Source organism: Lacipirellulaceae bacterium (genome assembly GCA_040218535.1).
Lineage (GTDB): Bacteria > Planctomycetota > Planctomycetia > Pirellulales > Lacipirellulaceae > Adhaeretor.
The window spans coordinates 1,557,129-1,614,799 of record JAVJRG010000012.1; the positions used below are offsets into that span (position 1 = coordinate 1,557,129).

The window sequence follows — 57,671 nt, forward strand, 5'->3', positions numbered from 1 at the left end:
TCGCCTGGGCAGTGGTCGAACACCTGCACGACAAAATCGGTTGCCGCACGCTCTTCGCTACGCACTATCACGAGCTGACCGACCTAGCCGAGCAGCTTGTCGGCCTTGCCAACTACAACGTCGCCGTGCAGGAACACGAAGGAAAAGTCGTCTTCCTCCATCGCATCGTCCACGGCCCCGCGGACAAAAGCTACGGCATCCACGTCGCTCAACTTGCCGGGGTGCCAAGTGCCGTGAATACACGAGCGGCAGAAATCCTCGAGCAGCTCGAAGATGGTGGCTCAAATAACCACACGCCCGCTCTGAGTAATGGTAGAGCGAGCCAAAACGGTTCTCTACAGATGACACTCTTCGAGCTAGCCGACCATCCCCTGCTCGATGAAATCCGCGAACTCGATCTCGATTCAATGACGCCGCTGGAGGCGTTTGGGAAGCTCGCCGCGTGGCGCGAGCAGTTGGGCGCGTTGCAGGAGAGTTGAATAGCAGTAGGTCAGCCGCTTCCGATAACTATTGGGATTTCGCTATGGGTAGCGATTGGATTGACGAACAGCGCAAGGCGATTGAAAAGAAACAGGATGAACTGAGTGAATTCAGATCTCAAGTAACAAAGGAAAGGCCCCAAGTTTTGCCAGAAGACAAAGACGACGATTCCAAGGCCTCAGTGCGACAAACACGTAAGAATATCAAGCCTTATATCTACGTTTTTCTAGTCGTCGCGAATTTTTCGAATCTGCTCCGCGGTGCTGAGCAACTCTATAGGTCGCCCGAGAGAGTAACTTTGTCGTTTGAATCAGACCTAGTCAAGGTAGGCTTAGATGAGCAAGAGAATAAGCACTACTTTGTTGACGTACCGTTGCGAGAGTTCCCTTACGAGATTCAACTGAATCAGCACAATCGCACAGACTTGGTATTCTTGGCTTCAGTCAATTTGATCCTGCTTGGAACACTCTACTACTTCCATCGACGTGATCGACGAGAGATTCAAGAAGAATAGTTAGTAGGCCGCAGTTCGCTGGCGATCACTCCAGCACATGACTTGGCTACGAATCAGGCAGCCGCCGCCTCCACAACGTTGCCCACAAACCTGCGATCAACAACGCCACCGAGTTCGGCTCCGGCACTGCCCCCGACGCGGCTAGTGACGAAGGTCGTAGGTCGAGCCAGCTTGCCCCCAGATTCTGTTGCCACTCAAGGAAGCTACCCGTCGTGGTAGTGGCACCGAAGCCGGTGCCCCATTCGGCGAGGTCATCCCCGTCAACGATGCCGTCATCGTTGTAGTCGCCGGTGAGTTCGACGAACGGGTCAGAAAACAGTTCGCTATTGAGGAACGTGTCGTCGGTCAGTGTCTTCAAGAACGCCACCAGTGCTGCTTCCTCTGCCGCGGTGAATCCGAAGCCGCCGACGGGCAGGCCGGGTGAGAGGAACGGGTTGTTTTGGATACCGGAGCTGTAGTGCTCGACCACTTCTTCTAGCGTCGTAAACCGCCCATCGTGCATGTAGCCGTCTTGTGCTTCAACGTTGCGAAGGGAACTGGTTTTGAACCGCCCGCGTCCGGCCCCTTGGTCAGCCAGATTGTTGGCATCCAGTCCAATATTGAACAGATTGTCGCCCGACTGAGTGTTGGTCGCATGGCAGGTGCTGCAGCGTCCTGAACCGTGAAAAATTTCCGCCCCCAGTTGTTCCTGCTCGGTGAAGACGGCCTCAAAGTCTGGCGTCGTGGGATTCGCGGGAGTGAAGGCCGTGTCGAACTTCGATTGGTAAGAGTTCATCGAACGGACGAACTGAGCGAGCGCTTTGGAGATGCGGTCGTTGGTGATCTGGCTGTCGCCAAACGCTTCTTGGAAGAGTACCGGATAGAACGCGGTGGCCGCGAGTTCGCCCCGCAACACATCGAGATCGCCCCCCATTTCGACCGAGTTTTCAATGGGCTGTAACACTTGAATCTCTAGCGTGGCAGCGCGTTCGTCCCAGAAGAAAGCTTCGCGGCCATAAAAGGTGGAGTTCGCAAGCCCCATTGAATGACGATCGGTCTGCCCATCGACACCCGTGCTAAACTGATCGGGATCAGAAAAGTTGTTGGACTGCTGATGGCACGACGCGCAGCTAATCCCCTGGCTGTGAGAAAGTCGTTCGTCGTAGAACAGCACACGCCCCAAAGCAGCCCCTGCGTTGGTAATCGGGTTATCAACCGGCGTGTTGTTCTCCGCGGCCGTTGGCCCCGTCGTGAAATGCGTCGGTAGGCTGGTTACCGCGTAGTCAACATAGTCATCTGGCGTCGTAGGGATTGCTGGTACGCCGACGGTCTGTGCGTGGAGAGAAGTGCTGGTGAGGAGCGATAGAATCCCCACCATCGCGGCCGCAACCGCGATCCTTAGATGCCCATTCATGGTGCTTGCGCTGCTTTCAGATTTTGGGATGAGTTTCTTCTCGGTTCCGTCAACTGCCTCTCTCCCCTAAGCAGGCAGTTGGCTCCATTATGTACTAAAACCCACTGTAGCGAAAAGAGTTTCGCGAAAACTGAAAAACGCTTATGGAAGTGTTTCCAGGACCGCGAGCGTTCGGTTCAGTTCGCGACGAGTCGCCTCACTGTACTCAACGTCGAACCACGCGATGACGCCCTTTCGATCAAGAACATAAATCCGCGGGAGCAAGCCAGACCCCACTTTGCTGATCGATAATCCTTCTTCGTCCTGTAGCTGCAGCAGCTCGTCAGAAGCTTCCGAGTCGGCTGCTGGACCCAACGCAATTGAAATCACGCGAACTCTCTCTTGGCCGGTCACATCTCGCTGGATATCAGCCAGCGCCGCGCGCGACATCCAGCGGTCTGGGGTCCAAATCAAGACCACGGTTGCCGTTTCGCCGTACTTCGAGGAGAGCTCGATTGTGTCCCTTTCCATAGTCGGCAGTTCCAACTCAGGAAACTTGTCGCCAACGTCGACCAAACACTGTTGGCGGTGCGTCTCCGAGAGCAGCACCGGCGGAACCGCTGCGGAGTAAGAACTGGTGACGGGCTTCGCAGCCTTACGGATATGTGGTGTCGGTGTCACTTCTGCAGAACCCGATCGTCCTTCCCTTGGCACTTCCTTGCTGGAGGTTTCAGCGACCTTATCGAGGCTTTCGGTCTCGGGAACGATCGCCTCAGAGATTGCCGGGGCCTCTTTAATCACAGAGTCTTCCGGCGAAGTGATCGCCGCTGTGTCAGAGTCTTGTTGCGACTGCGAGCAGCCAAGCATAAGGATTAGGGCCAACAGCCAACTGAATCGATAGAATTCCGATTCATGACAACAGTATGACGAGGTTCGTCTAAGAGGCATCGTGCAGGCTCCGAAAAATCATCAGTGAAATCCGTGCCATCCGTGGCCAAAAATAACGACGAAACTCCATTAGAGATCCAGCTTGATTGCCAGCTCCTTAAGCTGCTTAGTGTCAACCGTGCCGGGGGCGTCGGTCATCAAGTCGCTTGCCTTTTGCGTTTTCGGGAAAGCAATACAGTCGCGAATGTTATCAAGCTTCGCGAACAGCATCACCCAGCGGTCAACACCTAAGGCGATCCCCGCGTGTGGCGGAGCGCCGTACTGGAGCGCTTCCAGCAGGAATCCAAATCGCTCTGCCGCGGTTTGCTCGTCGATGCCCAAGAGCTCGAACACTTGCGACTGAATCTCCGAATCGTGGATACGAACCGTGCCGCCGCCCGCTTCGCTGCCGTTGATCACGAGGTCGTAGGCTTGTGCGCGACATTTGCCGGGGTCGGTCTTCAGTAGGTCGACATGGTCTTCCAGAGGCGCGGTAAATGGATGGTGCATCGCGTGCCAGCACTGCGTCTCGTCGTCGAACTCAAACATTGGGAACTCAACGACCCACGAGAAGTTCATCGCATCCGGCTCGTAGAGATTCATTTCCTTGCCGATTTTCGTTCGCAACGCGTGCAAAATCTTGCAAGTGCCAGCAAACTGATCAGCGGAGAACAAGATCAGATCGCCCGGCCCGGTGCCGAGGCGTTCTTTGAATTCTTCCAGCAGTTCCTCGGAGAAGAACTTCGCAATCGCCCCGCCCAGTTTGCCATCCTCCTCAACGCGGAACCATGCTAGGCCCTTTGCCCCGAGTCCTTGGACGAACTCGGTGAGCCCATCGATGCCCCGTCGGCTGTACTGGCTGGTGCCGTTCTTGACGTTGATCGCCCGCACGCGTCCGCCCGCTTCGACGACGCTCTTGAACACGCCGAAATCGCTCTTGGGTGCTAGGTCCGAGCAGTCGATCAGTTCCATGCCAAAACGCAGGTCAGGCGCATCATGCCCGAAGCGCTCCATCGCTTCGTCGTAAGTCATTCGTGGCAAAGGCGTGGGCACATCGAGACCAAGGTGCTCTTTGGCGAGCTTTGCGACCAGCCCATCAATCACGCCCATCACGTCGTCGCCGTCGACGAACGACATTTCGAGATCGAGTTGTGTAAATTCCGGTTGGCGATCGGCCCTGAGGTCTTCATCGCGGAAACAACGGGCAAGCTGCACGTAGCGGTCGTACCCGGCGATCATCAAAATCTGCTTGTACAACTGCGGCGATTGGGGCAACGCGTAGAACGTGCCGTGATGCACCCGGCTGGGCACGAGGTAATCGCGTGCGCCCTCGGGCGTGCTGCGTCCTAGGACCGGGGTTTCGATATCGGCAAAGTTGTGATCGGCGAAGTAGTCCCGCATCCCCTTAATCAGCTTGTCTCGCAACAGCAGCGTGTTCTGAACTTCAGGGCGACGGAGATCCAGGTAACGATGCTTCAGCCGTAGGTCTTCCCCCGGCAGGTCCTTGCCCGTTGCACTGGGCGAGACGGGCGGATTCTTGCATTTGTTGAGCAGCTTGAAGTCGGTCGTCCGCAGTTCGATCGCACCAGTTGCCATGCGTTTGTTGGTCATCCCCTCGGGCCGTGCGGCAACGTTACCGGTAACTTGAATCACGTATTCTGAACGCAGCGTTTTACTTAGCTCAATCAGTTCTTCGGAGGTATCTGGCGGATTGAAAACGACCTGGGTGAGCCCGTACCGATCACGCAAGTCGACAAACAGCCCGCCGCCGTGGTCACGGTAGGAATCGACCCAGCCGCAGAGCGTGGCCGTCGAGCCGATGTGAGATTCAGAGAGTTCGCCGCAAGTATGTGTGCGTAGCACCGGAGGCCTCAAAAGTACCGGGGATTATTGACTAAAATCGAATCCCTGATTGTAGTTGGGGCGACGCGAAGGGGGAAGGCACGCGATAGCAAAGGCAGCCGCAGCCACACCTGGCTGCTGGTGTTGAAGGGAATGGCCGCCGTCGAGGATATTCCCAGGCAGGCTGTTAGCCTGCGGCTTCCTTCGTTTCATCAACTATCGCAAGGGAAGCGTCTCGATCCACGCCCCCAACCGCTCCATCCCCTCAGCCGTCGAAACTCGCGGCCCGTACCCAAAGTCGCGCTTCGCGGCAGAAATGTCGTACCAGTGCGACTTCGCAAGTTGCGCGGCCACAAACCGGGTCATCGGCGGCTCGCCGCTTAGTCGTAGCGTCTTGAAAATGGTTTCCAGGGCGTGACCGATTCGCCATGCGTTTGCGAAAGAAATCGATTTGCTCACGGCCGGTAAACCGGCAGAGCCGAGGATCTCGTCGATCCAGTCCCAGCAGTTCACCGGTTCGCCTTGGCTGAGGAAGTACGCTTTTCCGGCGACCGGAGAATTGTCTTTCGCCAATACGTCGGCAGCAAGGAGGTGCGCCTCGGCGGCATTCTCGACATAGACCATATCGACGACGTTTTCTCCGTCCCCAACGCGACGAAGTCGTTCCTTCCGTGCACGGTCGAGCAATCGTGGTATGAGGTGCCCGTCGCGTGGTCCCCAAATCAGGTGGGGACGCAAGGCGCAGGTCTTCAACTCTGCACGATTCGCGTCTAGGACAAAGAACTCCGCCTGAGCCTTGCTATGTGAGTAATAGCTGCGATGTTTGCGGAGCCACTCAAGCGCCAGCGGAGCATCCTCATCAATGCCTGCCTGATCTTCACCTGCGAAGACGACGCTTGGGCTGCTCGTGTAAACCAAACGAGGAACGTCGTTCTTAAGGCAGGCAGTAATCACGTTGTGCGTGCCGTTGAGATTCACTGCGTAGTAGGGCCGCGGTTTCATCGAAACTCCAGGTAACGCCGCCACATGGAACACACAATCGACGCCCGCGCATGACCGCTCCACTGCTTCTTCGTCTGCTATGTCGCCTCGGATGACATCGACGCCGAGCTTTTCTAACTCGGGATACTCGCCGCGGCCAAAGGAGCGAACCCGCTCACCACGGGCGAGAAGTTGCTCAACGATGTAGCGACCGAGAAAACCGCCGCCGCCGGTGACGAGTGCGTGCATGAAGAGCCTTTGCTACTGTTCTGCTAGAAGTTCACGCCGAATCTTCGCGTTGTGCCTAGCATCAACTGGTAACGATTCGTCGAATACGATTTCCATCTGTTCGCGAAGCAGCTCAGCCGCGTCTGGAAACACCCCGGGGCTCTCTTCTAATTCGCCTATAAGTCCGCGAATCTCGTCCGCGAGAGCAGCATAAGCTTCATCGTCTGGAGATTTGTCTTGCCAAGCGTTGGTCGGCTCAACAAATAGAGTTGGTTGACTTCGCCCGCTTGTCTGACAATTGACCAAAGCAGTTCGGAATATATCGGGGTGAGTATTGAAGACGGACTCGAAGCAAATTGGGAAGAAAACTCCTTGAAGTGTCTCGATGCGATGTGACTTCCGCCCGCAGTACCAGAAACGCTGGTGCTCATCGAAATAGCCAACATCACCGATGCGGTGCCAGACGGTTTCGCCATCGGCGATTTTCGAGATGGCGTTATGATCTTCCCCTTCGCCGAGAGATAGAGGGACATACATTGGTGAAACCTGCGAGCCGCGAACAATCAACTCGCCGATTTCGCCTTGGAGGAGTTCCTCCGTGTCTTCGATCTTGAGGGTTGGGTCATCGTTAATCCGAATCACTCGCCAGTCAATCGTCGCGAACTTTCTACCGACGCAGACGCCCGCTCCGTGAGCCGTTTTCTCGGCGGTTTCGCCGAGTACTTCCCTGGCTTCGATCGTAGCCACTGGCAAGCTCTCGGTAGCGCCGTAAGGAGTGTGCATTTCGGCGTCGGGGGCAACCATTTTGAGCGTTCGCTGGAGGACTTTAGTGGGAACGGGGGCACCGCAGGAAAAAACTTTGCGGAGCGTCGGGATCATCTCGCCGGTTCGCTCACAGTGCTGGCTGAGCTTGTCCCAGACTGTCGGCGAAGCGAATGCCTGAGTTACCTGCCAATCAGAAGCAGCGCGGAGCAACGCTTGCGGTTTCGCCGTCGCCGGCCGAGAAAAATCCAATTCTGGAAAGACCGTCGTCACGCCCATCGCCGAGTTGAATAGCCCAAACAACGCAAAACAAGCCATGTCCGCCCCGCCGGGTTGGATGTCGTAAGCCTGTTGGATTTCCGACGCCTGCGTGTCGAACATACGGTGTGTGTAGAGAACCCCCTTTGGCGGACCCGTGCTGCCGCTGGTGAAGATGATCGCCGCGGTGTCATCCGCGTGGGTTGCCGGTAGGCTGGTGTCGCTTTTGTAGCCTGCTTCTAAGAGTCGCTTGTAGGTTGCCCCGCCCCAGAACCAGCGTCGCCCAACGGTCACGTTATGCTTCGCTTTGGGAAATCGTCGCTTCAACACCGTTCGCAGCGCCTGAGCAGCACTGACGGCAACAAAGCCTCGGGGTTCCATCGACGCTAAGCAATCGATGACGTGCTTGCGACCCATTCCAGGATCGATCAAGACCGTCGTCGCACCACTGCGCAGCAAAGCGAACACCAACTTCACGAACTCAATGCCAGGCTTGACTAACAGTGCGAGCCGCATCCCTGGCGTGACCCCTAAGTCGATCAGGCCACGTGCCAGCGCATCGGCATCGCGATCTAATTCGCGGAAAGTGCACGTCGCGTAGGAGTTCCGCCCGGCGACATCACCGTGTCCCGGGCAAGCGACCGCCACCGCATCAGGTAGCTTTTGTGCAACGGTGCGCAGGCGATCGCCGACGTTAACAACGCTCGGATCGTGGCTAGTGAGGGACATCGCCTTATTCTACGAAGCGATGCGAGCGTGAGAACCGTCGGCCCAACTTCAGGCGAGCCGAGACCTAACAGGTCGCCGGAGCCAGCCAGATGACTTCCGGCGACCTGTTAGGTCGCGGCTACTTTACTTTCCACATATTCCAGAACCCGCTTGGCGATATCGACGTCCGTGACGCGTTTCAAGGCTCGCCACCCTGGGACCGCGTTCACTTCCAAGACGTAAAGCTCGCCGTCGGGGCCTGGCAATAAATCAACACCGGCGATTTCGGCACCAACCGCTTCGACTGCTTTTTTGGCTAAGCCGGCAAGCGGCGGCGTGACTTCCAGCGGTTCGCCTTTGGCTCCTAATGCGACGTTCGTTCGCCAGTCATCAGCGTTGGTGCGTTTCATGCCGAGGACTTGATCACCAATCACCAACAGACGCAGGTCGTGCCCTTGGTGTGGAATGAACTTCTGCAGGTAAAGTACACTGCCAAGCTGCGCCAGAGTCTTCATCACCCGCAGAGCAATCGCCGGGTCGTTGACTCGCGTGATCCCGCGACCCTCGCCGCCGAATAGTGGTTTTACGACCACGTCCCCGCCGAGCTGCTCAAACGCCTCGATCCCTTGTTCCCACGTTTGGCAAACAAAGGTGTCGGGAACCTTTAGGCCTGCGGCTTGCAACTTCGCCGTCGTGAGATACTTATCGATGGCCGTCTCGCAAGCCTTCGGCGAGTTCACGACCTTTACGCCGGACGTTTCGAGCCGCGCGAGCGCATCCATCCGAAAGACAACCTGCTCCAAACTCCCCGGCGGCATGGAGCGGACTAGCAGGGCGTCCATACTGTTGAGGTCGACTTCGCCGGAACTCACGCCGAGTGCGTCCGACGTCACCGACGAGGCTAGTTGACTGTAAGTGACCGGCGTCACCTCGTGCCGACCAGCGGCAGCGCGCGTAAGATCACCCACGTACCAACTGGAGGCGGCACCGAGAATGGCGAGTTTCATGATGACTCGCCAAACGATTCGGCAAGCACTTCATCGTTGAGCGTTCCGTAGCGGAAGGTCTTGCCCGACTTCAAATTGACGAACGTCACCAACGCGGGGCTGAATAGCAGCGGATCGACCTTGTAGAAGTCGTACTCGTAGCCGGCCAGAATTTCGCCGAATGGGCGGCCATAGTCCTTCGATGCGTTGCTGGGAGTTTGCGGACCGATGCTGGTGATCGCCTCGTCCTCGCAACGGACATGCAAGACAACATGACCACCATAGAGGATCGCGTCGTTCGTTCTACCAATCGACTTTAGATCGTCCTTGGCCGGCGGCGAAAGCGGTGCTGCCCCCCAGCCGTTTTCGACGCAGTCGAGGTCGAATTCAAGCTCGTGCAACTTGTGAAGCGCCGTCTCGACGCTGCGAGCCACCACCTGCACGTTCCCTGCGAGGCTCTTCGTTGGGGCGAGTAGTAGGATGAGCTTGTCGGCGGTCAGGCCGCACTTTTGGGCGATATCTTGGCAAACGGAGTCATCAGGAAACTGTCCGGTCTCCAAGATGCCGACAGCTCGCTCGGGCTGTTCCTTAAAGTTTAAGTCTTCGAACAACGGCTCGCGAGCAGCGGACGAGCGCATGGGGCCCGAACCCATGGCGAAGTACTTTTCGCCTTTTACCTCCCAACCGGCATACTGCGAAGCCATGCAGGCCAGCTTGGGGTGGTCGGTAGAAACCTGAACGGTGGGTCTGGGTAAGGGACCTTCAGGGGCAATCGTGACTTCGGCGAGGTCGGCCAAGCACACGCGGGCGAGCATCACCCCCGCGGCTAAGCCGCCAGCGGCGTTGATGCCGCAGTCGATGAGCGTGGTGCCGCCGTCGAGGGTTTGTGATCTTGTGCGCAGGCGATCAGCGTCGGCGAGAATTCGATCGCAAAGTGCGGCAGCTCGGTCGTTCAAGTTCACGTTTCAGCAACCAACAAGAAGGAGCCGCGAGGCGTGAGCCCGCGGGTGGTATTCTCAAACGTATCAGAGTACTAACCGAAACTGGCAGCGCCTACGATCTTGCTCGGAGGCGATACGTTTCGAAGCTTCAACCCGAGGCCTTACGGCCTACGGCTCAGGGGTTGCCTAGCGTTTCAGATTCCCAAAGGGTAGCTTCCCGATCTGCGGGAGCGACAACTTTTGCTGACCACCCCCGCCGCCGGTGAGAGCGTTGAGCCCAGCGAGCAGTTCTTGATTCTTGCCAAGTTTAGCCGTCAATTGTTGCTGAGCTGCTTCCTGTTTCTCGGTGAGCTTGGCCATCTGTTTGTCGATTTTTTCTCGGACACCTGCCATCAGTTTCTCGGTGCGAGCTTCAAGATAGCCACTCATCGCCGACTTCAGCCCAACTGCCAACTGCGGCCCGAGGTCACTTTGCAACTTCCAAGCAGGTTTCTCGAGCGTGCCGGAGAGCTCGACCGTTGCTTCGACTTTTTCGAGCGAGTTGAGCGATTCTTGCAGAGCAAGTTGCAACTGTTGGTCTTTAATCTTGCCCACCGAGGCCCCCAGTTGCACGTCGCTTTGATTCCACAAGATTTGCCCCGAGAGCTGTTCACCCTTGAGGATGACGTTGCCCTCAAGTTTCGCCGGACCTCCGGCAACGGAAACGGCCAGCTTTTCTGGCCTGCCGAGTGTCCGGCTAGGAATCGCCAGTTGCGGACAGTCGAACGTAAGGGTGTCGATCGCTTGTACTCCGCGACGATCAACGACGACCTTCATGTTGCAGGCAACGGCACCGCTTCCTGTGAGGTTGAGCTGCATTGGATCCGCAAACAATCGTGGATGAGAGCTTGCCCCGGTCAGCGACCCCACGAGCAGCAACGGCTCACCGCCGATCGAGGCCTCGCCTGAGAGGCTGACCTTTTCGATCAGCCACTGCGGACGCGGCCGGTCGATATAGGCAACGTCGACTCCGCGGAAGCGTTTGACCTCAGGCTTGTCAGGCGTTAGCTCACGAGCCTTCTTGATCCAATTGACGGCAGTGGCCAGGTAACCGCTGCTTTCCTCTTCGAGCAAGTAGCTGCTGAGCTGATCGCCATCGAGGTCGTCAAGCTTTAGCATCTTGCGAATTGTGGCCTCGTCTTTCTTCCGAGCGGCATCGACGAGTTGCTGATCGGCTTTAATCTGTTGCGGGAGCCCCTGAATCTTCGCCGTCAGGCTCTTCACTTCCTTCTCGGTCGTGCGAAGGTCGGATTCGAGCTGCTGCAGACGCTCCAGATTTCGCAGCGGGTTCGCCTTCACTTCTTTGAAACCTTTCTCGATCTCTTTGCCGCGAACTTGAAGCTCCTTCACGCGGGCTTCGAGCTGCTTATACTCCGCCGGCCAGCGCTCTTCGAGTTCACGTGCCACGCGAGGAGACTCCAACGTCGATTCAAGGTCGGCTTCCAGCTTCTTGCTGAGATTGTCCACCCAAACGTTGCCGTATTCGCTGGCGGCTGCAAATGCTGGGTCGAGAACCGAGGGTCCTGCTTCCTCTTCAAGCGTCTCCTCAGGTTCTTCCAAGGCACCCTCGGTTTCGCGGGGCGTGTCAAACTTCAGCCCCGTGATGCTGCCGTCGGTGATAACCAGCCGCTTGTGAAGCAGCGAAGCCATGTCGATCTCAAAGTTGGCTTCCTCAGCTTCGGCTAGGTTATTGAAAGTTTTGCTTGGATTCGCGCCGGCTAAGCCGCGCAGGGTTAGGCGGCCTTGGCGGAGTTCGGTCTCTAGCTCAGCGATTTCTACTTTAGCTCCGAGCGCAGACTCGCCGCTGGTGATGATCGCCCAACGCAGTACGCCGTCCAGACAGAAACGCACCGTGAGTACCACGATCAACAGAATCGCCAGTCGTGGCAACACATACTTCCAACGGAGTATTTTCTTCATGTCACTTCGCTTCCAAAGTAGAAACGCAAGAACTGAAAACTGAAAACTGAAAACTTCAAACTGGAAACTCTATTGCATCCCCCACGACGCACCGATCTCAGCACCACGCAACCAGCGAATGATGCGGTAGCCCATCAGCCATCGACTCACCTTCGGTTGGACCTTCTCACCGAGGAACCAGCCCACGCGGTAAGCCGGATACGCTAGATAGATGCCAATCAATAGCTGACCCATGACCACCGTGTTGTTGAAGCCGATCCACGGACCGAGTGGTTGCTGATAGAGCCACGCAAAGCTACGTCGTAACGGTTCGGCCAGCAGGACGATTTCACCAATGCGATGCGCTAGCGGATCGCAGAGTGGGGCTAGTAGCGTAAACACACCGACGGCCATCATGCCTGCTGAAAGGTTCACCCTTAGCGAACAAAGCAGGACCCCCAGGCTCAAAGCAATCAAGTTGCCCTTTGGCGTAAGCCCAATAATGACACCGAGCACGATCGCCCACGCGACTTGGCGTGGAGAATCATTCGATGTGAGCGCCTGAGCCAATTGGCGCACCGGTTTGAGGAGGAATCCAAGCATATTGCTACGATCCAAATAGACATTTCGAAATGCAGAGAAAAGTTTGCGGTTGGGAAAAGTATCGGACGCTCAGCCTCCGGGTCTACACCAGAAGCACCTCGGCTGCTAGCAGGCGATGTCCAGTACCTATGTCGGATGCTAGAATTGGGTAATGACTAATGAGACTGGCGAAAACAGGGAGGAAGAGACTGCTAGCAACCGGCGGCCTCTCATCATTCTTGCGCTGATTGCCACAGCAATGCTTGGTTATCTGTTCCTAGATTGGCAAACGGCCCTGCCGCCTGAGGCCGTGAAGCAAGCCACGTTTGTCGGTCGCCAATCCTGCGTGAAGTGTCATCAAGAAGAAGCGCGGGCTTATCACGGATCGCACCACGACCGGGCCATGGAGCTTGCCAACGAGGAGACGATCCTCGGCGACTTCGACGATGCCGAATTCACATGGCTGGGCGTCACGACAAAAATGTTCCGTCGCGACGGCAAGTACTTCATGAATGCTGAAGGCCCTGATGGCGAGATGCACGACTATGAAATCGAGTGGACCTTCGGCATCGATCCGCTCCAGCAGTATATGACCGAGTTCCCCGATGGCCGTGTGCAAGTTTTGCCAGCAAGTTGGGACGTCCATCGTAAAGAGTGGTTCGCCGTCACTCCGCCTGACGTACCTGATACACGTATCGAACACGACGATCCGTTGCACTGGACCGGCATCGCGCAGAACTGGAACACCATGTGCGCTGATTGCCACTCGACGAATCTGCAAAAGAACTACGATCTGGCGACAGATACTTATAGTACGGACTACTCCGAAATCGACGTCAGTTGCGAAGCCTGCCACGGCCCTGGCAGCGTGCATGTTGAACTAGCTGAATCGAGCAGCGTTTTCTGGGATCGTAGGCACGGTTACGGGCTCTCGAACGAACTGAAGAAGGTCAGCAACACGAAGCAAGTGGAAACCTGCGCGCCCTGTCATTCTCGTCGAGCGGCTATTCATCCGAACTACCACGCAGGCAAGGATTGGTTCGACCACTATCAACCTTCCATGTTGGACGAAGGCCTTTACCACGCCAACGGCCACATCCAGGACGAAGTCTACGTCTATGGATCGTTCATCCAGAGCAAGATGTATCACAAGGACGTCCGCTGCACGGACTGCCACAATCCGCATTCGTTGGAACTGAAGTACGAGGGCAATCAGCTCTGCAACCAGTGCCACCAGCCAGGCAAGTACGATGTCCTCTCGCATCATCACCATCCTGAAGGCCCGGCGACTGAGGGGGGCGGAACCCAGTGCATCAGTTGTCACATGTCCGTGCGGACCTACATGAACATCGATGACCGGCACGACCATAGTTTCCGCGTGCCGCGACCTGATCTGACGGTGGAACTCGGCACCCCCAACGCGTGCAACGACTGTCACACAAAGCCGGACGAAGATGCTGCGTGGGCCGCTGATTGGGTAAAGAAATGGTTCGGCGACGAGCGGCCACCACAGATGGCTGGCAATGAACTAGCAAGCCGGGCTATTTATGCGGGACGTAAGCTGAAGCCTGAGGGAGAAGAACTCCTTCTGGAAGTTGCTGACGACAAGCAAACCTCCGACATTACTCGCGCGACGGCGTTGCAACTCTTGTCAGGTTATCCCACGGAGAAGAGCCGCGAGGTGCGCAAACAGGCCCTTTACGATCGGAGTGAGCTCATTCGCATTGCCGCGACAAGGGCTACGGATCAAACGGATCCGCAAACGCTGCTAAACTCTCTCCGGCGTCAGCTTGAAGATCCTGCGAAGTCCGTGCGAATCGAAGCAGCCAATCGACTGGTTGGATTCCTAGGTAGCCCGGACGATCAGTCCTTGCGTGAGAATCTCGAACAAGCGATTCAAGAGTTTCGCGACAGCCAGAAGTTCAACCTCGATCGTGTTGAAGGGCACCTCAGTCTCGGTCAGCTTGAAGCTCGATTGGGCAACCTGAAGAAGGCCATCAAACATCTACGCGATGCGGTGCGAGTCGCGCCCTACCGGTCGACTTCGCGTAGCATGCTCGTGCAGCTCTTGGAGGCTGCCGACGGAAATGCGGAAGAGATCCGAAGCTTACGCGAGGAAGAAGCTGAACTGCTCTTACGAGACCAGTCACTCTTGCCTGAGGCAGATCATCCCCACTACCGTCGTGGGATGTTGCTCTATCAGCTTGGCCGGATCGATGAGGCGAGTGAAGAACTCGCCGAAGCCGCAAAGCTTGGCCCTGACAACTACCAGAATTGGCTCGCCTTGACGCTCTTGTACGAGAAACAAGAGCGGTGGCGAGAAGCGCTGAAGGCACTACAGCAAATGCAGCGACTCAGACCGAACTCACCGGACGTGAAAAGCCTCTATATCAAGTTCAGCCAACAGATCGAAGGCATCGAAGAGAGGCAAGGTAGCGGGGAGTCACCCGAGCCTGATTCTGCAAACGCCAAACCCGCGGGCTGACGCCTCGCGGCTCGGAAGGATTCAGCACCTGACAAGGCTGTTTCGCTTTCCTTGGCTCCCCTTTGCCCCCATGAGCAGAGCAGCTAAAATATGGAATTCGCACCTTGGCGGTGTAGCTCAGCTGGTTAGAGCAGCGGAATCATAATCCGCGTGTCGGGGGTTCGAGTCCCTCCACCGCTACTTGTGTCTGTGGACGCATCTTCTCGCATATCATCGCGTAACGTCGCACTGTGACTAGGTTTGTGCGAACTCTCTGACGCTATCTTCTGATCGTTTTCGTCGCATCGTTTCGCACTGCTTCGCACGCTAACGCGTCCTAACTGCTGCGCCATGTGCTGCGCCTCTTCTTCATCTCCGACGCGCAGATCGTCGGTACCCGTCGCTTGAAGTTGAGTAGGCGACACAGGATTGAAGATCTCTCCAAGGCGAGAGACGGCTTCCGCTTCCTGCCCAGGGAAGAGGTGTCCGTAGGTGTCCATCGTCAAAGTAATGGTCGAATGCCGCATCACGGTTTGCACCGTTTTGATGTGAACGCCCTGCATGGCCAGCCAGGCACCACAAGTATGTCGAAGACAGTGAAAGTCGAAAGTTTGACCGTCGCTGTTCTCTGCCGCTAAGAAGTCGCTCTGCTCTCGCTTCAGCCTTTCGTTAGGGTCCTTACTCACCGCCTTGATCCATTGCTTTCTTGCAGCTACAAGGTCTTCCCTGAGCATGCGTGCTAGGTAAGTCTCATGCGGGAATGAAAAGACAGGTGCCTTAAGAGTCTTCGTTGCGATTAGGTCCTTCAACTCTGCCGCTAATTCGCTCTGAATGTACTGTCTAGCATTCTTGCGATTCTTCGTTGAGCCAGCGACACAGGTGACATAAGGCTGCTCCAGGTCAAGGAACAGATTGCCACGAGTTAGACTACGCAGCTCATTGGAACGTAAGCCCGTTTGAATCGCCGTACGATAAAGGACCAGTCGTTCCTTGGCTCTCATTCCATATCGCTCAGGCCCTGCGGCAGTGGCTGTCTCAAGCCAGCCCCACTCCTCAGGCAATAGCATTCGTCGTTCGGTTCTTCGATCCCCCTTGGGATTGGGCTTCTTCACGGAAAGCAACGGATCGCGTGGGAGCTTGTGATGGGATGCGAGCCACTTAGTGAAGGCAGTAATAGCATTCAGATGAGCGCCAATTGTCCTCGCCGATCGTGATTTGTCACGGAGATGAGCCGCATAGCGATTGACTCCATCTGCCGTGATGTCTGATGCAACTTCAAATCCAGCAAACTCAGCGATCCAGAGGATGAATTTGAGCGTGCTCTCAATATGCTTGTCAGTGCGGTTTGCGGCGCGAAGCTTGTTCTCATAATCCTCTAAATGAGCCTTGATGGAACGACTTGCCTGCTGGCTGATTTCATCCAGTGCCGAGTCGACAACACCTTCGCGACGCAAAGCCACCTCTGCCTCCAGCTTCCTCGCGATCCGCTCAGCAACCGCCTTGTCGGTAGTCCGAGTCGATTTGCTCCGGCGTTTCCCGGTGTGGTCGTACCATTGCACGTGGTAGGGTCCCTTGGCTTTGGGGCCGCCACGCTTAAAAACTGTTGCCATGTTCTACCTTTCCTTCTTGCTTCGCAGCTCTAATTGAAAGTATTTGGCCAGCTTATCAGCCATATCAAGGCGCAAGCTCCCTTCACCTCTCGCAAATCTCATCAACGACTGTCGCTTCACTCCGGTCTCACGTTCTAATTCCTTGAACGATGCTGGGGAGTCATTGATTTTCCTGCGTAGGACATCGCTCAGTGTGTCGAAGGATCGTTGATTCTTAGGCATGCAATAGTTTTTACATGCCATGCTAGTCAATGTCAAATCGTATTAGTTCCTTGTCATCATTTGGGCGGTATCCAATGAATGCTCCACATCGACGACATGTGGTTCGGATCCAGCCTGGGCGTTCGGGAGCAGGCTCATCTTTCCAGTGAGAGCTGTCGACATGAGACGGGCACCGAGTTTGGTTTTTTACGACGGTAGGATTTGGAGGTTTTTGGTTCCAAGCCGCTTGCAACTCAGCAAGTACATTAGGAGGAGTATACATACCAGTAACATGTTTCTTGTTTAGGGATCCGCTGTCCGCGTAGCGGACGCAAAAGCGGATCCTTATGGTCCCTTATGGGAAATAGGAACTAATAGGTTCCTCAGTAAACGCACCGTAAGTTCCGCAGTGCTTACGAACACATTGGTTCCGCAGTCAACTTATGTGTCGGGTAATGGCAGAACGCTATAGCGGGACGATCCCCGGTTCAAGCCGCCTTGATAGACCACCCTCAACAAGCCTCGTTTCTCTAGGCGTTTAATCGCCTTGGCAGCGCCGCGTACCGAGAGGCCGCCACGTCGGGCAATATCAGCTTGTGAAGTGCGAGCCGTACCGTTGCGAGTATCGCGGTAGAGAATCATCCACACAGCAATATCACCCCGGCAGAGCGTCGCTAGCGTTTCGTCGATGAACTGATTGAGCGTAGCGAAACGGTTGGCGGCTCGCTTGCGGGTTGTCTTAGGCTTGATCTCTGGTTCCCGGCAACTTGTTAGGTTGCGTGTGTCGGTCGATTCCAAGGGGGGCAGCACTTCGCAGCCGTCGAGTTTAGGGGCTTCGCTCATTGCTCGACCCCACTGTTATCGCCGTCGCTGGCCGCTTCGGTCTGATTCCAGAGATTCGCCAGCGCCGCTGTCAACTTACCGTCGGGCTTGGTTGTTGGCGTTGCGGTTGCGGGCGTGAACGATTGCCGCTGGCGGTCGAAATGCAACAGCAGGTCGCGGGGCTCGGTGTGGCGTGCTTTTAAGTGCCGCAGGTGAACTGTCTCCGCATCCTTGGCGTCGGGCGTGAGAATGAACGCATCATCCGCCCCGAACTCCAGCTCGCTACTCTCTCGGAAGCTGGCCAGCGACAACGAATCCCCCGCATAGCTACTGCGGCCTTGCCGATCCTTCTGACGACTGACCGCCGCGACGACGATCACGGCCAGCCCCGCGTCGGCAAACTGCCGCAGATAGTTCATCGTGGCATCGACACTGCCGCGGCGGTCGTTGTGCTGCCCCGGTGGTGTAATGCGTTGGATGTAGTCGAGCGTCAATACGTCCGCCCCGAACGCATCACACGCGGCAGCAATGTTGGCCAGGTCGAACGGCGGACGCACGAAACAAAGTCGGTCGGCTATCGCTTCGAGCGTGTTCAACGCTTGGTCGAGCCGATCTGCATGTTGGCCGTCGAGCTTGCGATAGCGAATCGATTCCGCATCGATCCCCGAAAGCCTTGCCAGTTGCCGGTCGAGTAGCACGCTAGGCGGCATCTCGATGTTGCACACGCACCAGCGTAATTCGGGATTCAATCGCAGCCCGTCAATCACGCATTGCATCGTGAACGCGGTTTTCCCTGCCCCCGGTGCTCCGCCGAATAGCGTCACCAGTTTGGGCCCTAGTTCGATGCGAGCCAGTTCCGCGTCGCCCACTGGATACAGCGTGGGCGGTTGCCCGGTCAGCACGTCGTCACGCCAGGTTGAAAACACGTCGGACGCGCTTTGCCACTTTCCACTGTTTTGGTCGATGCTGTTCATGGCGTTCCCCCTTCGACTATGACGCGATTCAATCCGCAGTCGATCTGTCGTCGCACTTCACTAGGTGAAAGCCCCGAATCGAGTGCCGATTCCGTCAGCAACGCATGGGCTAACGCACCAGGGCAACGGAACTCCGCCAGGTTTGCCGCCGCACTGAACAGCAAGCGGTGCCGGTCGCCTACGGTCGCCCCGTTGCGTAAGAATTCCAACGTCGCACGGTTGAGCGTCGCATCGCTGGCACCGCTGGCGAGTGCTTGTTGACGTTGCCGCATCGCTTCCCGTTCGTTTGCGACTTGGTGGGCGGCTTGCTGCCAGTCGCTCATAGCGGTTTGATTCTTGGCGACTAAATTTGTCGGCAGCTCGAACGGTTCGGGCGTCTCGGCATACTGTGCGATGCGCCCCGTTGCCAAGTGCAACAGTTCCTCGAACTGGAAACGCCGCTTGTGCAGCCCTGTTTTCGGGTGGCGGCTATTGGGGGCTCGGAAGGCGCGCACGCAATCGTAAACGCCGCTGTCGATCTCGATTCCTGCCAAAGTCGCAACGTGCTCGGCAAACTGTCGGGCGATACGATGAAACAACGCGGACCCGTCAGGAGTGAACAACGCCGTTGGTAGTCCGACGTGAAACCCCTTGGAGCCGCTGAAGAAAATCAGCAGGGCATCGTCGTCGAGCCGGTAGCGTTCGATCAGTACCGCGCAGAGCGACTTAGCAGCTTTGTGGGCGTGTTCCAGATCGTCGGCGGCATCAATATCGAACCAGAGCCAGGGCGTCCAGCACGGCCCGCTATAGCCCTTGGTAGTTCCGGTGGTCGTCAAGTGTTCGCGGAACGCCTCGCCAAACGTGAACGCAGACAAGTACGCTTCTCGCCCCACTTCGGCGCGTGCGTCGCATTGGCAATAGGCCGAGAAAGCGGCTGGCCAATCGACCAGCCGCCGCTCGCTGCGACAATCTCCAAGAATGCGAAAACCATAGTGGTGAGTTTCGTTGCTCATTGGTCGCCCCCTTCAGCTTGCAGTTTCGCTGCGCCGAAATTGAACGACGTATCCGCGTCGTCGCCTTGGTCGTCGCTACAGTCGTCCGCCGGTGCGAACGGGTCCACTTCCGGCGGATCAATTCCTAGAACCTCGAATAGGGTGACGCGATTGAATTCGCTACCGTCGTCGCCCTTACGCAACGCCAGTTTCACTCGACAACGAATTCCCAACGGCAAGGGTTTTTCGAGCTGTTCTAGAGAAGTAACGCCTAGCTTGTTGAGGTCTCGCTTCGTCATCGGCATGGCTGGTGCTGTTAACCAAAGTTCGTGCCAAAACAAGCGCCCAAAGAACTCCTTGTTATTCTCCTTGCAATCGATGACTCGGAAAGTGAGTCGATATCCCGGAGTGTCGTTGCTTCGGCTGTTGATCAACTCACCGCTGGTAATGTGGGCGACGTACTCACCGCTCGGGATCGCAGCGGTTTCACCTGCTGCTTCCGTAGAATCCCAGGCATTCTTGATTGAATCCAAGCTAGATTGCTGTAAAATATTAGTTAGTTTTCCCATGATTCGTCTCTCCTAAAGGGTCAATTATTGGGTGAATGTGTGTTGAAGGCCTCGGGCGTAGCACCGCCCGGGGCTTTACTCGTGCGGCTCTAGTTTTAGTGCTTTCCTCCCTGCAGTTTGGAATAGATGTAGCGACGAAGGTCCTCAACTGGGTACCGGACTGAACGTCCGATTCTGACGTGAGGGATCTCGCCGCTATTGGTCATCGACCAGAGTTTTCGCTGTGATATCTCAAGCGATTCCGCTGCCTGAGCAGGCTTTAGCAGTATCCGTGTTTGCTGAGAATTTTTCGATTTCATGGGTTTCTCCCGCTTCGAAGAAAAACAACGCTACAGAGCGTGTTCTACGGGAGAATGACCTTGTCCTAAAGCTGAGATTCCTGGAATCTCAGTCGTCTGACAAATGTCAGGCGGCAAGGACAAGCACGGCAAGGCACAAAGTCGCAGAAAAAAATTTCCGTCTGACAAATGTCAGACGGCTTTGTCTTTCTTATACGCTTCAGCCCATTTCTTGATCATTGGGCAGGTTAAGTCGTAGAGGTACTGCGACTCGTTCTGTTTGCGGAATTCGACCTCTTTCCACGACCCATCGGGCAACTTTTCGCGACGCCGTGACATCATTTTCTCGAAAGCTGACTTTCTCGATTCAATGACTCCCAGTTCTTTCATCAAGTTCTGAAGGTTTACGAATCGAGGTGGGGCGTCTGTCCCAGCAGTTGAGGAACCTGTTTGTCCAGCTATGACTTCCTTGGCTTCTGCAGAACTTTGCAAGAGCGTCTGAACGTAGTTTACGGCTTCGGTAGAATAAAGAATTGGATTCGGAAGATAGATCTCACTCTCCGCGTGCCGCTGTTCTCCCTCGCCGCTCCAAATCTTAGCTCCGAGTCTTTGAAAGAGCAGGGCGTACCACCAAGCGGCAGCGTTAGAGTTGAAATCTGGGACATAGTGTTTGAGCTGAGCCTTTAGCTCGATAGGAAGTTTAGCTCCAGCAACCTTTGCACACTCCTTGAAGCGAACTCCCAGTGGGCTTTGTGCGATGGCCCTCGGAATCAACAGTACTTCCCAGCCAAGAGTATATTCGGCACTGCCAGCTGTCAGTGGTAAGGCAAGTGTTGTAAGCACTGTCCATTGCTTGAGGTCGAACGATTCAAAGTCTGGATCCAGCCATTCAATGATTTCGCCATCCCCGGAAGCCAGCGAGCCACGTATTCGACATCCAGCAGGAGTAACCCATTTCAGTTCAAAGTATCTCCCATCTTGCTCCACTAGAAGTTGCTCAAAGTCGTGCAGCAACGCATCGTAAGTATCGGCTTTGTCAGGCATATCTGGATGGTCGGTGCGGTTAGGAGAACCAAATCAACGCCTAAGCCGATGCTGAATACACTGGCGAAGGAACTCGCGGGTAGGCCCGCACGACGTGCCGGAAAACTTCATCAGCTCGCATGCGCACCTCGGTCTCCTCGTAGGCATCAACTGGCAATCCGGTATCGTCGCTGTAAAGGAAGTCGTGAATGGCCAGGCTTACAGCATCTCTAGTCGCTTCCTTTTCTGTCCATTGGTCCACGCGCAGCTTCTCTGCTTTGAGAGTTTCGAGTAACTCCACAGCGACTTGCTTAATGCGTTTAATATCGACGGCAGTCAGGTCATCCTTCTTGAGCAAATCAAAGATTGCCAATGACTCTTCATCCAACCCTTCGCTGACCGCTCGCTGGGCTTCCTCGTCAAGTTCCTGTACTAATTGAAGCAGCGCTTCAAACGTCCGCTCAATAGTGACCTGGTCCTTGTCGCTGTTGTACTCTGCTACCACTTCCTCGTAATGCAGTTGCAAATCAGTGCGCAGTGGATTCTGCTGCAATAACATCGCGAGCCGTTGCTCGACTGCTTGCCTAAGGTTCTGAACCGTTGTTTGCCTTGCTGGTGTACGTGCGAATTCCTGCTTGAGGCGTTCAAAGTCGATTCGGCTAATATCGTACGGCTGCGATACGTCGTCTCGTGCGGAAGGGGTCGTCTCGATCGCTTCGTCGACAACTTTGTGAAGCTGGCGAATGATGTCGCTGATGTCCGCCTGTTCACGATCCTTCATCAATGACTTGTAGACGGCATTGATTGCATCTCGGTCCTCGCGGTAAGCATTGATTCCCTCCACATTGAGGCATGCCTTGAACTTCTTAAACACCACACGGCACATGATTTCGAATCGCTTACGCGACTCGTCATTCTCATTCGCAGCTTCCTTGCAAGCGACGATCGCAGCGGTGATAGCGTATCCGCTACTCTTGATAACTTTCTCTAACGGAGCGTTGCGATCACTGAGATAGGTTTGGACATAGTTGATAGCCTCAGCTAGCTCAGCCAAGAGTTCTTCGTCGGGTCGGGCTGGTTCAATTTCGCCATCATCCTCACCGGTACCCGCACCTGCGAAAGTCGCCAGTGCTTTGCGAAGGTGTCTCAGAATCCCACAGTAATCGACGATCAGACCGTTGTTCTTGTCTTCGTGAATGCGGTTGGCCCTAGCAATCGCCTGCATAAGCGTGTGGGCCTTCAGCGGCTTATCGAGATAGAGCGTTGATAGACTAGGCACGTCGAACCCGGTCAACCACATCGCACAAACAATCGCAACTCGGAACGGATGTTTCTCCTCCTTGAAAGCTTCGTCCAAGTCCATCCGCTGCATTTCACGAAACTCAGGCCTCTCACGCATCGCATCGGGCAGCTCAATGCCTTCTTTCACTAGCCGCCGATGTGGCGTGATATCGAGGCCCCACTTCCTGAAATTATCGACTTCGCCCTGATCTTCGCTGACCACCACCGCTGACCGAGTTTCTTGCATCCAGCTAATCTGCCTTTTCAAGTAAGCCAGTTCTTGCTCATCCGCTGTCTGAGAAAGGCTCTTTTCAAGGGCTGAGATGCGAGCATTCCAGTGCTTCTCAATTAGGGCGTGCATGCGGACGCATGTAACCTTGTCGATGCATACCAACATCGCCTTGCCGGTTTCCCACGCTGTGGAGTAGTGCTGCACAAAGTCCTGAGCAATCTGATCAAGTCGCTTTTCAGCAGTGATCACGTGGTAGTCACGTTTTAGCTCTTGCTCTAGCCGTTGCTGCACGTCGATGTCTTCGGTCTCTAATTCCTCCAACTTCGCCGCGACGCGCTCGTTCAGATCGCCGATAGCCACTCCCAGGTCATCGCCGCGGGCATCATAGTACAGTGGAACCGTCGCGTTATCATCCACTGCCCGCTGGAAATCGTAGGTCGATACATAGCTGCCAAACACTCGTCGGGTAATCTCGTCATCGCCAAACAAAGGAGTGCCGGTAAAGCCCATATAGCTGGCATTCGGCAGGGCGTTACGCATGTTCAGAGCCAAGGTGCCGTACTGCGTCCGATGGGCTTCGTCCGTGATGACAATGATATCGTCTCGCTGGGTGTACCCTTGCTCGGGAGCGACATCCTGATTGAATTTCTGAATCAGAGAAAAGACATAAGCCTTGTGCTGACTCAGCAACTGTCTCAGGCGCGTCCCGCTATCGGCACGGCAGGGGTCGCTATCGTTGTCCACGACACCGCAGCCCGCGAATGTTTTATAGATTTGGTTGTCGAGATCAGTCCGATCCGTCAGCACCACGAAGGTAAAGTTGCCGCCAAGCTTACGACGCACTTTGCGGGTAAACATGACCATCGAGTAGCTCTTTCCGGCTCCCTGCGTGTGCCAGAAAACCCCGAGCTTGCCTTCGCGATCCTCTCGCTCACGGACTGCTTGGACGGCCTGATTGACGCCGAGAAACTGATGGTTGCGAGCCAGGATTTTGATCGTCTTCCCCGGCGAATTGTCGAAAAGGATGAAGTTCTCAACTAGATCGAGAAAGTTTCGCTTCTGACAGACGCCACGCAGCACGGTCTCCATATCGACAACGCCAGGCTCTTGCTCTTCCAGACGCTTCCAGTCGTTGAAGTGCTCCCACTGACTAGTCAGCGAGCCAACCTTTGCCTTCTCTCCGTTTCCGAACATGACCACCGCGTTGTGGTGGAATATATGCGGAATCGTATCCTTGTAGTCTGAAAAGTTCTCTTCAAAGGCTGCTCGCAGATTGCGATGCACTCCTTTGCACTCGATGAACAGCAGTGGGATTCCATTAACGAAGCCGATAATATCCGCCCTCCGGCGGTAGAGGTCTCCACGGACCCACAATTCCCTGACGCACAGAAAGTCATTCTGCTCCGGATCGTCGAAGTCAAACACGCGAAGTCGTCTTTGGACTCGCTCGCCCTTGTCGTCTCGATAGCGAACCTTGACGCCATCGACGAGCAATTCATACTTCTCTCGATTCGCCAAAACGAGGCTTTGTGCTGCCTCAACTTCCACAAGCTGGCGAACGGCATCGTCGTAAGCTTCTTCAGGCAAACGAGGATTCAGATCACGGAGCTTGCCGCGCAACACTCGTTTTAGGACCACTTCCCGATCGGAGTCTCGCCCCAACAGGCCGTCGCTGCCGAAGGTTTCCTGGTTGTACGCATAGACCGATCGCCAGCCGAGCTGATGCTCGAAACACTCCGCGGTCGTCCGCTGTACCAGGTTGTCTTCATCATACCGAGGCATACTTTTCTACTCTAATCAGCGGCTCGGCTAGTCGCCGTTGTTCTCCAGTTGTTTTTCCAGGGCTTGCCGAATCAGTCCCAAGGCGTAGGGAATCTCATCTTCGGTGCTCAGGAACACGTGAACATCGCCATTGCCCCACCTCTTCTTACCTTTGAGGTCCACAGCAATACCCTTGGAGTCCTCGATTTCGTGGAACTTCATGTTTAAGGACAGACGCAAGCGTTTTCTCCGCACCACGACATCGACGAAGTTCGTTTCTGCTTTGTATGCCACGTAGTACTTCAAGAATTCCTCGTTGACGCAATCGTCTAGCGACAGAATCTCCTGTCGCAGCTTATCGAACAGCGGGCGCATCACCGAGCCGTCAGAGAGTCCTTTTTGGTCCTCGATCGTGTAGTGGCTCTTTGTGACCCTCTTCTTGGGGCGATAAGCGTCGAGTGTCTCTTCAGGTAATTTCGGCGAAATCCAAACCTGCTGAGCAATCTTTGCTAAGCGGTCCGCTCGCTCACGAATCGTCGATTCATTCCAATCGTCAAGCACGCCCAGCCCTTCGTTGACTTTGAGTGGGCTCTGCTTAAAGCCTCCCTTCATATCTCGCTTTTCCGCGAACGACTTCGCTCCGTACTCTGAGTTGTATCCTGTCAGGGTGAGGTTTCCCAAAGTATGCAAGTATTCTTCTTGGATACGCTCCCACTCAGGTCCCAGCGACTCGCACCATTGGGGTGTCAATTGATCCTTCTGTGGCATGATGTGCTCGATGGTGTAGTCTGCGACGTGCACTTGCTCTTTACGCTCGAAGTTTTCCAGGCGACGCAGCCAGAAGCTACGGCTGCGAAAGTTGTAGAGGTCTCTCACCTGAATTTCTCGTCGGAACTCTTCATCGCGTGGAAAGCGACGGTAAGAAGGCAACAGCAAGAACTGTGCGAGAATGCTCTCCAGATAGTTGGTTTTATCGAGCGACCGATGGAACGTGCCGAAGGTTTTATTCATTGAGTTGGTTGGAATATTGCAGACTGCCCGTCGGAATGCGTAGCTTTCCACAAGCCGCACGACCTTCTCCATCTCATCTTCTGAGAGCAGCCCCTCCTTGAAGTCATGATAGACCTCAAGAAGGAAAGGATAGGCAACGTCGACCTTCAAAGCACGTAGGTCACTCAGCGCTTTTCCAACCTTGGTTTTTCCTTCAGGTCGCAGCACCATCTCGCAGTAGTAGTCAGCAAAAGTGTGAATGTCGGCGACCATCGCTTCCACGCCCGCCTCGACAACTTCTCTACGATTCGCATGGAGACGGAATGCTTCGTAGACGTTCTTTAGCTTTGGGATTTCCCCCGTCTTCACGGTGAGATAGTTGCGCATGAACGCGTCGAAAAACTCGCCGTACGCCTCTTGGCCGAAGGCCACTTCCATCGGTCGCCAGTGGTCGTTGTAAAGTTCAGTTTGCTGCTGCGGTGGGAGCCCCATCAGAACATAGTTGCGGATCAAGTCCGCCTGGCTTAGTTCCTTGCCAGTTGAGTTCATGCTCTCAAAAATGAGCTGCGGATTGTCAAGCTTTCGATCGAGAGCGACGTCGACGACCACCAGCTTAGCCAAGCCCTGCCAGAGGTCAGTAACATCGCCTAGCTTATCGATCTTATCCAAAAACAACTCGAAGTTTTCTTGAACTCGCACTGAGTGTTTCGTTGGGGGTGGCTTTTGATCGACTAGTGCCAACAGCGTGGACTTGTCATTCTGAGTAAGGATCAGCTTGTAGCCGAGTTCACCGTCTTCTTCCGGATTGAGCAGATAGTAGTTTCTCAGTTTCTTTGCGGAGAAGCCCGCTAGTCGGTCCTCGCTCGAAATGTGCCTTGCTAGCGCTTCTAGTATTAGGGTTACGGTAGTGAGCCGCTGCTGGCCATCGATGACCAACAATTGGGATTGGGTTGTTACCGTATAGAGGCCTTGTTCGATGTAAACGATCGATCCTACGAAGTGCGCGGGCACATGGTCATTGCGACCCGTTCGCAGAATATCTTCCCACAACTGCTCGCATTGTGATTCGGTCCAGGAGTACGTCCGCTGGTAAATGGGAATAATGAACTGCGGTGACTTCTTAAGGAAATCGAGTAGTTTTGTCGCAGTGGCTTTCATGCTTCTCTCTTTGGATTCATCCCTTTAATGCTCAATGCAAGACTTGAAAATGCCATCTACGACTTTGTCACTGGTTGTGAGGGAGTGATCGACGCAGGTGTCTGTGAGTTTGAAAACCAATGCTCTCTAGCAGCCAAGGGGGGCGAAAATTGCGTATAACCGTCATTTTTTCTCATCTCACGAGGGACTTCTATGTTTGTGTACGGGCTGAGTGTCGAAAGGCATCTTGTGTACGGCAGAACGCATTTTGTCGTACACAAGATGTTTTGTCGCCATTACATTAGGCGCTATGTGTCCGCAGCTCAGAGAACTTTCTTCCCTTCCGCAATGTTGATCAGGTCAGCAAAGGCGTAAATCGCCGGTCGCCTCCCAGACCCCTGGCGGAGAACTCGAATGACGCCCTGATCGGTCAACGCCCTAAGTAAATTGTTCGCCGTGCCACGATTCTCGATGCCACTCAGTTTGGAGAAGTCGCCACTGTTCAGCACCGGACGATTGAAAAAGGCATCGAGTACAGCCGAGGCATACTGCGAATGAGTGGCTTCTACGACCTGGCTCTTCATCGAATCGTAGAGGTCGTGAATTTGCTTCGCTTTGTCGTTGTTGCGAACTGCCTGCACTTCAATCGCTTTTAGGAAAAACTCGATCCAACCCTGCCAGTCCCCGTTATCGGTGATTACTTTCAGTCGATCGCGATACTCTTGGTCGGCTTCGGCCAAGTACTCGCTGAGGTAGAACATGGGCCGTTGCAAGACTTGTTTCTGGTAGAGCAGCAGTGGAATCAGCATTCGTCCCAAACGGCCGTTGCCGTCATTGAAGGGATGGATAATCTCAAACTGGCCATGGACGACCGCCAGTTGCACCAGCGGGTCAGTATCGTCAAGGGCGATGTATTGCTCAAAGTTCTCCAGCGCGTCGAGCATCTTCGCTGGCGAGGGGGGCACAAAGCGGGCCTGGTCGATGGTCTGGCCGGACTTGCCAATCCAGTTTTGCGTGGTGCGAAAGGCACCTGGCGTGCAATCACCGCCCCGCACATTGTCCATGAGTAACTGGTGCAATTCGCGCATCAACGCCAGCGACAGCGGTCGATGCTCAAGCGCCCCTTCTCCGACGAGTAGTGCCTTTCGATAATTGAGCACCTCGTGAATGTCGTCCTGCTTCTCTGGATCGTACTGCTCGCCCGCCTCGTGTTGTAGCACTTCGGTAAGCGACGCCTGCGTGCCCTCAATCCGGGATGAGAGCACCGCTTCCTGGCTAGTCATTGGCGAGAGCAATACCGCCGGATTGATCATGCTGGTGAGCGTGCCATCGTATCGGGCTAGTGGCAACATTGCTCGGCTGCTGAACCGAGCTAGCCGCTCCCAGTTCAATCCGCTCAGGGGCAACAAATCAGGTAGGCAAGGTGACTTACTCATACGGCAATCTCCCCGCTCATTAGCCGCGGCAGCAACAAGTCGCGGGCGACACTGAGGAATTCTGAATGCTTTGTAAGCTGATCGATCTGCTTTTGCACCGCGGCGACAGCTCTTTCGAATAGATCGAGTAGAGTGCTGTTTGGAACCACTACTTTACGACTATGCGCATAGTCGCGATTGAGGCCTGGAACTGCCACATCTGTATTGATGAACTTCGTGTTCAACAAGGCGTAATAGAGGTAGTGACTACAATCTTCAGGCTCGATGAAGTACACGGTATCGATCGGATGAAAATCACTGCTACTCCAAAACACACTCCCTACATTGCCTTTCCGACCAACGATAATTCCTGGTCCCTTGACTAGTGCCTTGGTGTGAGTGCCAACAATTCCGCTAGACCCAAAGACAGGAAACTCGCCGGGGATACGGCTTTCCTTTTTCAATGCCTTACCATAGTGAAACGGGGCAATATCCTTCAGCGGCTTCCGCTCCCACCCCTCCGGCACACCGTCTTTGATCTTCACGTGCTCATGCCCGGGGAAGCGGAGGTGGACGAACCACTCCTTGTACAGCAGCCGCGCCGACTGCTCCAACAACGCAATCCGCCGCCGGTTGTTCTCGATGAGATTGTCGTAGGCGGAGAGGATGTCCGCGATGCGCGATTGAACAGCAATATTTGGGATCGGGAACTTTAGGGAGAGCAACTTTGACTGGCTCAGGTTATCCTGCGCGGCACCCTGCGTGAACTGTTTGAAACGCTTCTGAAGTAATGCGTCAAAGAGGTACTTGATAAAACGGCCGTCTGCTTCTTTGTCATTGGGTTGAAAACCTATAACACTGTCCGGAAAGCACGCGTCAATACCTAGAATCGCTGTGTCGGCGATGTTCGCCGCAATCGTGATGCAAAGTGTGCCGGCTGGCCATAGCCGACTCTGTGCCAGTCCCGCCTCGCTGTAGGTTTGCGAATAGCGGGAGAGAGTTAGACCAGCATGCTTTATGTCGCCAGTTTGTACAAACGGGTAAGGGCCCCCGTACAGATGTGCAGCATCGCGGGGCCGATGACGTGAACGTCCCCTGCTGACGTATCCTAATTCGTCGAGACTCCTTGATGCCCAATTCATAGCTGCGAAACCTCAACACAGCCACCATTGGCGTACCAGGTGTAACTAACACCTTCTGCTCTGAGATTCAAATACACTCCAAGCTTGAATCGGAAATCTCCTTGATCGGTAGTGGCCCCCTTTAGTTTTCTGTCGTCGTCATCATTAGCCAACACTGGCTGATTCTTCTTCAGTTCAACAATTAGGAGATTGTGATCGTTGCTTTGCCTTCTATGAACGATAATGTCAGGACGCTTCCCTTCCTCTTCGGGGACTAAGCGTTTCACCTCATTCATGTTTTTATTGTATTCAATGTCTACGTGGTAACTGTGCTTGCAGCGGTGACCCATCCCTTCAGCGATGTAGCTAGCTAAGTGATGAGAAATAGCGACTTCGTGCACGCCTCTTTCAATCAGAGAGTCATCGTTCTTATACAATTGATCCACGGCATCGCGTACCAATCCCATTAGCTCTTGCTGATTCATACCCCCAACTCCTCGAAGTTCTTTTTGATCCTCGCCGCCAATTCGACGGCTTCGGAGTTCAGATCGTTCAGCTCAACGTGAATCTCCCGTAGGGCGTCTTCAAAATCAAAGTCCTCGTCCACTTCCTCGGGGGCGACGCCCACGTAGCGTCCGGGGGTGAGGCTCCAGTCGTTGGCTTCGAGTTCCGACTTGTCGACTAACTTCACGAGACCTTCCACATCGCAGAGCTTGGCGTCGGGGAAGCGTTCGACCAGCCAGTGGGCCTGTCGCCAGAAGTAGCGGACTTGCTTGAGCGACTCGACGGCAAGCTGCCGAGTGGCGTCCGCCTGTTTGCGGGCCGTGTTGATTTCGCTTCGCGGCCAAAGGTCGTTTGCCTTGGCGTCGCAATCGCCTTCGCAAGTTTCGATCAGCCGAGCAGAAAGCTTGTACAGCAAGTCCGCCTGCTTCACCAGCCCGCGGCTCGACTCGGCGAGCGGCTCCGACTTTTCGGTGAGCTTCTTGAGCGCCGCCGCACTGTCGGGGGCCTGCTCCCACTGCTTCGCTAGTTTCTCAAGATCATCGTGGAACGCGGTTGAGTCGCTTGCGAATAGCTTTTGCTCTTTCTCCAGTTCTTTGAGCGTCTCCGCATGGGGGCCTTCCTTGGAGAGCGTCTCCAAGAACGGCTGCATCAGACTGTGAAGCTCAGCAAGGGCACGCTCGAAATCGGGCAACGGGTGTAGTGGGTCCTCGTCGTCCGGCTCCCATTGGAAGCAGCCAAAGCCCTCCTCGATCATCCGACCCAGGTATCCCGACCACAACTCCAGGAAACGCGATTGCTCATCGCGGTACAGCCACACAATCGCCAGCAAGTTCTGCTCTTGCTCAGGGCTGAAGTCGTAAATCTTCCGCGTGACTTTGCGATACACATTGCGGGCGTCAATCATCAGCACCTTGTCTTGGTGCTTGGCGGGCTTGTCGCGGTTGAGGAACCACAGCTCGCAGGGGACACTCCGCGTGTAGAAGAAGTTGCTGCGGATGGCGATCATCAGATCGACATCGCCCGTTTCCACGAGCTTCTGCCGCACCTTCGCCTCATCCCGCCCGGCACTACTCGCCTGGGAAGACATGACAAACCCGGCCCGCCCCCGCTCGCTCAGGTAGGAATAAAAGTAGCTGATCCAGACGTAGTTGCCGTTAGAGACTCGCTTCTCTTTGTTCACGCCGGGTAGGCCAAAGGGCAGCCGCGGGTCGGCCTTGATCTTCTCCGCATCGATCTCGTCGACATTGAACGGCGGGTTGGCCATCACATAGTCCGCCTTGCCCACCAGCTCGTGCGGCGCTTCGTAGTAGGTGATCGCCTTCTGAATGTCACCTTCCAGGCCGTGGACCGCCAGGTTCATCTTGGCGAGCCGGATGGTCGTACCGTTTTTTTCCAGCCCGCGAAAGGTGAGCCGCTCGGTCGGGTTTTCGCCTTGCTCTTCGACGATGCGAGCACTTTGCACAAACATCCCGCCACTGCCACAGGCCGGATCGAGCACGGTCCCACCGGTCGGTTCGAGAACGTGGGCAATCAGGGAGACGATCGAAATAGGCGTGAAGAACTCACCCCCATCATGTGCCTTCTGGTCAGCGAACTGTGTGAGGAAATACTCGTAGATGCGACCGAAAACATCACCGGAGACTTTCTTCAGCTCATCAGGATTGAGCGTCCGCAAGAGTCGCCCGAGGACCTCGTTGTCCAGTTCTTGGTAGTCCTGCTTCGGGAGGCTGCCGCGCAGGCTGGTGTAGTCCTGTTCGATCGAGTCCATCGCCTCGATAATGGCCCGGGCCCGATCTGCGTCGTCGGGCAACCCCACCAAGTAATCGAATTGAGCTTTCGGGCTCAAAAAGATCGCACTCTTTTGGGAAAAGTCGCCCTTTTCGAGTTCCCGCTTTTTCCCTCCGCGCGAAGGCAAGTTGGCCTCGATCTCGTCTTTGACTTTCAAGAAACGGCTGTAGGCATGCCGGAGAAAGACGAGCCCCATCACGGGGAAGAAGTATTCGTTGCTAGCGTAGTTGGAGTTGGAGCGGAGCTGATCAGCAGCGGACCAAAGGCGTTTCTCGATCGCTTCAATGTGTTCAAGTTGGGGCATAGCTGCTCGTCAGAAGAGTCGTGCGTTTCGATTCCGTAAGCTGCCGCTACTTGCATGACTGTGCGGCCAGATGCCCCAGTGTACCGAACGGCACCAAGTCGAGAAAGCAATCCTCAGGCGATCTTAGTGCAATCACCCCAGGGTCCCTGACATCGGTGTTCGCTAGAATACGACAAACCGATTCAGTCTTCCACGTTTGCCTTTCACCCTCTCGAATGCTCGCGACGGTTCTCTTTTCGAGCTGAGGGAACCTGAACTTTTCAGTTACACGTGCTGAAATTTCTCTTTCGACACGTCTCAGCTTCGTGCGACGGGAAAAACGGCTACAAAATTTTTTCACCGCGTGCATGTCGGGGGCTATCTAGAGCATGATTTTGGGCCGCATTGTCGCGCAATCCGCTGCCGTTTATGTGTCCTTTTGAATCGGAAATCCGACTAAACAATTCACTCTGTAAAGTACACAAAAGCGTCCCGCTCTTGAGATACTTGGGGGCTATTAGGTATGAAAAGACCCCGAAAAGCGGTCACAACCAGGTCTTGATGATGCCCATTTGTAAATCGAAATGTGCACATAAACGTACTTGAATGCGATGCGGCTGAAATCGACGTTTCAAACAGTTTTGGTCCCAATCTGCATCGTCAAGAACTAGGGGGCAAAAAATTGGGAGCTGCGATTGAGAAGTCGCTTCGCGCAATTATGAGCCGGGAGATAGCTGCCTATCTTACCAAAGAAATTCGGCTCCGTATGCCAAGCCGAGATAGCTAGGGACCCACAGTGAGCACCGGGTGGGGCGGTAAACTTTCTGGAAAGCGTGGGGCCCCTCGGAAGATAATTTTGACGACTCGCCCTCATGCCTTGGTTAAGACAGGCATTGCGTTGAGGTCCCACACGATAATATGGTACTGAACGGCAGTCCGTCGGTCCCGCTGCAATCGGCCTGATACGGACAAACATCCCTCGTAAGGCACACCTGGAGAGTTGCGCTGGTTTAAGACAAGCCGGATAGCACCACCGAAACAGGCCTACCGGCGTCTACGACGTCTCGCAGAGTGCCTCGCCAATGAGTGGTCCCATCGATTTGCAGTACTGATCGAGAAACCGCTTACCAGCATTGCGAGCGCCGCATGGATAGGCAGGTGCTGGCTTTCTATGCCTGCGAAGCTGTTCGCGGAGGCCGTCCACGCATGCAGTTTCTTGACGAATTTCTTCGTCGCCTTTAATAGCGGCATTGCTAGGAAAAAATAGCTGAGTATCGCTCCCTACACACTCTTCTAATACACGAACAATTCGAGGTTCGTCCAAATCGGGCTTGTAGCTATCTCCCCAGCCGAATACTACAAATCGAAGGCGCTCTTTGCCGCGGGGGAGGTGGGGGACATCGTCAGTGTCCTTTTTCGATTTAACGAGTTCTCTCCACATTCCTAAGGCACAGCCTGCGTTCAGAGCGTCCCTAATGTACGCAAGGTTCAGAATCTGGATATAGGCATGCTTCTTTAGTTCATTTTCTACCGCTTTGCTTTTAGCATGCACTACCCCCAAGGCGTGGTCGAGCACCTTTTCCAAGTGTGGGAGTAGCCTCTCATCGTTGTATGTAAGAGCACCCCAGGGCGCACTCTTACTTCTCTCCTCTATTGGCTTAGCGGTACCTGGATTGATCAAGAAGAAGGCTCCGACACAGTGACCAAACTCTTCGTCGATGTTTACGCTTTGTTGGTCAAAATACATTCTCGTATCCGAGCGTCGCTCGAAGCTAATGCTCATTTTTTCGGTTTGAAAGGCACCAAAGACACGAGCCATCTGCAAACTCTCCAATGAACCATCGGTGTGTAGCGCGCCTGCATTGGCAGTCTGCGGGGCGAAGACGAGCATGTATTGTAGCAGTGCAATAAGCAGTTTCCTCAGTTCTGCTTACGAGTTCTAGCGGCCCGCAGATCTAGGCGTCACGACAGGGAGCACTTTCAAGCGATTTGAGAATAATGAGAACGCTTCCCGCCTTTTCACGTCGATCGCACCATCGCCATGATCCCGGCTTTGACAGCATTAGGCAGGTCCGACCACTTCTCGATGACACTCTGCAACTCGGGGTCTATGGGGGCAATTTCTCGTACAACTGCTGCGCCATGTGCTGCGCTTGCCTCAAAATCTTCGTCTTTCCCCTGGTTTAAGCCACTATTCAGCGGAATCATAATCCGCGTGTCGGGGGTTCGAGTCCCTCCACCGCTACTTGCGTCTGTGGACGCAATTTCTTGGCGTTGTCTCTCACGCTCCGGCAGTGATTTGTGCGCTTCAACGCTGTTCTCTGCTGCCTGGGCTTCTTTCTAGCAGCGCAGTTTCCCATTGGAAGTGATGGATTGAATCGATTGTATGGATTGCGTGAACTGCAAGTAGATTGCAAGGTCGTGGAGGCAAGCTACCTTTTCAGAGCTAGCCCGCAAGCAACCTGAAGATGCCCCCATGAAGACTCGGCTCCGACCTCTATCGCACGATTCGTCTCCGCAGCCGATCGATGCTGCGCGCTCAGCCGAAGAGTCTTTGCTTGCCTTGGAAGCCGGTTTGAGAGAAGTGACGTCCCCAAATGTGGAGCAAGCCTCAGAGGCGAAGCAGGTTAACATTGCCCATGTGCCCTCAAAGCGTCCCGTTGCGCGAATTGTCATTGCGTCAATTTTGGCGATGGGCTTGCTCGCTGCCGGATACGTGGTTTGGTCGTGCTTCTTTCGGTTCAGCGCTCACGGAGTCGTGGTGGCTCACTCTGCTGAACTGACTGCACCATGGGCGGGTTGGATCACAGAAGTTCACATCAGATCAGGCCAGTCTGTGCAGCAGGGCGATCTCCTAGCTACCGTCGTGAACCCCGATCTTGATGCATCTGCAGAAGCGCTGGAAGACCAGCTTCGCATGGCTCAGGCAGAATTGAATGGGGAAGAAGCTCGTTTGAGGGCAAGCTTTCTCGCTCGACAAGACCAATATCTGCAACTGAGATCACAGTATCTTGAGCTGCAAGGAAGGCTGGGAACGGAGACGGCAAAGAGCGAAGAATTTCTTGCAAACCGAAGTCGATTAGAGCCGCTTCTTGATTCTTCGATCGTAAGCGAACAACGAATCGAATCCTTGCGCTCTCGCCACGAGGGGAGTCGCTCACGCGCCGCTGCTTTGCAGAGCATGATCTCCACGCTGGAGAAACGCCTGGAACAGGCTCCGTCACAGGAATACGACGCTGCTTTGCTCGGCCCCATAGAAGCTAAGGTCGATCAACTCACAGCGCAACTAGAACGGCTTAGACTGAAACGCGAGCGGGGAGCGATCCGCGCTCCTTTTGCAGGAAAGGTAGTGAGAGTCCACGGACATGTAGGCGAGCCTTGTAGCTTCGAGCGACCGATCATCCAGTTACTTGACACCGGCTCTTTTGAGATCCAAGTCAATGTCGAGGCGGATCGCTTAGTGCAATTTGCCGTCGGAGAGCAAATTGAAGCTTTGGTAGGCAGAGCGCAGTCCGCTGTCACTTGTGATATTGAGGCTGTCGGCCCAAAGTACGAAGAGATCGCGCCGCTCGGGACTAATAGTACTGCGAGGCAAAAACTTATTCCTGTCTACCTAAAACTTCCTCAAGATTTGCCAGAGGGTTTGATCTTGCGTGACGGCGAGATCGTTCACATCCCGACCGTGTGGGGGATTTGAGATGAATCTAGAATCAAACCTGCTAGAGGGACGCGTCGAGAACTCAGGAAGTGTCGCCACCAATAGTGGAAGTCTGAAGCCTTGGCATTTACTGCTCGTTGAAGGCGACGTTGTCGATGCAATGAAGACGAAACTTGCCCTGCACGAGCGTTTGCCCGTTGACTCGACACTTCACCACGTCACAGCATTTAGTTCTGCCCTGAGCCATCTAGAAGGCCACGCTGCAGATGCGATTCTCGTAGGATATTCCTTTGTAGAATCGCAAACCGATGCCCCCTTGCAGGAACTTATTCAGAATCCCAGTGGCGTTCCCGTTGTGATCCTCTCAGGCGAGAGTCACACGGATGCGGTGATGCGAGCGGGACGTCTCGGAGCGAGGGACTTTCTCTCGAAAGATCGAGTTACTGGCGAAGCAATTGTTGGGGCACTTCGGCCGATTGTTCTTGGTAGTGAAGGTAAAGCGGAAGGCAACCCTGATGAAAGACGCATGGCGGCACGTCATGATTCAGTGGCTGCCGCGGTCGTGCTACCGATCGATGCTGCCGGCAAGCCAGGCAGCGAGATTCCTGCAAGCGTTGTGAACATCAGCCGGCTAGGTATTGGCGTCCTCGTTGAGCGCGACCCGCAAGACATTCCTGATCTCTGCGTCATCGGAGTGGAGGACCGTAGCGGCAGCTATCACTACGCTTCTGTTGAGTGGCGTAACCGACGGCTTGCCCTCCCAGCAGTGCACTTGGGAGGAAAGTTCCTCACCGGCGAAGACGATCCGCTAGATGCACGTCAACTCACGCCGCAGTTCGATGCGAAACGCTTGCGGTACTCGGCACCCATGGATGCTGAAGTCATACGTGAGTGGAGGTCTGTCGGCGTTCTTCGTTCGTCCGTTGTCGATCGGGTTAAGAGTTGTTCAAAGTGTTATTCACTTCTTAGTTATCGGGATGGTTGTCCCGACTGTGGTTCGTTCGATACGGAGCCTACTCCCCTCATCCACCACTTTGCGTGTGCTCACGTCGCTGCTGCAGAAGAGTTTGGTCTTGGCCAGATTGCTTGCCCAAAGTGCCGTTCCGGCAACCTAGTAGTCGGTGCTGATTACGAGTATCTCGCCGGACCGCGACGGTGCCGCGAGTGTTCGTGGAGCGACTCGGAACTGGTACTCATTGCCGAATGCATGGGCTGTGGCAAGCGCAGTAATTCCCGCGAAACAGTAGAGAAGGACGTTGTGGCCTACTATGTTAATCGACTGGATCCACTGGATTTCATCCCGGACACTCACTGAGTTACTGTTCGTCACGTGGCCTCTGCTGTGCATCGATGGACTGCGCTATGGCCTTTCGACCGTGCTGATGTGTCTCATTGACGCGGTGCGCGACGGCTTGCGCTGGTTGAGCGGAGCTGCGGAGCCGGTGTGCGATTTTCGGCCAGAGATCTGTGTGGTGCTCGCTGGACTAAACGAAGCCGACACGATCGGAGAAACTCTTGCCTCGGTATGGGGTAGCTATTCTCCCATGGAGATTATTGTCGTCGACGATGGTTCGACTGACGGCATGGCTGATGTAGCACAAAAGTTTGCTGAGAGTCACAGAGGGGTTCTTGTTATTCGCAAGCAGACCAGGGGGGGGAAGTCCTCGGCACTGAACTGTGCCCTGCCCTTCGCGAAAGCTCCAATCATCGTTTGCGTCGATACGGACTCGCACCTCGAGCCGGGGGCTATCGCACGTATTGTTCAGCCTTTCCGCGACTCTCAAGTTGGGGCCGTCTCGGGTGCGGTCGTGGCACGCAACGCGAATACTAGCTTGCTCACGCGATTACAGTCCGCGGAATATCTTCGCTCGGTTTTTATTGGTCGGCTACTCAGTTCACGATTGGGAATGCTGAGCATTGTGTCTGGTGCCTTCGGAGCCTATCGTCGGACAGCTTTGGAGCGCACCGGGGGCTGGGATGTCGGTCCGGGTGAAGACGGTGACTTGGTGCTTAGACTTCGTAAGAGTGGGTGGAAGGTAAAGCATGCACCCTACGCACAATGTTTGACAAACCTCCCGACCGCTTGGCGAACCCTATTCAAGCAGCGTCGCCGTTGGGAATGGGCAGCCGTGACATTCGAGTGCAGAAAACACATTGATTTGGCCAACATTAGAAGCCCGGGGTTTCGTCCGTCCAATTTGGCCATCTTGGCGGAGACTTGGTTCTTTCGCATCTTTCTCACCTATACAGCGGCAGCGACGACCCTGGTCATGATGGTAGTTAACCCACAGATGCTGTGTTACGTGTTGCTCACGAACTACGTGGTGTACGTTATCTTGGAAATCGCCCAATGGTTGGTCGTGATGTACTACTCACCGAAGCCCGAACGCGACTTCTGGTCCGTGCTCTGCGCGCCGCTACAGCCTGTCTATTTCTTGTTTCTCAAAGCGGCTTCCCTCGTCGCTTACACAGAAGAATTCCTCTGGCGTCGCTCCTATCGCGACACGTTCGTTCCAACTCATGTGAGTCAGAAGACTTGGCAATGGTGAGTGACGCGCCTTTTTGATCCCTCGATGGATTGTCGCAAGCCAACCCTTAAGATCGTTATCTGTGGTTACACTAGTCGTGGCAAGTCACTCGACCGGAATCTTGAGCAGATCGTTGGTGGATCATCGATGATATTCCTGCTTGGGCGAGCTGAGCTTTGAGTTTCCCATACTCGGTCTGCAGTCAAAGGTACTGAATACGAAGGGTATCTGCGTTTTTCTTGGGAAGTGCACTCCCTTGGTTGGCGGCGTGCCATTCTGTATCGTAGGGTTCCCTATAGCGTGTCTCTCACGCAGATAACTAGCCCGAAGCAGCCTTGTCACTATGCGGATTACTCTTCTCAATCAGTACTATACTCCCGATCTCGCTCCGACGGCTCACCTGTCAGCTTCTTTGGCAGAGCATCGCGCTGCTTTGGGCGACGAAGTCCGTGTTCTGACTAGTCGTGGCGGGTATGTCGATGCGTCGGATGTGGCGGCTTCAGAGTCTTCGGGCAATCTGAAAGTCTCCAGGCTTTGGACTCCTCGCTTTGGAAAAAAGTATGCCTTGCTGCGGATCATGGATTACGCGGCGTTCTACCTCCAGACGCTGCTGCGAATGATCTTCATGAAGCGGCAGGATGTGATCATTACGCTCACGACGCCCCCGTTGATTGGGCTGACGGCGGTCGCTCATCGAATCCTCCATCCGAGCACGAAGATCATTCTTTGGAACATGGACTGTTATCCCGATGTGCTTGAGCAAGTCGACATGGTGAAATCGGGCGGCATCGCAAGTCGCTTGTTGCGTTTCCTCGTGCGGCTTCAGTTTCGTTGGGTTGATCATTTGGTTACCCTCGACGAAGCAATGAGCGATCTGCTGCTTCGGCAATACGAACCTTCAAAGCGTAAGCTACCGACGACCGTTATTCCCAATTGGGAACGCAGCAGCCTGTTTCCCAAGGACGAACAGTATTCCCCTTGGACGCCGAATGACTCGGAAGCGTTTCGCGATAAATTCGTCGTTCTCTATTTGGGTAATACCGGGTATGGGCATGAGTTTGAAACCGTAGTGCAAGCGGCGGAACAATTACGTGGGGATGCTCTCGTCTTCCTGTTTGTTGGTGGAGGCAAGCGGTGGCAGATGCTGGAGGAAGCCAAACGAGAGAAGAACCTCGACAATTTCATTCTGCATGGTTACGTTCCTAAAGAGGAAACTCCTCAGGTGATGAATTCGTCGGATTGTGCGTTGATTACGCTCTCCGATTCCAGTTTGGGGATTATGAGTCCCAGCAAGATGCACTCAAATCTAGCCTGCGGACTTCCCATTCTTTATTTGGGGCCGCAAGGTAGCAATGTGGATGAAGCCATTGAAACCTTTGATTGCGGCGAAAGCGTGCGGCATGGCGAGGTCGATCAAGTGGTTGCTTTTTTGCGTCGTTGCGTTTCTGATGACGAGTATCGGATGCAGCTCAAGTCTAATGCTCGAAAAGCTTTCGATAGTCGATACTGCGATGACAAGACCCTGCCAATGTTCGATGCGATCATTGAAGAATTGGTCCAGCAGTAGTCCGTTGCGTTAAGTTTTCTCCCCGAGGTCGATTTTCATGTGCGCTAAAAGATTTTCACTTGCGTCACTCTTGGTTCTGTTCTGTTGCGATTCGATCAGTTACGCCGCTGAGGCAACGGCGACGAAGGAAGCTAAGACCAAGAAGCCTGTTGTGCTCAAGGTGGGTGACGCGGCTCCGAAGTTTGCAGGCGTGACAGATCGGGGGAAGAAGTGGAAGTCTGAGGACCATGTTGGTAAGAAAATCTTAGTCGTCTATTTCTATCCGGCTGATATGACGGGCGGATGTACGAAACAGGCTTGTAGTTATCGCGATCTCATCAAAACGATGGTGCAGGAGGGAAGTCAGGATGAGCTTCCTATCGAAGTCATCGGAGTCAGTGGTGATTCGGTCGAGAATCACAAGCACTTTCGCGAGGAATACAAGCTGAATTTCACGTTACTGGCCGATCCCAAGGGCGAGATCGCCAAGGCTTTCGGGGTAAGAATGGGTAAGGGAGGAACCGTCAACTGGCAACTCGACGGCATGCCCATCGAGCTCGTCCGCGGCGTTACTACGGGCCGTTGGACGTTTGTTATCGGGCCAGATAAAAGAATCGCTTACAAAAACGAGAAAGTGAAACCGGCAAAGGACGCTGCCCAAGTGATGAAGGTTGTCGCAGGGTTGAAATCGAAGAAGTCGTGAAAAGTAAAAGTATTGAACCACAGAGAGCACGGAGGACACGGAGTTTTGAGCTAGGTTGATCGTGTCTCAGCACCTCCCTCCGTGAACTCCGTGCTCTCTGTGGTAAAAACTAGAAGTCATCCGCTTTGACATACGCCTCTACCAGAGCCTTTTCCCCCTCGGCACCCGGTTTTGAATTACCGTGTTCCATGCCCATCACGCCTTCAAAACCTTTCTTGTGAATGTGGCGGAAGACGTTGCGGTAGTTGATTTCGCCGGTGCCAGGTTCTTTCCGGCCCGGGTTGTCGCCGCATTGGAAGTAGCCGATCTCGCTCCAGGCCATGTCAATGTTGGGGATGAGGTTCCCTTCTTGAATCTGCTGGTGGTAAATGTCGAAGAGGATCTTGCATGAAGGGCTGTCGACCGCACGGCAGATTTCGTAGGCCTGGGGAATCTTGTTCAGGAACAAGCCCGGATGATTCGCCCACCAGTTTAAGGGCTCGAGGACCATCACCAGATTGTGCGGCTCGAGGATCTCGCAGCATTGCCTGAGGAGGTCAACGCAGTGGGCCGTTTGGTAGCCCGGCTCAAGGCGGATGTTCACCTTGTCCGTGACGACGGTCATCCACTTGGCGTTCACCCGCTTGGCGACTTCGATGCTGTCGCGAATGTCTTTCAGGACTTTCTCCCGCTCACCCTTGTTCGTGCCCGTGAACGAAACGGCGTTGAAGTCGCCATGGGCGACGAACACGCCCATCGTCATACCGTTGTCCTGCATGATCTTGGCGGCCTGCTCTTGCACCTCGACCGATCGCTTCTTCATGCCGTTGTCTTCCCAGGCGGTGAAACCCAAGTCGGCTGCGTAACGAAGCTGGGCGAGGTAATCGTCGCCCGCTGAGTGCTTGAATTGCCCCGGATGGGGAGCGTACTTTAGATTGAAATTGTTCTTCATGGTGGCTTCAGAACCTGCAGCTTTCGCTGAGGGCTGCTGGGCTTGCAATTGAGAAGTCGTTAGAGAGGCCAAACCAACACTCGCGGCGGCCAGGCCTGTCGATTTTAAGAGTTCGCGTCGATGCATGGGAAGAGTTTTCAGTTGTCAGTGTTCAGTTTTCAGTAAGCGTCTTCAAGCCGGAAGCGTAATTCTCACGGTTCCCTCTCCTGCTTGCGGGAGAGGGCTAGTGTGAGGGTTTTGCACTTTTGCACCAGATCACGATTCTAACGTGCAAAAGTCTGCCCCGGTGTCTTTGGGGTATCGGGCGGTAAGGATGCAGCAGTCAGGGGTTACGGCATTTTGAGCAAATCGGCCGTCCCGACTTTTGCTTTGCAGAAGTCGTCCCGGTGTGCAAAAGTCGCAATGTTTCTCGCTCAAACGATTCACCACAGACCATGTGCGGGCCTCAGCTTACCTTAGCGGCTGGCCTGATTTCAACAAGAATCTCGTGAGAGCAGCGAAGTCCGACGGCGGTTTATCAGCAGGCTTGTAAGGCCTAAGCCGAGAACCAGTAACGCACTCGGCTCGGGCACGATCGAAAATGCAAAGGGAAACGCTTCAGGACCGGTCGGCCCGGCAACCGTGACAACCCCTTCGAAGACAAATGGCGAAGCACTCGTCCGCCGTGCGAACTGAAAATTCGTTTGGGGGCCATCATCGGTTGTGTCCATCCATAGTCGGGTCGCACAGGAATCAAACGGACACGTGTCGCGAAAAGTGGTTCCTGGTGTCGTAATCCACGAGTCAGCAGCCAGAGCCGGAAAGACTTCCAGGAATAGTGGGTTCGGCGGAGCAGTGTCAGATCCAGCTGCGTTATTGTAGATGAACTGAGACCCGACAAGTGAGGTAGAACCTGATGCAAGCGAAACGATGTCGGCGTCTGAGGACAAGAAAAAGTCATAGACACGACTCTTCGGTGAAGGTCCTCCCTCATCGGCGACTTCCTCTGAGGTGACGGGGCGGACCGTTGGGCCAGCGAACGTCACCTCAGCAGCATGCAGGCCGTTGGCTAGGCTTATCGCTAAGCATGTTGCCATGATGAGGTGTCTGAGCATCTTTGCTACCTGTGGCCAGGGTCTCTACCTAGAAGTGACTCCGTCACGACGACGAACACCCAGCATGCCGATCACGCCGAACGCTCCCAGAATCAGGCTGGTGGGTTCCGGTCCGAAGTGAAATCCAAAAGGAATCTCTTCAGGCCCATTCGGACCGGCTACGCGGAAAACGCCTACGAAAGCTCCGCCCAGCCCGCCGCCGATGGTGAGTCGGGCGAAATGAAAATCGTTCTGCGGCCCGTCATCCGTGACGTCGAACCACGAGACATTGTCGTCACCTAATCTTCCACTTGTGATTGCCGTAGAACCGGGAGTTGTGATCCACGAATCGATCTCCAGCAGTTTGAAGACTGGAAAGAATACAGGATTCGGCGGAGCGATATCTGACCCGAGGGGAGGGGCAACATTGAATATCCCGTAGCTGAGTACACGAGCGTCGTCGATACGCAGGATATCGGCGTCGGACGTGAGATAAAAATCCCTTACCAGGTAGTGATCTGGCGGCCCATCGGGAGAAGCCACCTCTTCGGGCGTCACACGTCGGACTCGCTCTGAACGATACGTAACCGTTGCGGCATCAAGGCGCGGCGTGAGTAGGCACACAACGGCAATTAGCATTGGAAAGGGTTTTAGCATCGTCGTCGATCTTTCGAACGGGGGAGGTTAGTTGCCAATTCCACGGCAACGGTTTCCGGCAAAACTTAATAGTCCGATTGCGAACAGTGCCAAACTAGTCGGCTCGGGAAACGGCATGATGGGAGGGCTGAAGATGATGTTGAAGGGGAAGCTCTCGGGGCCGTTTGCGCCAGCCACGCTGACGACTCCGCGGAAGGCTCCGACTCCGTCGGCGGTGAGGCGGGCGAAATGGAAGTTTTGCTGCGGGCCGTCGTCGGAGGTATCGAACCACGAAGCGTTGTCGTCCCCCAAGCTGCCTCCGGCGGTTGCCGTGACGCTGCCGGGCGTTGTGATCCAAGAGTCGGCGCCGAGGGCTGGGAAAACCGCGACAAAGGTTGGATTGGGCGGAGCGGTGTTCGAGCCAAGGGGACTGTTGTAGAGCTGGCCGCTCCCACTGAAAAGCTCGACGAACACGTTCCCGACCCGCAGAATGTCAGCATCCGAGGAGAGGAAGAAGTCGTAAACGTAGCTGTCAGGTAACGGCCCGTCGCCTTCAAGTTCTTCAGCCGTAATCTGTCGAGCATTGCCAAAGTGAAAGTTCACCTGGGCAGCCTTCACGTGAGTCGTGAGAACCAATACCAACGTAGCAACGAGCAGGGCGGGTTTTCGCATGATGAACGCTTCGAATCCTTTCGTGGAAGCTATTAGCGGGGTGTTTCGTGGCGGCGACGGACACCCAGGGTTGCGAGCATCCCGAGACCGAGCAAGGCCATGCTGGTCGGCTCGGGGCAAAAAACAATGATCGAAAACGGAACGATCTCTGGACCGTTTGCTGCAGATACGCTGACAACTCCACGAAAAACAAACGTTGGGCAAGGGCCTGCGACGGTGAGCCGTGCGAAATGAAAATTTTGCTGCGGTCCGTCATCGGTTACGTCGAACCACGAGACATTGGGCTCGCCCAAGTCACCACCGGCCGTTGCCGTGACAAGGCCTGGTGTGGTGATCCAGGAGTCAGCTGCTAAGGAAGGAAATACCGTAATGAAAGCTGGATTTGGCGGTGCCGTATTCGAACCTATGGAGTTGTTGTAGAGCCCTGAACCTTCAATGAAGACATCACCAATTCGCAGGATGTCAGCATTAGTAGTCAGAAAGAAGTCGTGGACAAGATGGCCATCTGGTGGGCCGTTGGTATCAGCGACCTCTTCTGGAGTGACCTGCCGCGATTGAAGTGAGAAAGAAACCTCGGCAGCGTTTGCATGTGTGTTGAAAACACAGATAAACGTGGCAGCTAGTAGGGATTGTCTACTCATCATGATCCGTTGGTTCTATGAGAGAAAGCTATTGATGGGGCGTTTCGCGGCGACGACGGATGCCCAAAGCTCCGATCATGCCTAGGCTGAGCAAGGCTAGGCTGGTCGGTTCGGGAATGGAGAACTGATAGGCGAACGGAAATGTCTCCGGGCCGGTGTCTCCGGCGACGCTGACGACGCCTCGGAACCAGCCACCTGCGTTAGTGGTGAGGCGTGCGAAGATGAACTGATTCACAGGTCCATCATCGCTGACATCAAACCATGAGGTGTTGTCGTCTCCTAGATCGCCGCCGGTAAGCGCCGTGCCGCTGCCCGGGGTGGTGATCCAGGAGTCTGCCGTCATGGTGCCGGGTCCAAAGCAGACAAGGCAGGGCTGCGGCGGAGAAGTGTTCGAGCCCAGGGGGTGGTTGTAAAGCGGACTTCCGGCTAAATCGAGGAACACATCACCGATCCGCAGAATATCAGCATCGGAGGTCAGCGAGAAATCAAAAACGAAGTTGTCAGCACTAGGACCGTCGGTCTCTGATATCTCGAAGTCAGTAACCGGCCGGACACGTAACGGATGGAAAGTGACTTCAGCCGCATTGACTTTTGCTGTGCTGGCGAGCAAGGCGAAAGCAACCACGGGGAGTGAGCAAGCTTTCATGACAAAGTTCCTTTTGTCTGGAGGGAGCTACCGGGCGGGACTGGCGAAGTTCAGCGGTTGAACGTTGCGACGACGCACGCCAATCAGGCCGAAGCCGGCAATGGCGGCCATGACGAGGGTGGTCGGCTCGGGGCACGAGCCGCATAGAGTAAAACGAAACGGAAAAATCTCTGGACCGTTCACTCCAGCTACCGAGATGACGCCACTGAAGTTGTAATAGGAAAGCATGTCCAAAGTGAGACGGGCGAACTGAAACATCTGTTGGGGGCCGTCATCAGTCGTGTCGAACCACGAAGAATTGTCGGCGCTAAAACCACCCCCGGCAATCGCCGTGTCGACTCCAGGAGTTGTGATCCAAGAGTCGGCACCTAACGCAGGAAATACGGCAACGAAAGCAGGATTTGGCGGTGCGGAATCAGAGCCAACAGCGTTGTTATAGAGAGTCTCTGGACCACGCGATGGTCTCAGGGTGACGTTACCGACTCGCAAGATGTCGGCATCGGTAGTCACGAAAATGTCGTAGACAATGTCCGCGGATCGGGGAACGCCATCCGTCCGCTCCTCGCTTGATACCGGACGAAAACCTCCATGAAATGAGACGGTGGCGCTCAGAGCCTGAGCATATGGTACGAAGACGAGACAGATTGCCAAAATGAGCTTGTTCATTACGGTTTCCTGCTTTGAGCTGAGCATTTCTGAGTTCGTAGAATGTCAACGCCATCAGTGCGCTGCGTATGAAAAAAGCCCCTCGGTCGCCAGGGACCGAGGGGCTTTCGAGTTACCCATGCTTGCAACTCATGGTGAGTGTGAGCATGTCGTTATTTCCTCTTCGATGCTTATTTGGTTTAGCCGTTGCGACGACGAGCACCGACTAGGCCGACCATACCAAGGCCAAGCAGTACGAAGCTGGTTGGCTCGGGGATACCAAATGAAAGTTCGAAGGGGAAGGTTTCAGGACCGGCCGAACCCGAGACGCTAACAACACCGCGGAGTACGTAGGGACCTGAACCTGGAGTCGTGATACGAGCGAACTGGAAGTTATTCTGTGGACCATCGTTAGTGGTATCGAACCATGAAGCGTTATCGTCGCCTAGTCCACCACCTGCCGTTGCAGTACCGCCGCCTGGAGTGGTAATCCAAGAATCAGCAGCAAGGCTAGGGAAAACTGGGATAAACAGTGGGTTAGGAGGCATGGTGTCAGAACCAGCCGCGTTGTTGTAGAGGCTGACACCACCTTCGATGAACACATCACCAACACGCAGGACATCAGCATCCGATGTCAAGAAGAAGTCATAGACTTTGTTGTCAGCCGAAGGGCCATTCGCATCGTTGACTTCCTCAGTCGTCACATCGCGACCAAGTGCATTGTGAGAGAAAGTCACATTAGCAGCCTCAGCATTAGCGGCCACGAACAAAGCAAATACAGCAGTCAAAGCAAATAGTTTACGCATGGATAAAACTCCCTAGTAAATGTGTGAGACCATTACTTGGTGGTCTCGTGGATTGAAAAACTCTTTAAGTTGCAAGCAGACAAGCGGGTGACAACTGGAGTCGGCTTGTCTTGGGTGAGGAACGCTTTGGAGCACCCCTGTGTAGTGCTTGATCAACGCTTGATCAGGTTCGTTCCTAGTTGGATAAGCACAGGGCCTACGTTCACGAGCAAAACTCCGCAAATGTTAGGTTTTGGGTGTCAGCTTTGGTGGAACGTCTCCAGCAAATCGACGTCACTATCGAGAGGAGCGAGTGTGACTGGAGGGAAGAGGACTGCTTGCAACAGGGCGTGATAAGCACGCAACGAGAACAAGGAGTTTTAGATCTTCAAGAATGACTAACCGAGAGGGGCGAGTCGTGCTCCTAGGTGAGGAGCGATAGAAGATGCTAATTGTCTGCCAACCAGGACGACACCCATGAGCAAGTCTGCTCTTGAGAGTGAGGACCGAATTGTTGGAAACGCATTAGACAACCAGCTATTGGACTGAAAGTGTACTCTGGCAGATAAATCCCCCTGCCGTTTCCCCCATTCTAACAAGGAACCAAAGCCCCGCAAGGAAAAAAACAAAGTTTTTCCATCTTTGTCGAAAGTAACGGTAGGTACGGGGTTTAGGGCAAACAGGATGAGGCTGGCAAGAGATCTTTTGTCGAAGCCAATTACATTGCGTGCTTTGCCGCGTCTGGAACCCCGGAAGGTGTTTTAGTGTGATAAGCACTCCCGGATCGCAGAATTACGGTGGGAGATTCCTCTTGCCCCGCTTCATTTGACAGCGTCGGTTGAAGTGCTTGGGTGTCTGCATCTTCCTTGGCTAGATGTATTCGAGGGGACCGGGGGCTAGCTCGTGATGTCGTAGGTAAGATCCGTTAAGGGTTACCGATCATCAGTTGCTCGACTGAGAACAGGTTTTCAGATCAGAGGCGGTTGCAATAATCGTAACCCGAAGTGTCGAGCCACTAGCTCACGAGGAGGAATCAAGTGCTGGTATTCTCAATCAAGCAGTATTGGACCCGACACTTATTGCGGGTTAGGAGGTCAGTTTCCCTGGGGTAAGCCCAGTTAACGGGGTGTTTGCTCAGAAGGTAATCTCAAGTACCCGGCATAAATGCCGGACCTGCTAATTCACGGACCGAACGTTAGTAGCAGTTGGAGAACTCCCTCACGCTTGGGAATAGCAAACTGATGTCCGAAGCTGCTACTGGGGTTAATTGAACCCTAATCGTGGACGAAGCGGTAAGTCTATAGAGAAGAAGCAGCACTACGGCTGAAGGACAGCGACCAGCAGATGAATCACTTGGAACGGCACTGATCTAATCCAGTAGCGCGCATGAAAAAAGCCCTTCACGCACAGGGCGAGAAGGGCCTTTCGATCATTCAACGTATCAAGTTCTAGCTGCGGCGGCGGACGCTACCGAGGCCAACTAGACCCAAACCAACCAGCATCATTGAAGTTGGTTCAGGAATACCCAGTGGGAAGCTGAATGGGAATACCTCAGGACCAGCACTACCAGCCACGCTGATAACACCGGAGAAGGTACCACCTTCACCTGGGGCTGTTGTAAGGCGAGCGAACAGGAAGTTGTTCTGTGGCCCGTCATTGGACGAGTCGAAGAACGAGGCACCTTGGTCACTCAAGCCACCACCAGCGGTTGCGGTGTCACCTGGAGTGGTGATGAATGAATCAGCACCGAGGCTAGGAAATACTGGGAGGAAAAGTGGATTCGGAGGCATCGTGTCCGAACCGGCAGGATTGTTGTAGAGAGCAACGTCGATGTTTAGATCACCGACACGGAGGATGTCGCCATCAGTTGTTACGAAAAACTCATGGACGATGCTATCGGCTTGCAATCCGCCACTTCCTGGATCATCGACTTCAGATTGCGATGCGGGACGAGAAGCGGGTGTAATCGATACGGTGGCAGCTTCGGCTAGCTGAGCGAAGCATAGAGCAGCGATAGCTGCACAGGCTGAGAGACTGAATTTCATTAATCTGGCCTCGACTAAGGGAGTTGTGTTTTTAGTATGAAACAAATTTGCCGCTGAGTGTTACCAGGCTTGCACTGGCTGAGAGCTGTTGAACTCTCAGCCAGTAGCCATGGTAACAACAATTAGCTGCGACGACGCAGACCAGCAAGGCCTGCCATGCCGAGAGCGAACAGGCTCAAGCAAGCTGGTTCAGGAACAGCAGCAATGGCTGGACCAGGAGCTTGCGAGGTGTTGAACGCGAAGAGAACATTGTCGAGATCGTCACCGTTGACAGTGTCGTCATTGGTGGAGTCGCCAAGGTCCCAGGCGTTAGCAGCTGCAACAGCTTGGTTGAAGCTAAAGAGAACGGTGTCAAGATCGTCACCATCGACGTCGAAGTCGCGGTCGTGGTCGCCGAGGGCTAGACCATCGGTGCCGACGCTGTCACCACGAGTGCTTGTGGCTGCGATAGCAGCAGCAACAGCTGCATTCGAGCCATCAAATTCATTGGCACCTTCGACAGTTAGGCTTGGGCGTGTGCCACCGAACTCGCCAGAGGCGATCAGTGCTGAGTTGTCCCAGATCGAATTGGCCAAGTCGTCAGCACCTTGATCGGCAGGACCGCCAACAGTACCAACGCCAGTGATGAGAGTGCCATCAAGGTCGTCACCAGCAACAACTTCAGCACCGGCACCTTCGGGGCGGAAGCGGAAAACGCTGTCGACGTTATCGAAAGCAGCGCCAGCTGAGCTGATTGATCCAGTGTCAACAGCGGTGACGCCGGTTGCGTCATCGATTTGAGCGTCGATACCAGCGACACCACCAGCAACGGTCGACTTGACCAGAAGCTCCCAAGTACCACCCTCAGCTGGGTTGGCGGGGTCTGTGTACCGCAGGTTGAGCTGAGCACTGACGTCAGCGATAGCTGGGGCAGTCATTGCAACCACGGCGGCTGCACACAGTGACAAAACTAGTCCACGTTTCATGATCATTTCTCCGATTCCCCGTCTCAGTAGGTTAGATAAAACCGTAGTGAAAAAAGTCTGCGCTTGATTGGGGGCAATTTAGGTTAAGTGAATTCCTAATTGGTTTAAGTGCTTTGTAGCGACTGGTGTATCTCGTGCAGCGAAAGCAGATTTAGTGACGAGGGCGAACCCTAGTGCTGAATCTGTTTTGAACTCCGGTGGAGCTCTGAAGCATGCTGCCCACAGTCAAGCACTCCGTCCGTATATTAGATGGACCCGAGTGGCGAGACTTTTCTCAGTAGCTGCTCCGGTGTTCCCTAAAAGACAAGGATATCACTGATCAAAATACGTCAGACAACTTGTGTCACTGAAAAAGCTGACGAATCAGTCTTGCCAATAACACGGCGATGGCGCACTTCCCGCCACCGCTCTCATCACTTTAACAAGCATTGTCGCCCTTGCAACTGTTTTGTGACCTGGCACGCGAAAAATTTCACGAGCCCCACTGCGGGCAACCGTTTGTCACAGTTTTTAACGGTTAGGGTGATTGCACTTACGGCGAGAGGAGAGGCGGCTGGGGAATGCCAAAAAAGCGAAAAAAAGTGGGGTTGCAAGGCCCAAATCAAGGCAGATTTCGACCGGATAATCCGTAATTGTGGACCACTGGCCAATAAGGGCTAGAGGAGCCATGAAAACCCCGGAAAAAGGCGAACCTGCAAGCCAATCGGTGTTCTGGACTTCGCTCCGTCATCGGACGTAACTTCAACGCTAGAGGAAGCTTGCAACACGGATAGTGTAATCGTCCGAAGAGCTCTATACTCTGCTTCTTGCGGGCGGTTTCTCGTACGAATCGCCCCGTAGTTTCGTCGAATTGACCCCTCAGGATGCGAAATGCCCAGTCGTGTTGGAACGATTTCAGTAAAACTGCCAGACGGAAGCCAACGGGAGTTAGAAGCAGGCAGCAGTGCTTATGATCTAGCAGCGGATATCGGCCCCGGTCTCGCGAAGAGCGCCATCGCTGCGGTTGTCGACGGGGAGCTCGTCGATTTACGTACTCCACTGGACGCCCAGGGTCAGGGACAGGAAGGCGTCGAGCTCCGTCTGCTGACGAAGCGCGACCCTGAAGCCCTCGCCATCATGCGACACAGCTGCGCCCATGTCATGGCCCAGGCGGTGATGCGTTTATTTGAGGGCGTCAGCCTGGCATTCGGGCCAGTCACAGGGAATGGCTTCTACTACGACTTTCATCTTGGACACCCGCTTAGCGAAGAAGACTTTGCCAAAATCGAAGCCGAGATGAAGAAGATCATCAAGGAAGACGAACCGTTCGAGCGGCTAGTTCTCTCCCGCAAGGAAGCGATCGCTACCTGCAAGGAGATGAATCAGCACTTCAAGGTCGAGCATATCGAGACAGGGCTGGCAGACGAGGAAACACTGTCGTTTTACCGCCAAGGTGAGTTCCTCGATTTGTGTCGCGGGAAGCACATCCCGAGTACCGGTCACATTGGGAAGGCCTTCAAGCTACAGAGCGTTGCGGGGGCCTATTGGAAGGGGGACAACTCACGCGAGCAGTTGCAGCGGGTCTACGCGACGGCCTTCTTCGACAAGAAGGAACTGAAGGCCTACCTCGAGCAGCTCGAGGAAGCGAAGAAGCGTGATCATCGGGTGCTGGGCAAACAGTTGGAGCTGTTCACGATCAGTCAGACCGTGGGTTCCGGCCTCATTCTGTGGCTGCCAAAGGGGGCGGCAATTCGACAGACGTTGGAGGATTATCTGAAGGATGAACTGCGCCGGCGAGATTACGAGGCTGTCTATACGCCGAATATCGGGAAGGTCGAGCTGTACCAGATCTCCGGGCATTATCCGTACTACAAGGAGTCGCAATTCGCTCCGATCGAGATGACTCAGAAGGGCGAGGAGGGTGAAAAGTACCTCCTCAAGCCGATGAATTGCCCGCACCACATCATGATTTATAAGAGCAAGCCGCGGAGCTATCGCGACTTACCTGTGCGGCTGGCTGAGTTCGGCACCGTATATCGCTACGAGCAGTCGGGCGAACTCTCCGGCATGACTAGGGTGCGTGGCTTCACGCAGGACGACGCGCATATTTTCTGTACCGAAGATCAGGTGGCTGATGAATTTCGAGGTTGCTTGGAAATGACCCAAGAAGTCTTGCGCTCCCTGGGGATGACCAACTATCGCGTGAGACTCGGTTTTCGTGACCCCGACAGCAAGAAGTATGTCGGCGGCGAAGCGGTTTGGGACCGGGCGGAGGCGGCACTCCAGGAAGTCTGCGAATCGATGGACCTCCCTGACATGTCGATTGAACCCGGTGAGGCGGCTTTCTACGGACCAAAGGCTGACTTCGTGGTGACCGACTGTATCGGTCGCGAGTGGCAGCTCGGCACCGTTCAGCTTGACTACAACTTGCCGAGTCAGGACCGCTTTGGTCTCGAGTACACAGGGGCCGACAACCAGCCACATCAGCCGGTGATGATTCATCGCGCACCGTTGGGATCAATGGAGCGATTCATCGGCGTCTTGATCGAACATTTCGCAGGTGCGTTCCCGCTGTGGCTTGCTCCTGAGCAACTTCGCGTTCTCACGGTTAGCGAAAAGAGCGAGGAGTATGGCAAGCAAGTTGAGCAACAGATGAAAGAGGCCGGCTTCCGCGTCACGGGAGACTACCGTGGCCAGAAGCTGGGGGCGAAGATCCGCGAAGGCCAGATCGACCTGATTCCCTATATGCTAGTCGTCGGCGAGAAGGATGCTGAAAACGGAACCGTCACGGTGCGAGATCGCATCGACGGCGACCTGGGAGCGATGCCGATCGCCGAGGCCGTTGCGAAACTTCAGGCGGAAGTGGCCGATCGGACGGTTCGCCAAGTGGCCGAGGCGGCTCCAGCGGTCCCCACGGATGCGGGGGATGGGTATTGAGTCTCTTCGCTCAGGCTCCTGCAGTGGTACAAGACGCTCGGGGCTGAGGCGTTCAAATGATAGCTTGACCTAACCCCCATTCATAACCAATACTTGTGGGTCCGCCGCTGCAGTTTAGGCGGCCCGGAGAACTTTTCCATTCCGGAACATTGTCACCCTTTGGAGGATTTGAGAAATCGATCGTAATCAGCAACGGATCAACGAATCGATCCGTGTCTCGCCGCTGCGTGTGATCAGCGACGATGGCGAACAACTAGGCGTAATTACTCGGGACGAGGCGTTAGAAAAAGCACGTGAGGCGGGGCTTGATCTTGTTGAGGTCGCGCCAACCGAAAAGCCCCCCGTCTGCCGCATCATGGACTTTGGTAAGTTCAAGTACCAGCAGAAGAAGCGGCAAAACAAAGGCCACGTCCATCAAAGCAAGAACAAAGAAATCCGCCTGCGCCCCAAGATCGGCCAACACGATTACGAGACGAAACGCGACCGCGCTCGCAAGTTCCTCGGGGCACGCGATAAAGTGATCTGCTCGGTCATTTTCCGTGGCCGCGAAAACGCCCACGTTGAAGAAGGCTTCAAGCTCGTTGAGCGACTCGTCGAGGAACTCGAAGACGTCGCTAAGATCGAGCAGCCCGCAAAGATGGCCGGACGGCGAATCGTGATGGTGCTAGCGCCGAAGTAGGCGTTGCGTTATGGATCACGTCGCGGTGCTAGTTGCTTGACGAGTCGTGGGATGTCCTTGGAGCCTGGAGTGGGGAGTTTCCAGATGCGATCAGTTTTCTCTGTGGTAGTTTTTAGAGTCTTTCCATCAGAGCTAAATGCTAGTTGGGTTATTTTTGCCTCGTGAAGCATCTCTTCACCCACGGGGACGCCTGTCGAGGCATCCCAGACTCGTACGGCTTTCTCTGCGCCAATTGCTAGTTGAGTCGCGCTAGCGTTCAACGCGATGGCTGAGACATTGCCACGAAACCGGATCTCCGTTCCGACAGGCTGCCCGGAGTTGATGTCTCTGAAACGGATTACTTGTTTGTCATCAATGACTGCCTCGATACATCCGCATTGACTAAATACCTTCTTCGATTTCTCTGGTCCGCTACGCGAGGCTTCTCCTGATCGGTTGTCGGTATCGAGATCTCGATCTCTTTGCTCGTCAAATGTCATGGAGGTCAAGTTCGCATCGTATTCCGTTGTCACCTTCTGGTGGGCATTGACTCCCATGTCGAGGAGTCGGGCCCTACTGGAGGCAGCGATGAATTTCTTTCCGGTAGGACACAACGTGACGGACTCTGACAATTTATCGTAGCTTTGCGGTAAACGGATGAGCCGTTTGGCCTTGGCATTCCAATGATGGAAAACTCCACCAGAGGCCGTCACTACCACCTCTCCATCAGGGCAGAAAGTGAGCAGTTCGATCGGCTCAGGATGCCTCAGAGGATGGATGTGAACCTGTTCCCCCGTCTCGGTGCTCCACACTTTTGCTGTCTTCTCGGAAGCAGAAGTCAGTCGCGTACTATCGCGGTTAAAGGCGAGCCGGCTCACCTGCCCCTCATGTGGCAGCGGTCCGCCAATAGGATCGCCACTTTTCGTGTCCCACAACCAGACGGAATCGACGGGAGTGGCGGCAGCCAATTTCGAGCCATCGGGGCTAAACAGCACGGGAAGCTCACCCGCTCTGAGATTGCTAAGGTCCGTCCCTCGGAGAGCGATCAAGTAAGAAACTGACTCAAGCTGCATCAGGCTGCCCAACGGCTTGCACGTTTTGGCGTCCCATAACCTGATTCCGTTGAATGATGCGGTAGCCACCTTGGTTGCAGATGCGTCAACTGCCAGTGAAGGGACTAGCAGATCAACGTCGATGGCTTTTCCCTTATGTTTGATCAGCTGAGCTGACTGGAAGCCTGTGTCGGAGTTCCAGACGTAACTTAACTTGGCTGTGGTCGAGGCAGCAATGAGATTGCCGTCGCTACTGCTTGCAAACGACAAAACCCGTCTGGGGTGCATCATCGGTTTGCCGACTAGCTGGTGTGTTTCAGAATCCCAGAGGCGTATCGTATTATCCTCTGCGAGAGTCAGGATTCGAGAACCATCAGAAGTGAATCGAACGGTTTGGATTATGGAGTTACCATGTGGTAGTTCTCCCCGCCTCTGGCCAGTGTCGGATTGAAACAAGTGGACGGTATCGCCCGTTGCGATTGCCAGATGCTCTCCATTAGGGCTAAAGGCAACCGATGAGTCACCGTTCGTGTCGGTGAGAATCGCTATTAGCCGCCCGCCCCTGGTTAGCCTGTCAGCTAAAACGCGACCGTAAGCCGGTTTAAGTGGATCGTCTTCAGCGCGTAGATTCCATGCTCTCAAGAGCTGTTCCACTCCATTATGGAGTCGATGATTGGCGTATTCGCTAACGCCAAAGTTGAACAGGGCCTTCGACGCTTCTTTGACACGCTGCATTGCCAGAAATTCCTGCGCTTCCGCCCTAGAGATCTCGGCGTTGATTTGCTCGTTTGCTTTTCTCAGGAGGCCTGACCGATAAGTTGCCACAATAGCAACGGCAATTGACCCCAGCACCAACGCGCTATAAAGAATCGCCACTTCGTGATTTCTTTTCGCCCATCGCCACGTCTTACCCGCGCGACTGATTGGTCGGGCCAGTATTGGTTTCCCAGCGAGGAAGCGTTCGAGTTCGCATCCGACCGCTTCGGTTGAGGGGTACCTGCGGTCTGGTTCTTTCTCGAGGCACTTGAGGGCGATCGTTTCCAGGTCGCGGGGAATGGAGGAGTTGAACTGCCGCAGTCCGGGGGCGTCGTTGTTGATCACCTTGTGCAGTAGCATCCGCGTGGTGCCCCGGAAGGGCAGCTCGCCGGTGAGCATTTGGAACAGCAGCACGCCCAAGGAGTAAACATCCGTGGTGCGATCAACACGATGCGATTCGCCACGGGCTTGTTCCGGGGACATGTACGCAGGTGTGCCAAGGACGGCCCCGTCGAGCGTCATCGTCACTTCGCCCGCATCGCGTTTGGCGAGGCCGAAGTCCATGAGATGGGGTTCGCCCGCGTCGTCGATCATCACGTTCTGGGGTTTGATGTCACGATGGATCACCCCTCGTTCGTGCGCATGGTGCAAGGCGTCAGCCAGCTTAACCCCCATCTCGACCACTTCACGCTGCGTAAGTTGCCTGTCGACGATCAATTCCGCGAGCGACACACCACGGATGAAGTCGCTGACAATGTAAATCGTCTCCGCCTGACGACCGACTTCGTAAACGGAGACGATGTGCGAGTGACTCAGTTGGGCTGCTGAGCGAGCTTCTCGAAAAAACTGCTCCTCCTGCGCGGGCTCGAGTTGGCCCCGCCGCGGGATCTTGACGGCGACGGTGCGATCGAGTTCCGTATCGTAGGCTTTCCAGACAGTCCCGAAGGCACCCGCTCCGAGACGCTCAACGAGTTTAAATTGGCCTAGTTCCTTGACACTCAGCGCGTCTCGCGTGGTATTGTCATCGTTGACGAGACTGAAATTACTGCCGCATGAGGGGCAGTCGATGCTGCTCAGTTCGGCATTGGGAAGCAACTCAATGGGCAGACGGCAGTTGGGGCAGCGGACGTTAAACGCCCGTGTTTCGAAGTCTTCCCCAGAGGCATCGGACAAGAGTTTGATCCCGGAAGTCAAGTCAGACGAGAAGCAAGAAGAGCAGCAAACTCAAGCTACAATATGGCTGCAATTGAGAGTTTTCGCAAATCCTGTTGTGATTTTCCCGGCGACCAAGTTTGGTCGCGGCAGGCTCGTGATCACTTGTCTATTTTGCGAACCGCACGCAATAAACCTGCGGCAGGTGCGTGGTGACGCACTCCCATAAGTCGCCACCATTGTCGCTGGTCCACAGCCCGCCGGTAGAGGAGCCCATCGCGAGCCGATTTCCGGTAGCGTCAATGTCGAGCGCGTGGCGGAAGACGATGTCGTAGCAGTGTTCGCTCGGTAGGCCTTTGTCGAGAATTGCGAACGACTTGCCGCCGTCGCGGGTGCGGTTGACGACCAGCTTGCCGTCGACGGGAACGCGACACTCGTCCTTCACGCCGGGGACGAACCAAGCACTCTGCGGGTCGGTTGGATCGACGGCCACAGCAAAGCCGAACGCGGAAGGCTCGGGCGTTAGTTCTTCCCACTGACGACCGCCGTTGGTTGTGTGGAAGATGCCGTTGTGATGTTGCACCCAGAGGGTTTCCGGGTCGGCTTGGCATTGCACAAGCAGGTGAGGATCTTGCCCGTTGGGATTATCGGCCTGCTCGGGCGGCATATATTCGGCCCGCATTCCTTTCGTGCGGTGCTCCCAAGTTTCGCCCGCGTCTTCGGTGACCCAGACACCGCCGCAAGAGATTCCAACTGTAAGGTGATCGCTATTCTGTGGATGAACGGCTACCGAATGAATGCCCGGACTATCTTTGCCACCGCCAAACCATTGCCAACGATCTTCGCGATCCCAGAGTGAGGTGACCAGTTCCCATGAATCGCCTCGGTCGTTCGACCTGAACAGGCCACCGGGAATCGTGCCCGCCCAGAGTGTTCCCAGCTGATCCACGCCGCCGGGCTTTAGTTCCCAAATTTCTTTGAGTGAGGAAAAGTCACGCCGCGGGTCGGTCTGCCCCGCTTCAGCTTGTTTGGCTTGGTCGGCATCGGTGAACTCGGGATAGACGGGGACGGCCACTTCTTGCCAGTTTCTGCCGGCATCGTCTGAGCGATGCAGCTTCACCCCGAAGTGGCCATGATCGAGCGCGCTGTAAAGCGTGCTGTCGCGCGGATCATGCAAGACCATCGTGGCGTTCTGCCCGAGGAAATCGACATGCGTGATGTTCCAGCCGCTGTTTGAGTTCTCGAGTGTGAAGAGGCCCTTGCGTGTGGCAACGTGGAGCAGGTCACTCATGGCTTAACCTCACGGTTGACGTTAGTTTTCGGCCACGGATGACACGGATTTCACGGATTTTTTGGAGAAGTGGTAGGCCAGAATCATAACCCGAAGCGTGAGCGAGGGGGTACGCCAACACGTGTTCTTCCTCGCTTACGCTTCGGGTTACAATTTAAGAATGTCCATCCCCTCAAGATCCGTATCATCTGTGCAATCTGTGGCTAAAAATTCAGGGCCACCCTTCGAACACGGTCATCCGCCCGAGAGGGCTTGCATCACATAGATTTCACTCTTGTCGGTCACCGGGTCGCTGAGCCCCTCGCGATCCTTCACCGGGCTGCCATCAATAAATACGTTCATGTGCCTACGGAGGCGCGTCTGATCGTCGAGGACGTAGCCCTTGAGTTGCTGGTTCTCGGCGAAAACCGCATCAAGGGCCTCTCGAAC

47 protein-coding genes and 1 tRNA gene (2 of these 48 cut by a window edge) are annotated in these 57,671 nt (G+C 54.9%); 12 read left to right on the plus strand and 36 right to left on the minus strand.

What is annotated here, in order from left to right; all coding sequences use genetic code 11:
• Together mutS and RIB44_20135 are read left to right on the plus strand one after the other, a co-directional pair.
• Positions 1 to 479, plus strand: partial view of a DNA mismatch repair protein MutS gene (gene mutS / locus RIB44_20130; GenBank protein MEQ8618890.1) — the 3' end only. 2,176 nt of this gene lie to the left of the window's left edge; only the last 479 of its 2,655 coding nucleotides appear in the window; its start codon lies beyond the left edge, outside the window; it ends in the stop codon at positions 477 to 479.
• A 44-nt stretch (positions 480 to 523) separates the two neighbouring features.
• Positions 524 to 994, plus strand: a complete 471-nt coding sequence (locus RIB44_20135) for a hypothetical protein (protein MEQ8618891.1) — start codon at positions 524 to 526, stop codon at positions 992 to 994.
• A gap of 46 nt (positions 995 to 1,040) precedes the next feature.
• Here the strand turns inward: RIB44_20135 and RIB44_20140 are convergent, their stop codons facing one another.
• The 9 genes from RIB44_20140 to RIB44_20180 all read right to left on the minus strand — a co-directional run bounded on the left by RIB44_20140 (position 1,041) and on the right by RIB44_20180 (position 12,540).
• On the minus strand, positions 1,041 to 2,387 hold the full coding sequence (locus RIB44_20140) for a cytochrome c peroxidase (GenBank protein MEQ8618892.1): 1,347 nt from the start codon (positions 2,385 to 2,387) through the stop codon (positions 1,041 to 1,043).
• A gap of 141 nt (positions 2,388 to 2,528) precedes the next feature.
• Complete coding sequence (locus RIB44_20145; GenBank protein ID MEQ8618893.1) at positions 2,529 to 3,314, minus strand: hypothetical protein; 786 nt, start codon at positions 3,312 to 3,314, stop codon at positions 2,529 to 2,531.
• A gap of 69 nt (positions 3,315 to 3,383) precedes the next feature.
• Positions 3,384 to 5,156 (minus strand): aspartate--tRNA ligase, encoded by a 1,773-nt coding sequence (aspS, locus tag RIB44_20150; protein MEQ8618894.1) that lies wholly within the window; start codon positions 5,154 to 5,156, stop codon positions 3,384 to 3,386.
• A gap of 195 nt (positions 5,157 to 5,351) precedes the next feature.
• Positions 5,352 to 6,365 carry an NAD-dependent epimerase/dehydratase family protein gene (locus RIB44_20155; protein MEQ8618895.1) on the minus strand — a complete coding sequence of 338 codons (1,014 nt, stop codon included), beginning with the start codon at positions 6,363 to 6,365 and terminating at the stop codon, positions 5,352 to 5,354.
• A 12-nt stretch (positions 6,366 to 6,377) separates the two neighbouring features.
• Positions 6,378 to 8,093, minus strand: coding sequence for a fatty acid CoA ligase family protein (locus tag RIB44_20160; GenBank protein ID MEQ8618896.1), 1,716 nt, complete (start codon positions 8,091 to 8,093; stop codon positions 6,378 to 6,380).
• A gap of 107 nt (positions 8,094 to 8,200) precedes the next feature.
• Positions 8,201 to 9,079 (minus strand): RimK family alpha-L-glutamate ligase, encoded by an 879-nt coding sequence (locus RIB44_20165; protein ID MEQ8618897.1) that lies wholly within the window; start codon positions 9,077 to 9,079, stop codon positions 8,201 to 8,203.
• On the minus strand, positions 9,076 to 10,020 hold the full coding sequence (gene mch, locus RIB44_20170; GenBank protein ID MEQ8618898.1) for a methenyltetrahydromethanopterin cyclohydrolase: 945 nt from the start codon (positions 10,018 to 10,020) through the stop codon (positions 9,076 to 9,078). The genes RIB44_20165 and mch overlap by 4 nt, the downstream gene beginning before the upstream one ends.
• A 165-nt stretch (positions 10,021 to 10,185) precedes the next feature.
• Positions 10,186 to 11,958 (minus strand): TIGR03545 family protein, encoded by a 1,773-nt coding sequence (locus RIB44_20175; GenBank protein MEQ8618899.1) that lies wholly within the window; start codon positions 11,956 to 11,958, stop codon positions 10,186 to 10,188.
• 69 nt (positions 11,959 to 12,027) lie between these two features.
• Positions 12,028 to 12,540, minus strand: a complete 513-nt coding sequence (locus tag RIB44_20180; protein MEQ8618900.1) for a TIGR03546 family protein — start codon at positions 12,538 to 12,540, stop codon at positions 12,028 to 12,030.
• A gap of 151 nt (positions 12,541 to 12,691) precedes the next feature.
• On the opposite strand from RIB44_20180, the gene RIB44_20185 reads away from it, so the two are divergent.
• The 3 genes from RIB44_20185 to RIB44_20195 all read left to right on the plus strand — a co-directional run bounded on the left by RIB44_20185 (position 12,692) and on the right by RIB44_20195 (position 15,621).
• A complete protein-coding gene (locus RIB44_20185; GenBank protein ID MEQ8618901.1) occupies positions 12,692 to 15,004 on the plus strand; it encodes a tetratricopeptide repeat protein in 2,313 nt (770 codons plus the stop codon).
• A 106-nt stretch (positions 15,005 to 15,110) separates the two neighbouring features.
• Positions 15,111 to 15,184, plus strand: a tRNA-Met gene (locus RIB44_20190).
• Between the two features lie 152 nt (positions 15,185 to 15,336).
• Positions 15,337 to 15,621: a hypothetical protein gene (locus RIB44_20195; protein ID MEQ8618902.1), complete on the plus strand. Its 285-nt coding sequence runs from the start codon at positions 15,337 to 15,339 to the stop codon at positions 15,619 to 15,621.
• A gap of 975 nt (positions 15,622 to 16,596) precedes the next feature.
• On the opposite strand, the gene RIB44_20200 is transcribed toward RIB44_20195, so the two are convergent.
• From RIB44_20200 to RIB44_20265, 14 genes are all read right to left on the minus strand, one after another.
• Entirely contained in the window at positions 16,597 to 16,815 is a 219-nt protein-coding gene (locus RIB44_20200; GenBank protein ID MEQ8618903.1) for a helix-turn-helix transcriptional regulator, read from the minus strand.
• A gap of 420 nt (positions 16,816 to 17,235) precedes the next feature.
• Positions 17,236 to 17,637 carry a helix-turn-helix domain-containing protein gene (locus RIB44_20205; protein ID MEQ8618904.1) on the minus strand — a complete coding sequence of 134 codons (402 nt, stop codon included), beginning with the start codon at positions 17,635 to 17,637 and terminating at the stop codon, positions 17,236 to 17,238.
• On the minus strand, positions 17,634 to 18,590 hold the full coding sequence (locus RIB44_20210; protein MEQ8618905.1) for a DnaB-like helicase C-terminal domain-containing protein: 957 nt from the start codon (positions 18,588 to 18,590) through the stop codon (positions 17,634 to 17,636). Before RIB44_20210 ends, RIB44_20205 begins: the two co-directional genes overlap by 4 nt.
• A complete protein-coding gene (locus RIB44_20215) occupies positions 18,587 to 19,582 on the minus strand; it encodes a DNA primase (GenBank protein MEQ8618906.1) in 996 nt (331 codons plus the stop codon). The genes RIB44_20210 and RIB44_20215 overlap by 4 nt, the downstream gene beginning before the upstream one ends.
• The gene (locus RIB44_20220; GenBank protein MEQ8618907.1) at positions 19,579 to 20,130 is read right to left on the minus strand and encodes a hypothetical protein; all 552 of its coding nucleotides are present in this window, start codon (positions 20,128 to 20,130) and stop codon (positions 19,579 to 19,581) included. Before RIB44_20220 ends, RIB44_20215 begins: the two co-directional genes overlap by 4 nt.
• A gap of 95 nt (positions 20,131 to 20,225) precedes the next feature.
• Positions 20,226 to 20,429: a helix-turn-helix domain-containing protein gene (locus tag RIB44_20225; GenBank protein MEQ8618908.1), complete on the minus strand. Its 204-nt coding sequence runs from the start codon at positions 20,427 to 20,429 to the stop codon at positions 20,226 to 20,228.
• 171 nt (positions 20,430 to 20,600) lie between these two features.
• Positions 20,601 to 21,452 (minus strand): hypothetical protein, encoded by an 852-nt coding sequence (locus tag RIB44_20230; GenBank protein MEQ8618909.1) that lies wholly within the window; start codon positions 21,450 to 21,452, stop codon positions 20,601 to 20,603.
• Positions 21,453 to 21,492: 40 nt separating this feature from the next.
• Complete coding sequence (locus RIB44_20235) at positions 21,493 to 24,726, minus strand: type I restriction endonuclease subunit R (protein ID MEQ8618910.1); 3,234 nt, start codon at positions 24,724 to 24,726, stop codon at positions 21,493 to 21,495.
• Positions 24,727 to 24,753: 27 nt separating this feature from the next.
• On the minus strand, positions 24,754 to 26,853 hold the full coding sequence (locus RIB44_20240; protein ID MEQ8618911.1) for a DUF262 and DUF1524 domain-containing protein: 2,100 nt from the start codon (positions 26,851 to 26,853) through the stop codon (positions 24,754 to 24,756).
• A gap of 302 nt (positions 26,854 to 27,155) precedes the next feature.
• Positions 27,156 to 28,268 carry a Fic/DOC family N-terminal domain-containing protein gene (locus tag RIB44_20245; GenBank protein ID MEQ8618912.1) on the minus strand — a complete coding sequence of 371 codons (1,113 nt, stop codon included), beginning with the start codon at positions 28,266 to 28,268 and terminating at the stop codon, positions 27,156 to 27,158.
• Positions 28,265 to 29,389: a restriction endonuclease subunit S gene (locus RIB44_20250; GenBank protein ID MEQ8618913.1), complete on the minus strand. Its 1,125-nt coding sequence runs from the start codon at positions 29,387 to 29,389 to the stop codon at positions 28,265 to 28,267. The genes RIB44_20245 and RIB44_20250 overlap by 4 nt, the downstream gene beginning before the upstream one ends.
• Entirely contained in the window at positions 29,386 to 29,853 is a 468-nt protein-coding gene (locus RIB44_20255; GenBank protein ID MEQ8618914.1) for a hypothetical protein, read from the minus strand. Before RIB44_20255 ends, RIB44_20250 begins: the two co-directional genes overlap by 4 nt.
• Complete coding sequence (locus tag RIB44_20260) at positions 29,850 to 31,964, minus strand: N-6 DNA methylase (GenBank protein MEQ8618915.1); 2,115 nt, start codon at positions 31,962 to 31,964, stop codon at positions 29,850 to 29,852. The genes RIB44_20255 and RIB44_20260 overlap by 4 nt, the downstream gene beginning before the upstream one ends.
• A gap of 1,033 nt (positions 31,965 to 32,997) precedes the next feature.
• Positions 32,998 to 33,762 carry a hypothetical protein gene (locus tag RIB44_20265; GenBank protein ID MEQ8618916.1) on the minus strand — a complete coding sequence of 255 codons (765 nt, stop codon included), beginning with the start codon at positions 33,760 to 33,762 and terminating at the stop codon, positions 32,998 to 33,000.
• A gap of 657 nt (positions 33,763 to 34,419) precedes the next feature.
• Here RIB44_20265 and RIB44_20270 point away from each other — a divergent pair.
• From RIB44_20270 to RIB44_20290, 5 genes are all read left to right on the plus strand, one after another.
• Positions 34,420 to 35,640: a biotin/lipoyl-binding protein gene (locus RIB44_20270; GenBank protein MEQ8618917.1), complete on the plus strand. Its 1,221-nt coding sequence runs from the start codon at positions 34,420 to 34,422 to the stop codon at positions 35,638 to 35,640.
• Position 35,641: 1 nt separating this feature from the next.
• Positions 35,642 to 36,916, plus strand: a complete 1,275-nt coding sequence (locus RIB44_20275; GenBank protein MEQ8618918.1) for a hypothetical protein — start codon at positions 35,642 to 35,644, stop codon at positions 36,914 to 36,916.
• On the plus strand, positions 36,870 to 38,150 hold the full coding sequence (locus tag RIB44_20280; protein ID MEQ8618919.1) for a glycosyltransferase: 1,281 nt from the start codon (positions 36,870 to 36,872) through the stop codon (positions 38,148 to 38,150). The genes RIB44_20275 and RIB44_20280 overlap by 47 nt, the downstream gene beginning before the upstream one ends.
• A gap of 322 nt (positions 38,151 to 38,472) precedes the next feature.
• A complete protein-coding gene (locus tag RIB44_20285) occupies positions 38,473 to 39,696 on the plus strand; it encodes a glycosyltransferase family 4 protein (protein MEQ8618920.1) in 1,224 nt (407 codons plus the stop codon).
• A gap of 37 nt (positions 39,697 to 39,733) precedes the next feature.
• Entirely contained in the window at positions 39,734 to 40,378 is a 645-nt protein-coding gene (locus RIB44_20290; protein ID MEQ8618921.1) for a peroxiredoxin, read from the plus strand.
• Between the two features lie 109 nt (positions 40,379 to 40,487).
• On the opposite strand, the gene RIB44_20295 is transcribed toward RIB44_20290, so the two are convergent.
• The 10 genes from RIB44_20295 to RIB44_20340 form a co-directional block, all read right to left on the minus strand.
• On the minus strand, positions 40,488 to 41,435 hold the full coding sequence (locus tag RIB44_20295; GenBank protein MEQ8618922.1) for a TIM barrel protein: 948 nt from the start codon (positions 41,433 to 41,435) through the stop codon (positions 40,488 to 40,490).
• Positions 41,436 to 41,782: 347 nt separating this feature from the next.
• Positions 41,783 to 42,385: a PEP-CTERM sorting domain-containing protein gene (locus RIB44_20300; GenBank protein ID MEQ8618923.1), complete on the minus strand. Its 603-nt coding sequence runs from the start codon at positions 42,383 to 42,385 to the stop codon at positions 41,783 to 41,785.
• A 42-nt stretch (positions 42,386 to 42,427) separates the two neighbouring features.
• Positions 42,428 to 43,039, minus strand: coding sequence for a hypothetical protein (locus RIB44_20305; protein ID MEQ8618924.1), 612 nt, complete (start codon positions 43,037 to 43,039; stop codon positions 42,428 to 42,430).
• Between the two features lie 27 nt (positions 43,040 to 43,066).
• Positions 43,067 to 43,690: a PEP-CTERM sorting domain-containing protein gene (locus tag RIB44_20310; protein ID MEQ8618925.1), complete on the minus strand. Its 624-nt coding sequence runs from the start codon at positions 43,688 to 43,690 to the stop codon at positions 43,067 to 43,069.
• Between the two features lie 32 nt (positions 43,691 to 43,722).
• On the minus strand, positions 43,723 to 44,331 hold the full coding sequence (locus RIB44_20315) for a PEP-CTERM sorting domain-containing protein (protein MEQ8618926.1): 609 nt from the start codon (positions 44,329 to 44,331) through the stop codon (positions 43,723 to 43,725).
• A 28-nt stretch (positions 44,332 to 44,359) separates the two neighbouring features.
• Positions 44,360 to 44,977, minus strand: coding sequence for a PEP-CTERM sorting domain-containing protein (locus RIB44_20320; protein ID MEQ8618927.1), 618 nt, complete (start codon positions 44,975 to 44,977; stop codon positions 44,360 to 44,362).
• Positions 44,978 to 45,004: 27 nt separating this feature from the next.
• A complete protein-coding gene (locus tag RIB44_20325; protein ID MEQ8618928.1) occupies positions 45,005 to 45,643 on the minus strand; it encodes a hypothetical protein in 639 nt (212 codons plus the stop codon).
• 179 nt (positions 45,644 to 45,822) lie between these two features.
• Positions 45,823 to 46,428, minus strand: coding sequence for a PEP-CTERM sorting domain-containing protein (locus tag RIB44_20330; GenBank protein MEQ8618929.1), 606 nt, complete (start codon positions 46,426 to 46,428; stop codon positions 45,823 to 45,825).
• A 1,427-nt stretch (positions 46,429 to 47,855) separates the two neighbouring features.
• Positions 47,856 to 48,452, minus strand: coding sequence for a PEP-CTERM sorting domain-containing protein (locus RIB44_20335; protein ID MEQ8618930.1), 597 nt, complete (start codon positions 48,450 to 48,452; stop codon positions 47,856 to 47,858).
• Between the two features lie 122 nt (positions 48,453 to 48,574).
• On the minus strand, positions 48,575 to 49,417 hold the full coding sequence (locus tag RIB44_20340) for a PEP-CTERM sorting domain-containing protein (protein ID MEQ8618931.1): 843 nt from the start codon (positions 49,415 to 49,417) through the stop codon (positions 48,575 to 48,577).
• 870 nt (positions 49,418 to 50,287) lie between these two features.
• Here RIB44_20340 and thrS point away from each other — a divergent pair.
• Both thrS and infC read left to right on the plus strand, forming a co-directional pair.
• Positions 50,288 to 52,333 carry a threonine--tRNA ligase gene (gene thrS / locus RIB44_20345; protein ID MEQ8618932.1) on the plus strand — a complete coding sequence of 682 codons (2,046 nt, stop codon included), beginning with the start codon at positions 50,288 to 50,290 and terminating at the stop codon, positions 52,331 to 52,333.
• A 175-nt stretch (positions 52,334 to 52,508) separates the two neighbouring features.
• Positions 52,509 to 53,012: a translation initiation factor IF-3 gene (infC, locus tag RIB44_20350; GenBank protein ID MEQ8618933.1), complete on the plus strand. Its 504-nt coding sequence runs from the start codon at positions 52,509 to 52,511 to the stop codon at positions 53,010 to 53,012.
• A gap of 8 nt (positions 53,013 to 53,020) precedes the next feature.
• On the opposite strand, the gene RIB44_20355 is transcribed toward infC, so the two are convergent.
• The 3 genes from RIB44_20355 to RIB44_20365 form a co-directional block, all read right to left on the minus strand.
• Complete coding sequence (locus RIB44_20355) at positions 53,021 to 55,972, minus strand: protein kinase (GenBank protein MEQ8618934.1); 2,952 nt, start codon at positions 55,970 to 55,972, stop codon at positions 53,021 to 53,023.
• A gap of 148 nt (positions 55,973 to 56,120) precedes the next feature.
• On the minus strand, positions 56,121 to 57,242 hold the full coding sequence (locus RIB44_20360; protein MEQ8618935.1) for a hypothetical protein: 1,122 nt from the start codon (positions 57,240 to 57,242) through the stop codon (positions 56,121 to 56,123).
• 234 nt (positions 57,243 to 57,476) lie between these two features.
• Positions 57,477 to 57,671 carry the 3' portion of a MoaD/ThiS family protein gene (locus tag RIB44_20365; protein MEQ8618936.1) on the minus strand. The gene runs 75 nt beyond the window's last position, so the window shows 195 of its 270 coding nt (coding positions 76-270); its start codon lies beyond the right edge, outside the window; its stop codon occupies positions 57,477 to 57,479.

What these genes read in the sequence shown, in the direction of transcription:
- RIB44_20135 (MEQ8618891.1), top strand. Translation starts at nt 524, where the DNA reads ATGGGTAGCGATTGGATTGACGAACAGCGCAAGGCGATTGAAAAGAAA.
- RIB44_20140 (MEQ8618892.1), bottom strand. Translation starts at nt 2,387, where the DNA reads ATGAATGGGCATCTAAGGATCGCGGTTGCGGCCGCGATGGTGGGGATT.
- RIB44_20145 (MEQ8618893.1), bottom strand. Translation starts at nt 3,314, where the DNA reads ATGCCTCTTAGACGAACCTCGTCATACTGTTGTCATGAATCGGAATTC.
- RIB44_20155 (MEQ8618895.1), bottom strand. Translation starts at nt 6,365, where the DNA reads ATGCACGCACTCGTCACCGGCGGCGGCGGTTTTCTCGGTCGCTACATC.
- RIB44_20160 (MEQ8618896.1), bottom strand. Translation starts at nt 8,093, where the DNA reads ATGTCCCTCACTAGCCACGATCCGAGCGTTGTTAACGTCGGCGATCGC.
- RIB44_20165 (MEQ8618897.1), bottom strand. Translation starts at nt 9,079, where the DNA reads ATGAAACTCGCCATTCTCGGTGCCGCCTCCAGTTGGTACGTGGGTGAT.
- RIB44_20175 (MEQ8618899.1), bottom strand. Translation starts at nt 11,958, where the DNA reads ATGAAGAAAATACTCCGTTGGAAGTATGTGTTGCCACGACTGGCGATT.
- RIB44_20180 (MEQ8618900.1), bottom strand. Translation starts at nt 12,540, where the DNA reads ATGCTTGGATTCCTCCTCAAACCGGTGCGCCAATTGGCTCAGGCGCTC.
- RIB44_20185 (MEQ8618901.1), top strand. Translation starts at nt 12,692, where the DNA reads ATGACTAATGAGACTGGCGAAAACAGGGAGGAAGAGACTGCTAGCAAC.
- RIB44_20200 (MEQ8618903.1), bottom strand. Translation starts at nt 16,815, where the DNA reads ATGCCTAAGAATCAACGATCCTTCGACACACTGAGCGATGTCCTACGC.
- RIB44_20205 (MEQ8618904.1), bottom strand. Translation starts at nt 17,637, where the DNA reads ATGAGCGAAGCCCCTAAACTCGACGGCTGCGAAGTGCTGCCCCCCTTG.
- RIB44_20210 (MEQ8618905.1), bottom strand. Translation starts at nt 18,590, where the DNA reads ATGAACAGCATCGACCAAAACAGTGGAAAGTGGCAAAGCGCGTCCGAC.
- RIB44_20215 (MEQ8618906.1), bottom strand. Translation starts at nt 19,582, where the DNA reads ATGAGCAACGAAACTCACCACTATGGTTTTCGCATTCTTGGAGATTGT.
- RIB44_20220 (MEQ8618907.1), bottom strand. Translation starts at nt 20,130, where the DNA reads ATGGGAAAACTAACTAATATTTTACAGCAATCTAGCTTGGATTCAATC.
- RIB44_20225 (MEQ8618908.1), bottom strand. Translation starts at nt 20,429, where the DNA reads ATGAAATCGAAAAATTCTCAGCAAACACGGATACTGCTAAAGCCTGCT.
- RIB44_20230 (MEQ8618909.1), bottom strand. Translation starts at nt 21,452, where the DNA reads ATGCCTGACAAAGCCGATACTTACGATGCGTTGCTGCACGACTTTGAG.
- RIB44_20235 (MEQ8618910.1), bottom strand. Translation starts at nt 24,726, where the DNA reads ATGCCTCGGTATGATGAAGACAACCTGGTACAGCGGACGACCGCGGAG.
- RIB44_20240 (MEQ8618911.1), bottom strand. Translation starts at nt 26,853, where the DNA reads ATGAAAGCCACTGCGACAAAACTACTCGATTTCCTTAAGAAGTCACCG.
- RIB44_20245 (MEQ8618912.1), bottom strand. Translation starts at nt 28,268, where the DNA reads ATGAGTAAGTCACCTTGCCTACCTGATTTGTTGCCCCTGAGCGGATTG.
- RIB44_20250 (MEQ8618913.1), bottom strand. Translation starts at nt 29,389, where the DNA reads ATGAATTGGGCATCAAGGAGTCTCGACGAATTAGGATACGTCAGCAGG.
- RIB44_20255 (MEQ8618914.1), bottom strand. Translation starts at nt 29,853, where the DNA reads ATGAATCAGCAAGAGCTAATGGGATTGGTACGCGATGCCGTGGATCAA.
- RIB44_20260 (MEQ8618915.1), bottom strand. Translation starts at nt 31,964, where the DNA reads ATGCCCCAACTTGAACACATTGAAGCGATCGAGAAACGCCTTTGGTCC.
- RIB44_20265 (MEQ8618916.1), bottom strand. Translation starts at nt 33,762, where the DNA reads ATGGCTCGTGTCTTTGGTGCCTTTCAAACCGAAAAAATGAGCATTAGC.
- RIB44_20270 (MEQ8618917.1), top strand. Translation starts at nt 34,420, where the DNA reads ATGAAGACTCGGCTCCGACCTCTATCGCACGATTCGTCTCCGCAGCCG.
- RIB44_20275 (MEQ8618918.1), top strand. Translation starts at nt 35,642, where the DNA reads ATGAATCTAGAATCAAACCTGCTAGAGGGACGCGTCGAGAACTCAGGA.
- RIB44_20280 (MEQ8618919.1), top strand. Translation starts at nt 36,870, where the DNA reads ATGTTAATCGACTGGATCCACTGGATTTCATCCCGGACACTCACTGAG.
- RIB44_20285 (MEQ8618920.1), top strand. Translation starts at nt 38,473, where the DNA reads ATGCGGATTACTCTTCTCAATCAGTACTATACTCCCGATCTCGCTCCG.
- RIB44_20290 (MEQ8618921.1), top strand. Translation starts at nt 39,734, where the DNA reads ATGTGCGCTAAAAGATTTTCACTTGCGTCACTCTTGGTTCTGTTCTGT.
- RIB44_20295 (MEQ8618922.1), bottom strand. Translation starts at nt 41,435, where the DNA reads ATGCATCGACGCGAACTCTTAAAATCGACAGGCCTGGCCGCCGCGAGT.
- RIB44_20300 (MEQ8618923.1), bottom strand. Translation starts at nt 42,385, where the DNA reads ATGGCAACATGCTTAGCGATAAGCCTAGCCAACGGCCTGCATGCTGCT.
- RIB44_20305 (MEQ8618924.1), bottom strand. Translation starts at nt 43,039, where the DNA reads ATGCTAAAACCCTTTCCAATGCTAATTGCCGTTGTGTGCCTACTCACG.
- RIB44_20310 (MEQ8618925.1), bottom strand. Translation starts at nt 43,690, where the DNA reads ATGCGAAAACCCGCCCTGCTCGTTGCTACGTTGGTATTGGTTCTCACG.
- RIB44_20315 (MEQ8618926.1), bottom strand. Translation starts at nt 44,331, where the DNA reads ATGAGTAGACAATCCCTACTAGCTGCCACGTTTATCTGTGTTTTCAAC.
- RIB44_20320 (MEQ8618927.1), bottom strand. Translation starts at nt 44,977, where the DNA reads ATGAAAGCTTGCTCACTCCCCGTGGTTGCTTTCGCCTTGCTCGCCAGC.
- RIB44_20325 (MEQ8618928.1), bottom strand. Translation starts at nt 45,643, where the DNA reads ATGAACAAGCTCATTTTGGCAATCTGTCTCGTCTTCGTACCATATGCT.
- RIB44_20330 (MEQ8618929.1), bottom strand. Translation starts at nt 46,428, where the DNA reads ATGCGTAAACTATTTGCTTTGACTGCTGTATTTGCTTTGTTCGTGGCC.
- RIB44_20335 (MEQ8618930.1), bottom strand. Translation starts at nt 48,452, where the DNA reads ATGAAATTCAGTCTCTCAGCCTGTGCAGCTATCGCTGCTCTATGCTTC.
- RIB44_20340 (MEQ8618931.1), bottom strand. Translation starts at nt 49,417, where the DNA reads ATGAAACGTGGACTAGTTTTGTCACTGTGTGCAGCCGCCGTGGTTGCA.
- thrS (MEQ8618932.1), top strand. Translation starts at nt 50,288, where the DNA reads ATGCCCAGTCGTGTTGGAACGATTTCAGTAAAACTGCCAGACGGAAGC.
- RIB44_20360 (MEQ8618935.1), bottom strand. Translation starts at nt 57,242, where the DNA reads ATGAGTGACCTGCTCCACGTTGCCACACGCAAGGGCCTCTTCACACTC.